Consider the following 55,885-nt stretch of genomic DNA (forward strand, 5'->3'; position numbering starts at 1 on the left):
CCCCGTTCACCAGCGGGACGACCGCCCCGGCCGACGACTTCTCGGTGACCACCACCCCGGCCGCCGCCACCGTCACCGCCGGCGGATCCACCTCCGCCACGGTGAAGACCGCGGTCACCGCCGGCACGGCACAGACGGTGAACCTCACGGTCAGCGGGCTGCCCGCGGGCGTCACCGCCACGCTCAGCCCCGCGTCGGTGACGGCCGGGGGCTCCTCGACCCTCACCCTGAACACGACGGCGGCCACGGTCTCCGGCACCTACCAGATCGTGGTCAACGGAGCGAGCGCCTCGGCCGGGCACGCGGCGGTCCTCTCCCTGACCGTCACCGGCGGTGCCACCCAGTGCACGGCGGCCCCGTGGGTCTCCTCCAGCGTGTACACCGGCGGCCAGCAGGTCTCGCACAAGGGCCACACCTGGAAGGCCAAGTGGTGGACCACCGGCGAGGAGCCCGGCACCACGGGCGAGTGGGGCGTGTGGCAGGACCTCGGCGCCTGCTGAGCCCACCCGCCGACAGGACCGGGGCCCGCCGAATCCGGCGGGCCCCGGTCCTGTTCTTCGGGTCACGACACATTCGGGTCACTGCACAAAGGGCCGACACGGCCGCCCCCGCCACAGCCCGTTGCCCCGGTCACGGGTGTTCGGCGCCGCCTGCCTGCGCTTCATGAGGGGCGTCGGCAGGCGGGTTCCCCGCCCGCAGTTCCCGCCGCAGAGCGCGCAGCGCGGTACGTTCCTCCGCGCGACGCCGCAGCCAAGCACGCCGTCGCTTGCGCGTGATGACGAGGAGCAGGCCCAGGGCAAGGAGGCCGCCGGCGATGAGGGCGGCGATGAGCCAGGGGAAGTAGGCCAGCCGGACCGTGTTGCTGTCCACGGTCTTCGCCGCGCCGCCGGGAACCGTGGCGGTCACCGAGGCGGTGACCGCGCGGCGGCCGAGAGCGGGGAGGTCGGCCAGGCGGCCGGTGAGGGTGGCGCTGCCGCCGGGGATCACGTAGATCCCCGTGGGGGTGAGCGGGACGGTACGCGCGGAGCCGCCGCCGGTGACGTTCAGCGTTCCGGCGAAGGTGTAGAGGACGTTGCCCGTGTTGCGTACGGTCACGGTGAACTCCTCGCCGCCGCCCGAAGGCCGGTGCTCCAGTTCCGTGAGGGAGACCTGGAGGTCGGCGGTGCCGGGGACGGTGAGTTCGACGAGCCGGGCGATACGGGTCTCCGTGTTCACCCTGCCGCTGACCGCGGGGGTGCGCAGCGCGGTGACCAGGCTGCCGAGATAGCTGCCCGGCGGGGTGCCGTCGGGGACCGCGAGGGAGAAGCGGATTGTGGCGCTGCTCTTCGGTCGCACGGTGACGGTGGCGTCGGAGCCCAGCTTCAGCCAGGCCCCGACCCCGCGCATCCTCTGGCCTTCCTGTGCGGGCGCCAGACCACCGCCGGCCGCGTTGGTGACGTCGGCGCCGTAGACGTGGAAGGTCCGGGCCTCGTCGCTCTCGTTGTAGACGACCGCGGAATCCTCGATCCGGGCGCCTGCCTTCAGCGCGTACCCGAAGTGCCCGCCGGTCAGCGTCGTCAGACCGTAGAGCCCGGCCTGCACGCCGAACGGCGCGCCCGCAGCGGATTCCGGGGGAGTGGGCGAGGGTACGGGGGCCGGCGCTGCCTGCGCGCCCGGCGCCAGAGCGAGCACGAGGCCCGTGAGGAGGAGGCTCCACAGGGCGGGGAACCGTGCCCGGTGGGTGGCGGTGGCGCCGCCCCGGGCGCGCAGACAGCCGTTCACGGGATCAGCCGGTGATCGTGTACTGGAGGGTGCCGCTGTACGAGCCGGGGACGGTCTCCGTGGGGATGTTCCACTGCGCCGTCGACCCGTCGTGGGTGAAGGCACCGCGGGTGCCGCCGTCGCCGGTCGCCATCGTCACGGCCGGGGAGAGGCTGCTGCCCGGTCGCGGGTCGGCGCCTTCGGGGAAGTGGCCGCCCGGGCCGGGCTTGGCCATGCCCGTCCACTGGCCGCCGGTCCCGTTGAGGTGTCCGCCGATCGTGATCCTCAGATTGTTCCACCCGATGGTGTCCGTGCCGCTGACCAGGTCGGTGGTGGCAACGGTCACCGACCAGGGGGCGGTGGTGGGGAGGGTGTCGGTGTACGTGAACGTGCCGAGTCCGGCCGGGGCGCTGACGGTGCCGGACGTCAGCGTGCCGAAGTTGACGGCCGGCAGGTTCACCTCCATCGACAGGACACCGGGCGCCTTGGCGATCTGCATCGACATCGACTGGGCCGTGCGGTTCGGCTTCGAGGTGTTCAGCAGCACCTGCGCCGCGACGCCCGCGGCAGTGGAGGCGGCCGCCAAGTCGGGCCGACCGTCGGCGTTCAGGTCTCCGACAGCGTACGAGCCGGTCCCGCCGTTCTTCGTGTCGTACAGCGGGCCGGCGTTGCGGAAGGTGCCGGTGCCGTCGCCGAGGAGGACGGTGGGCCGGTTGTCGGGGCCGTTGTTGGTGACCAGGTCCGGCTTGCCGTCCGTGTTGACGTCGGTGACGGCCACGCCCTCGAGAGCGCTGCCGCCGACCGGGTAGGTGACCGGGGCGCCGAAGGCTCCGGCGCCGTCGCCGAGGAAGACGGTGATCGTCCGGTCGGTGTGCGCGACGGCCACGTCCGGCTTGCCGTCGCCGCTCACGTCGCCGAGGGCGATGGCTCGGCCGAGGAAGACGCCGTCGGCGAAGCGGGTGGCCGGGCCGAGACGGCCCTTGCCGTCACCGAGGAGGACGGAGATGTCGGACGTACCCGTGTTCACGGTGACCACGTCGGGCTTGCCGTCGCCGTTCACATCCCCGGTCTCCAAGCCGGAAGGGCGCAGCTGCGCGGCGGAGTGGCTGCTGGGCCGGCCGCCACCGACGTAGTAGTTGCTCGCGGTGCCCAGCGCGCCGGTGCCGTCGTTGGTCCACACCGAGACGTTGTCGCCGTTGGTGTTGGAGGTCAGCACGTCGGGCTTGGCGTCACCGTTCATGTCGGCGACCGTGATGTCCACGGGGAACATGGCGTTCGTCGACGGGTTGACCAGCGTCGGCGCGGAGTAGGAGGTGGCCGGGGCGAAACCGCCCTTGCCGTCGCCGAGCAGCTCGACGATGCTGCCCATGCTTTCCACGCCGTGCTGCGTGGGCTGCTTGGTCAGGGCCGCGGCGACGACCGCGTCCAGTCGGCCGTCACCGTTGAGGTCCGCGAGGGCGACCGCCGTCGGGTAGGTGCCGGTGTCGAGCCCGAAGGAGACACCGGGGCCGAAGCCGCCCTTGCCGTCGCCGAGCGCGGCCACCAGGGTGTTCGATCCCCGGACCGGGGTGACGAGGTCGGCCTTGCCGTCGCCGTTCAGGTCGCCCAGCGCCGGGGCGGTGCCCTTCCCGGAGCCCGCGGGCAGCGGGACGGCGGTCGCCCCGCCGAAGGAGACGCTGGGATCCGGTGCGGCCTGGGCGGCCGGTGCCAGACACAGCCCGGCTACGAGCGCGGCCGCGGAGCCGAGCACGAGCCCGGCTCTGCGTGGTGTGGAAGTCTTCAACGTACCTGCCCCTTGACGATGTTGAGGCACGCCGACGGGAGGAATCGACCTGCGATGGTGTGATGGGAGGGTTGAATGCAGTCAACACCGCAGCGTCGGGAAAGATCAGTGGATGTCCCACCAGTTCCGGGGACCGCTCCACGGGCGTGACCTGGTGATTCCTACGATCGGCCGGCCTGCTGTGGACGGGGACACCCACCCCGGGGCAGCCGCCTCGTCAAGTAGCCGGTGAGAAGCACGACTTCGGCCAACGGAAAGGACTGCGCTCGGCAGCGGAGGCCGGCCGAGGCGTTCACTGGCCGGGGTCTGCCTGGCCGCCAGGCGGTCGAGATGGGTCTGGGCGAGTTTCACGAGCGCGGGCCCGTGTTCGTAGCCGAGCGGGGCCAGTTCCGGGGGCCGGACGTAGCCGTCCGGCATCCGTGCGTACGTCTGGTCCATGAGCTGCCGGTAGGCGTCGGCGAGCAGGCCGGGCCAGGCTCCGGTCAGGGGCGGGCGCATGCGGGACTCGGCGGCGAGTGCCGCGTAATGGGCCACGGCCTCCTCGGCGGCTTCGGCGGCTGCTCCGGGTCGACACGGTCCAGGAGCGCGCCGGACCACGCCCCGGCACCCCGCGCCCACGACCACTACGTCGACGTCCGCCACAGAGTTCCGCCTGCTTCTTCCCGTCACGCTCAGGGTGCCGGTTCGACCTCGGAAGGGCGCCAGGTCTTGTCGAAGAAGGGCTGTTCGGGGCTGTAGAGGCGGAGGATCGCGAACCAGCCCTTGCCGGGGACGGTCTGGATCCAGTTGCTGGTCGGGACTCCGTCGGGTTGCTGCGGTGCGAGGTGGAGGGTGGTGGTGCCGTCCGCTGCCGCGGTGGCCGCCGGGCCGGGGAAGTTCTGGCTTCCGGCCCAGGGGTACCGCTGGGGGGTCTGCAGCATGGAGCGGGTCTGGTTGTCGTAGAGCGTGACGGACCAGAAGCGCGCCGCGGGGATTCCGGGAGGCAGGTGGATGGTGTAGGCGCGGGAGCCGTCGACCGGCCGGCCGGTGGAGTCGGCGGCGGCCATGAGGTACTGGGAGCCGATGCCGGTCAGGCGCATGCACATGGCCGGGGTGACGCCGGTGGCGATGTAGAAGAACGCGGTGCGCGAGTTCAGCGCGCGCCCGGATGCCGGCGGATGGGGGCGCAAGCCGTCGGCGGTGATCTCCGGGGGCGGGGACGTCCAGTCGTATCCGCCGACGAACAGCGGGTTGTACCAGGCGGAGCCGTCGTCGTAGTAGGCGAAGTGCTCCTGGTCACGGGCGTGTAGTCCGAGTGTGCGGGCGGTGGCGTTGCCCAGCGAGACCGCTTCCTCCAGGAGCGCGCGCATGCGCGTGTCCGGCGCGAACGTGGCTCCCTTGGCGATGCCGATCGCGCGGAACGCGCCGCCGGCCTCCAGGTCGGGGGCGTCGGCGGGCTCTTCCTGGACGAGGGTGTCGAGGAGCTCGTAGAAGGAGAAGTCGTTCGGCGGGAGTGTGTTCATGGCCAGCCCGGTGCCCTCGACGAAGACCGGCGGATCAGGCGTGGTGACCGGGGCCAGGGGCGCTCTGCCCTGGAGGAACGCGCCGATGCTGCTGCCGAAGCCGCCGGGCTCGTAGGGGTGGATGCGCAGGGTCTCCTTGATCCGGGCGACGGTCGGGGCCGGATCGTCGTTCTCCAGGAACGCGCGGCCGAGCAGGCAAGCGCGCAGTGTGGAGCAGCGGGCGACGAAGGCGCCGCCTTCGGGCACCGGACCGTCGTAGCCCGGGGGCAGCAGGACGTAGGTGCCGCCCAGGCCGCGGTCGGGGCCGGGCAGGCCGAAGTCGGTCACCCACCGGAACCACATGTCGTCGATCGTGCCGAGACATCCGGGTGGCACCTGCACGGCCAGCGGTCCGTCGCTCAGGTCGAGGAAGCTGAGGAAGTAGACGGTGTCGGCGTTGCCGGTCAGGAACAGCGAGCGGCTGTCCATCAGTTCGGAGAACAGCAGCACCGTGTTGTCCGCCACGCCGGCGTCGAGGAACCCCTGCCGGATCGCCCGTACCGACACCCCTGGCAGCCCGGTGAGGTAGGCGTCCACGCCGCGCGTCAGGTCCAAGTGGTCGTAGAGCTTGGCGCTGGTGTCGGTGTCGGGGATCCCGTCGGTGAACCGCAGCGGGCCGATCCTGGTCTCGACCAGGTCCGGCGTCGATACGGACGAAGGGGTTGCGGCGAGATCGGTCATGGTTCTCATGCTGCGGGCCGGTCCCGGTCTTCGCATCCGGTCGCCGGGCGCAGGACCGTACCCCCTATGAGCCTTCGGCTTCGATCTCCGCCTCGGCGACGGCGATGGCGACGCCGAGGGCAGCGGCTATGTTGCCGGCCGCCGTCATGACGCGTGCCGTGCCCACGATCGGGGCGATGGCGACCAGGACGTCCTGGAGCCGTTCGGCGGTCAGGTCCGCCTGCATGGCCGGTTCGATGTGGGCGGCGTAGGAGATGGGCGGTGCGTCGGAGGCGGCGAGCGCGGCGATGCGGGTGAGGATGAGCATGTCCGCGGGCAGCCCGCACCGTTCGACCGAGTCGACGGTCATGGCGGCGAGGGTGTCCAGGACGGGGGTTTCGGATGCTGTGGCCATGGCGATGTGCCTTTCCGGTGTCGCGGGCGGCCGACGCGGGACGGGGACGGACCGCAACCGGGCCGCACATGCCGAGCGCCGTACCTCTCCACCGTAGGAGCCCTCCGCTCGAACCGCGCTGCGAGCCGGCCGGAGCCCTCCACCCGATCGGCAGCGGCACGGGCGGCCGCGCTACCGCTCGTCGAGGTGCCCGGCGGCCGCTGCCTTGCCGTCCCGCCCGAGGACGGCGGTACGGACGAGGGCTCCGCGTCGTTCATCGTGCTCCTACGGGCGGTCGCTTCGAGACTGCTACGAACCTCCACTGACACGGAAGGTGACGGCCATGGCGCGCCGGGTTGCTCTGACGGGGCTGTCGGATCCTCCCTTGGGCTCAGGAAAGCCGCGGCCCGGCGCCGTTCAGTACCGCAATGCGTTGCGGACCTCGGCGGGCTTCGCGTCATGGTTGGTGACGTTCACCGGGACCTCCGCCGGACCGTCGGAGGCGGTCGCGACACTGCCGAGGGCGACGTCTGCCGTGGCGTTCAGTCCGCCCTTCACCTTCGCCAGAGCGGCATCTGCCGCTGCCTCTGCCGAAGCGACTGCGGACGCGCGTTCGGACACCCCCCGACTTCACTGCGGAGGCAGCCGAGGAGGCGGCGGGGCTGGAGGGCTCGTCCGACGAGCAACCGGCCAGTGCGGTCAGGCCGAGCGTGATGGTGACCGAAGCGGCGGAGCTTCGGCTGAGATGGCGTTTCATAGCTTTCTCCCGGCTTAACGCCAATCTCCGTCCAGCGTCGAATGCGCCGAAATGCCCCGCCAGCTGTGGACGGCGCCCGGGTGATGCCGACGGGGGTTCTGTCATCGAGCATGTGGGGCCGGCCCGCAACTGGCCCGGATCTCGCTCCGCCCGGGCGAAGGCTCCAGCGTGCGGAACCATGATCGCCATATACTTCCGTGGCTCGCCGGCTTCCGGGTTGTCGATCCGCAGAGGCGTACGGGGGCGTGATGGAGCTGCGGGACATCGAGATCTTCCTGGTCCTGGCCGAGGAGTTGCACTTCGGCCGGAGCGCCGAGCGGCTTCTGGTCTCCCAGGCGCGGGTCAGCAAGGCCATCAGAAATCAGGAACGGCGCATCGGCGCGGCACCGTTCGAGCGCACCAGCCGCACCAGCCGCACCGTGCGCTTCCCGCCTACCCGACCCTGATCCGGGGCGAGTTCGACCCGGAGACCTGGGCTGCCGACCCGAACCGGCGGGCCGACCTGTTCGACGCCCACGACACGACACCCGCCAAGGACACCGTCGCGGGCTCGCCCGCGTCCGCCGGCGTGGTGGAGGGCATCGCCCGGGTCGTCGCGACCGTGGAGGAGGGCGAGGTCATCCTGCCGGGCGAGATCCTGGTGACCACCGTGACGAACATCCCTGCCGAACCTCAGCGTACGAACGGATGAGCTGACCGGTGCCCAAGCACGAGCAGGCCATGCGCCGCCATTTCCACCAGGCCGCGGCACGGCGCGGATTCTCGGTCGCCCCGGCACAGGAGGCCGCCGTCGAGCGGTTGGCCCGGCTGGCGGCCGAACTCGCCCGGCCGGCTTGGACGTTCCCCAGGCCTGCCCGCGACCTGTACGTCTGGGGCCCGGTGGGCCGGGGGAAGAGCTGGCTGGTGGACACCTTCTACGAGGGGCTGCCCGCCGGGCGCAAACGCCGCCTGCACTTCCACGACTTCTTTCGGCGGCTGCACGACGGAGTGAGCAGGCCGGGTACCCGCCACGACGGGCAGAGCGCTGTCGACAGCGCTCTCGACGAGCTGATCGGGGACAGCCGGGTTCTGGTCTTCGACGAGTTCCACGCACACGACGCGGGCGACGCGATGCTGATCGCACGCCTCTTCCGGACACTGCTGGACCGCCGGATCACCCTGGTCACGACCTCCAACTACCCGCCCGCCGGGCTGATGCCGGACCCGCTCTACCACCACCTGTTCGAGCCCACCATCAAGCTCATAGAGGAGCGGATGGACGTCCTGGACGTCACCGGTCCGGTGGACTTCCGCCGGCTTGAGCCGCCTTGGTCGGAGGCCGGCGGCCGCCGGTTCGCGACGGGCCTGTGCCTGCCCCCGGGGGATACCGCTCTGGAGGCGCTGGGCCTCACCGTCCCGGCGCCCGCGGAGTCCACCACCGTCCGGACCCACCTGCGGATGCTGCCGGCCCGCGCGGCGCGCGGTGATCTCGTGTGGCTCGGCTTCGACGCGCTGTGCGAGACCGCGACCGCGGTGCCCGACTACCTGGCCCTCGCCGAAAGGTTCACCACCCTGGTCCTGGACGGCGTACCCCCGCTGGCCGAGGCCTCCGCGGACCGACGGCAGCGGTTCGCGAACCTCGTGGACGTCGCCTGCGACCGGGACGTCAGGCTGGTCCTCATCGGCTGCGACCCGCTGACCTCCCTCCCCGTCGACCAGCCCCTGACACGCGACCTGGACCGCACGGCGAGCAGACTCGCGATGCTCCGGCGCACGAACTGAGCGGGCCGCCGGAAGCCCGCCGTTCATCGGTCCGAAGGCTGAGCTCTGGCATGAGCAGGGTGGGGACTGGAAACGGAGCATCGGTCAGCACGCTGGTCCCCGACCCCACTCAGTAGCCGTTGCCGCTCTTGGAGCTGGCCGACGGTGAAGCCGACGCAGAGGCCGCGCTGGTGACCGCGTCACCGCTGGGGCTGACCACGTACCACGAATTGCCGAAGGCGTTGACGCCCTGACCGTTGGTTTCTCCGGGCTTTGTGTCCTCGACGAAGTAGTACAACGGGTGGCCGTTGACGGTCACCTGGGTCGAGTTGTCCGAGCGGGCGGTCGTTGCCACCAAGGACGCGGACACACCACTGCTGTGGGGTGTCCCCTTCGTGATCTGCGGCGGCCAAGCCTGCGCACAGGAGCCGTCGCAGGTCGAGGTCGTCCCGGTGTCGGCCTTGAACAGATACAAGGTCCTGCCGGAGCCGTCGACCAGGATCTGTCCCAGCGGCGAACTCGCCGTCTTCACCGTGGCGGCGCTGCCGGTCGATGCGGAGGCGCTACCGCTGGCAGCGGGGGAGCCGGCGGTGGTCGTCGGGGCGCCGGCGCTTGGAGTCGGGGTCGAGGAAGTCGTGGTACTGGAACTGCTGCATCCGGAGACACAGGCCGCAACGGCGGCCATACCAACAGCAAGGGCGATGACACGATTCATGACAGACCTCTTGGCCCCGGGGGGATGCGGTGGCACGGCTCGCCGACGGCGAGTCTCCGAAGCACGTTACGTACCGATGCCCGCCCCGCTCCCCCAGGCGATCCGCCCCGCGGGGACCTTCACTCGTGCGGGTGATCGTCTGTGCGCGGGGTGGCCGCCCTGAGCATGCGAACTCGGCTCGGGCGGATCTCGCCCTCGGCCTGGATGCTTGTGTGACGGTCAGGTGAGGTGGTTGACCAGGGCGGTGAATGCCGTGGGAGCGCGGGTGGCCAGCGGGACGATCCGCGGGGCCAGCAAGGGGCTGGCGCGGATCCGGAGCAGCGTCTCGGTGAGCAGGCGGTGGCGCCGGGTGGTGCGTCGCCATGCCTGCTCGTACTCCTGCGGTCGGTCGGCGCGTACACAGCGCACCAGGTGTGCGGCGCCGGCGAGTGCGAGGGAGAGGCCCTCGCCGGTGAGTGCGTCGATGTAGCCGGCGGCGTCACCGACGAGCAGGACCCGCCCGGCCACTCTGGCCCGGACCCGTCGGCGCATCGGTCCGGCACCGCGGACGGAGGAGGCGGCCCGAGGGGGAAGGCGGCGGAGGAGCGCGGGGAATGCGGTCAACAGTGCGTCGAACGGCATTCGCTCGCCGGTCAGGACAGCCACGCCGATCAAGTCCGGGCCCAGCGGGGTGACGTATGCCTCGCCGAGCGCGGACCAGTGCACCTCGACGCAGTCCGTCCAGGGTGCCACCGCGAAGTGCTGCCGCAGCCCGTGCCGGGGCGCTCGCGGGTCGGGGAGTTCGAGGCTCAGCTGCCGCCTGATGGGGGAGTGCAGGCCGTCCGCGGCGGCGAGGTACCGGGCGGTGAGGCCGGCAGCAGTGACGCTTCGGGCGTCCTGTCGGACGGTGCCGACCTTCAGCGACAGGACCGGGATTCCGAGTTCCGCCGCTCGCCGGGAGAGCGCCGCGTGCAGATCGGTCCGCCGCACGCCCAGGCCCGTACCGTGCCGGAACCGCCCCTCGGCGAGCCGGTGGCCGTCCAGATAGCGGATGCCGTGCAGCGGTTGCCCAGCCGCAGTGACGCCCAGCTCGGCCAGGGCGCGGACGCCCCCGGGCATCAGGCCCTCGCCGCACGCCTTGTCGATCGGAGTCGGTCGCGGTTCGACGATCACCACCTCAAGTCCGGCCGTGGCGGCGTGGATCGCGGTGGCGAGACCGGCGGGTCCGCCGCCGGCGATCAGCAGGTCGATCACGCCGGCACCGGGGAGCAGCGGGTCAGGGCGGTGTTCTCGCAGCGCAGTCGGGTGGCGAGAAGCGGCAGGTTGAGCAGGGTGAAGGCGGTCGCGGTGAGCCAGGCGCTGTGGACGAGGGGCAGGGCGACCCCTTCGGCGACGACGGCGAGGTAGTTGGGATGGCTGAGCAGCCGGTAGGGCCCCGAGGTGACCAGCGGCAGGCCGGGCACCACGATGACTCGGGTGTTCCAGCGTGGCCCCAGTGTGCCGATGCACCACCAGCGCAGGGCCTGGGCGCCAAGTGCCAGGGCGAGCATGGGCCAGCCGAGGGCGGGCAGGAACGGGCGGTGGGCGAGGTGGACCTCGGCCAGGCAACCGACCAGCAGGCCGGTGTGGAGCAGGACCATCACGGGGTAGTGGCCGCGGCCGTACTCGACGCCGCCTCGCGCCCGGCTCCAGGTGGCGTTGCGTCGCGCGACGACGAGTTCGGCGAGGCGTTCGGCGGCGACCAGGAGGATCAGCAGGGTGTAGGGGAGCATGCGGGCCTACCAGCGCAGCAGGACGAGTTCGGAGCAGAAGCCGGGCCCCATGGCGAGGAGCAGGCCAGGGCTGCCGTGCGCCGGCGGGCGCTGGGCGACGGTGTCGCGCAGGATGTGCAGCACGGAGGCCGAGGAGAGGTTGCCGACCTCGGCCAGCGAACGTCGGGTCAGCTCGAGTGCGGCGTCGTGCAGCCCGAGTGTCTCGTGCAGGGCGTCCAGGACCTTGGGCCCGCCCGGATGGGCGACCCAGCCGGTGATGTCCGGCGGCTTCAGGTCGTGCTCGGCGAGGAAGGACCGGACGTCTTCGCCGACGTGCAGGTGGACCAGTTCGGGCAGTTCGGCGCCGAGCACGATTTTGAAGCCGGTGTCGCCGATGTCCCAGCCCAGCGCGCGTTCGGTGCCTGGGTACAGCCGGCTGCGGGTGGCCAGCACCTGCGGGCCCGCGTACTCCTGGTGGCGTGGGTGCTCCCGGCCGACGGCCACCAGCGCTGCGGCGCCGTCCCCGAAGAGCGCACCGGCCACCATGTTCCGCACGGAGGTGTCGGTGCGTTGCAGGGTGAGCGAGCAGAGCTCGACCGAGAGCAGGACCGCGACCTGCTCGGGATGACCCTGAAGGTAGTCGTGCAGCCTGGCCAGGCCGGCGGCACCTGCGACACAGCCGAGACCGAAGATCGGTACGCGCTTCACGTCCGGCCGCAGGCCCACGCGCCCGGCCAGCCGGGCCTCCAACGAGGGCGCGGCGATGCCCGTCACGGAGGTGGAGATCACCAGGTCGACGTCCTGGGCCGCCAGCCCGGCCGCCGCCAGGGCGCCGGTCAGTGCCTGCTCGGCGAGCCGCAGCCCGGCTTCGATGAACAGGTCGTTGGCCTGCCCGAAACTGCTCAGCTCCCGGTAGCGCTCCAGCGGCAGGACCAAGTGACGGGTGCCGACCGTGGAGGTGGTGTGCAGCCGCTCCAGGACACCACGCTCCGTGTCCTGCGGCAGGCACATCGCCGCCAGGGCTTCTGTGATCTCGCCCTGTTCGTACCGGTGCGACGGGAGCACCCCGTGGACAGCCGCGATTCTGGTCATCGGGCCAGAATAGGTTCGACCTGACTATTCATTACAAAATGTCCGGGATTCGGCGGTTTGCTCGATCTAGCATGAGGACGTGTACACCGCCAGAGGCCAGCAGGTGCGCGAAGCCGCAGACGTAGCGTCGCCTCTCGGCCCGGGCGGGCAGGTCCGGGGGCTGCTGGCCGCCTCCCACGCTGCCCCGTCGATCGCCGTCACCGTCGTGATCACCGCACTGGCCGCCGCCTCGGGGCGGAGCGTGGCGGGAAGCGCACTGGTGGCCTCGGCGGTGCTCACCGGGCAGCTGTCGGTGGGCTGGTGCAACGACCGCGTCGATCTGCGCCGGGACCTCGCCACCGGCCGGAGCGACAAGCCGCTGGTGACCGGTGCGGCGCACCCGCGGACCGTGGCCGTCGCCGCCGGGTGCGCACTCGCGCTGTGCGTCCCGCTGTCGCTGGCGAACGGCCTGGCAGCCGGTACGGCCCACCTGGTCGGGATCGCCGCGGCCTGGTCGTACAACCTGGGCATCAAGCGCACGGTGCTCTCCTGGCTGCCCTACGCCGTGGCCTTCGGGCTGCTTCCCGCCTTCGTCACCCTCGCACCGCCCGGCCACTCCTGGCCCGCGGGATGGGCAGTGGCGGCCGGCGCACTCCTCGGTATGGGCGCCCACCTCACCAACGTCCTGCCTGACATCGACGGGGATCTGCGGACAGGCGTTCGCGGCCTGCCCCAGCGCCTCGGGCCGCTACGCGCGAGGTTCCTGTCCGCCGGCCTGCTGCTCGCCGGGGCGGTCGTTCTCATCCTGGGACCGAGCGAGCGGATTGGCACCGTTGGCTGGGTCTCCCTCGCCGTCACCGGCGCGCTGGCGCTCGCCGTCGCGTTGCCGACCGGCTCCGATCCGCAAAGCCGGCTGCCCTTCCTGGCCACCCTCGCCCTGGCTACCCTCGACGTCGCCCTGCTCCTGCTGCGCGGCGCCGCCCTCACCTGACAAGGTGCGCACGGGGCGGTCCCGTGACCGATCAGGCCCGGGTTGGCGTACGGACTTTTCTCCCCAGCTGCGTACGGACCGACGTCCCCAGCTCCGACACTGACGGAGGAAGCCGGTCCCTCCCCGCGGCAGGGGGAGGGACCGGCTTCCGCGATCCGCGGGAGACGGCGCTAGGAACGGTCGAGCGCTCGGGCGAGGAAGCGCCGCGTGGCCTGCTCCCGCGGAGCGGTGAGCACCTGCTCCGCGGTGCCCTGTTCCACGATCACGCCGCCCTCCAGGAAGCAGACCCGGTCCGCGACCCGCCGGGCGAAGTCCATCTCGTGGGTGGCCATCAGGATGGTCAGGCCGCGCTGCTTCAGGTCGGCGACGACGTCCAGGACCTCGCCGACCAGTTCGGGATCGAGGGCCGAGGTGATCTCGTCGAAGAGCAGCAGCTCCGGCTCGGTGGCCAGGGCGCGGGCGATCGCCGCCCGCTGCTGCTGTCCGCCGGAGAGCCGGTCGGGGTGTTCGTTCGCCTTGTCCGCGAGCCCGAGGCGGTCGAGCAGCTCGCGGGCCGAGGCCTCGGCCCTCTTGCGCGGGACGCCGTGGACCTGGCGGGGCGCGAGCGTGATGTTGTCCAGCACGCTCAGATGCGGGAAGAGGTTGTACGCCTGGAAGACGATGCCGATCCGACGGCGGGCGATGTCGGGGTCGAGACGGGGATCGGTCAGCTCGGTCTCGCTCAGGTGGACGGTCCCGTCGTCGACGACCTCCAACAGGTCCACGCAACGCAGCAGGGTCGACTTGCCCGAACCCGAGCCGCCGATCAGACAGACGACCTGGTGCTCGGCGACGTCCAGGTCGATGGAGCGCAGCACCAGCCGCTCCCCGTACTGCTTGCGGAGGCCGCGGATGCGCAGCAGCGACTCGCTCATCGGACCGCCCCCGCCCAGGTGCGCTGGGCGGCCCGCCGCTGGAGCCGGTCGGCGAAGCGGGTCAGCGGGATGGTCACCGCGATGAACAAGAGGGCCGCTCCCAGATACGGGGTGTAATTGAAGTCGTAGTCCGCCTTGATCTGCGCGGCCCGCAGCGCCTCGAGCGGACCGAGGACGGCGACCAGTGCCGTGTCCTTCTGCAGGGCGATGAAGTCGTTGAGCAGGGGCGGCAGCACGTTGCGCACGGCCTGGGGCAGGACGACGTGCCGCACGGTCTGCCGCTCGTTGAGGCCCAGGGCCCGGGCGGCGTTCCGTTGGGCCGGGTGGACCGAGTTCAGTCCCGCCCGGAACACCTCGGCGACGTACGCGGTGTAGGAGAGGGTGAGGGCGATCACGCCGAGGAGCCAGGGCTCGGAGGGGGTGCCCTGCAGTTGCAGCGCCGGCAGTCCGAAGCCGACGAGGAAGACCAGCAGCAGGGTCGGTACGCCGCGGAAGACGTCCACGTAGACCGTGGCGGCGAGCCGCAGCGGCTGGAGACCCGGTGCGCGGGTCACCCGCACCAGGGCGATCAGCAGGCCCAGGACGAGGATCAGCACCTCGGCGACGAGGAACATCTGGATGTTGAGCCAGAAGCCCCGGAGGAGGTCGGGGAAGGCGGAGCGGAATTCGGCGCCGTCGAAGAACAGACTGTCGACGCGCTCCCAGCCCGGTGAGGCCACCGCGGCCGCGCCTACCGCCACCAGGCCGAGCAGGGTGCAGAGGGTGGAGACCCAGGTGTGGCGGCGCTTGCGGGAGCGGCGGTACCGCTGCCGCTCCTGTTCGTGGTCGCTGGGCCGGTAGTCGGTGTCGGGCGTGCCCGGAGAGGTGGCCGACCGGTCCGGTACGGCCGTCTTGCTGATGTCCACAGCCGGCCCGTTATCGCTTCAGCTCGGGGACGTTCGCCGAGGCGGAAAGCCACTGCGTGGTGAGCCTGGCGAGCGTGCCGTCGGCCTTGAGCTCGTCGAGGGCCTGGTTGACGCAGGAGGTGTACCCGCTGTTCTTCGGCAGCAGCAGACCGAACTTCTCGGGGGTGCCGCCCGCGTAGCCGAACTGGCCGACGATCTCGCCGTTGTCCAGCTCCGCCCCGGCCAGGTAGAAGACGGTGGGCAGGTCGGTGACGATCGCGTCGATCTGACCGTTCCGCAGCGCGGTGACCTCGTCCTTGGTGGTGCTGAAGACGCTCGGCTGCTTCGACGGCTTGATCTGGTCGAGCACGGCCTGGTAGCTGGTCGTCGCGACCTGCACGCCGATCCTGGCGTCCTTGAAGGCGCTCAGGGACGTGGCCTTCGTGAACGCGGATCCGTCGAGCGCCAGGATGGCCTGATTGGCCGTGTAGTAACTGGTGGAGAAATCGACGGCTTTCGCGCGCTGCGGCGTGATGGAGATCTGGTTGATGTCGAAGTCGAAAGCCTTGGGGCCGGGGGCGTACGAATGGGCGAAAGGCTCGACGACCCATTTCACCTGGTCGCGTTCGAAGCCCAGCTTTTCGGCCACCGCATAGGTCACGGCGCTTTCGAAGCCCTTTCCGTTCGACGGGGTGTTGCTGTCGAACCACGGTTCATAGGCCGGGGAGTCGGTCGCGACGGTGAGCCGGCCGCGCTTGTGGAGGCTCGGACTGTCGGTCGTGCACCGGGCGGCGTCCTTGGCGCCTGCCGCTTCGGGGGTGTTCTGCGGCTGCGGCGCGCAGCCGGCCGCCGCCAGCGCGACGAGGGCGGCGGCGGAGGCCGCCAGGGATATGCGGGTACGGGACATCAGAGGTCCTTCGAGAGAAGTCCGGGAAAGGTACGGGTAAGAGGGCCGGTGCTGTGCGTTCAGCGACACAGATCGGCCGCACAGCGCACGTTGTCCACGTGGCGGCGGCGTACCAGCAGGAGAGTTCCGGACATGCTTTTCAGCATTCCGGCTCACGGAGACCGGCGTCAATCGGGAAGACCGTTGCCGGGGTAACGCGTTGATAACATGTCAGCTGGTGAGATGGAATACCCGGTCGCCTTGACGCAGTCCGAATGTCTCCGCCGCGGAACCGCCGCGGACCACCAGTTCGGCGAATCCGACCCCGGAACTCCCGACGGTGATTCCGGGCTCGCCGAGCGGGACGTCGGGGAGTCGGTCGTAACAGCGCACCCGGATGTCGCGGCCGTCGAGCCGGTTGCGCACGAGAAGGCTGTCGGCGGTGTCGTAGCCGGGCAGTTCGGCGGCCGGGCGGTCCAGCTTGCAGTTGCCGAAGTTGTCGACGACGGCGATCCGCACGTCGTCGGCGACGGACGGGCGCACCGCTGTCGGCTGCGCGGGAACGGGGTGGCCGTCCACCAGCCAGCGGGCCAGCAGGGGCGCGTACCAGAGGCTCCGGAACTGGGTTCGTACCATCTCCTCGATCTCGGCCGGCGTCAGCTCGGCCCAGTCGTCGGCGGCGGCTTCCAGCACCTCGCGGACATCGGTGACCTGGACCTCCGTCAGACCCAGGTAGGTCGCCAGTGGGGCGAGAACCCGCTGGTTCAGCGTGCTGACGACCAGGTGGTTCCCGTGGCGGAAGGAGCAGAAGGGCACGCCGTTGGGCCAGTGCCCGTCCCTCGGTGCGATGTTGACGAGGACCACGACGGGTCGGCTCGGGCCGCCGATCAGGTCCGTGGAGCGGAGCAGGTCGAGCAGGGTGAGGGCGGCGGCGCCCTCCGGGTCCGGTCCGCCGAGCGGCAGAACGGTCGGCGTGGAGCCGAACAGGGTGGCGATCCGGGTGGACTGGCGGGCGAGCGCATTGGGGTCGGCGCAGTCGGTGAGGGAGACGACCGGGGGAATCGGCATGGCGAGACTTCGCCCTTCTGTCGAGGGAGGACACGGGGTGGGTGGGGTTCGAGGTGCAGGGGCCGACAGGCTCGGTGGCGGGCCGGGACAACAAAAAACGGACCCTCCGTTTCCGGAGGGTCCGTCGCGTCCTGCGCGCACACGGCTTCGCTAGCGAAGCGCCTCCGGGGGCGGGGGCATCATTCGCATCATGGCGAGGGTGGCGGTGTGCTGCATGAGGTGCACGCTAGCACCAGGTGGAGTCGTCTCAGACGCCATTCCACATAGTGGACATACGCTTCCGGTCGCTCGCTTGGTGGGGCGGGCCGCTCAGCGCTTCTGCGAGCCGTGACCCGCGAGCGCGTCCTCCGAGGCCACCCGGTAGCGCCGCTCGTACCCGCCGAGCTGCCGGATGGTCCCCCTGATCAACGGCGCCGACCGCACGCCCCGATGGTTCATCGTGCGTGCGGCCGGTCGGAAGGCTTCTCACAAGGTCATGGTGCCGAGCTCGCGGGCGACGGCGACGAACGACCGGACCATCGGGTCGTCGTTGTCCGAGAGCCAGACCAGGCCCCAGCGCAGCATCGGGGCGTCGTGGAGGTGCAGGTACGTGATGTCGGGGCGGAGGTGGAAGCGGGCGACCTGGGCGGCCAGGCTGTGGATGGCGTCGCCCGAGGAGATGACCGTGTACAGATCATCCAGATCCCTGGCGCCGAAGTCCCCCCGTTCGATCGTCCGGCCGCTGGGCGTGTAGAAGGGCATGAAGGCGTCCTCCCAGTAGTCGGGCTGCAGCGAGTCCCCGCCGAGCACGACGTGGTCGGCGAACACCTCCATGGACGCCGACGGCCGGTCCGCCAGTCGGTGGTCGGACGCCATCGCCACGACGCGGGGCTCTTCGAACAGCACGGGGCCCACGGTGAGATCCGGCTCCTCGACGGGGAGCCAGGCGAGCAGCAGGTCCGCCTCGCCCCTGCGCAGCGGCCCGAACGGATCGACGAAGCCGTTGTAGCGGAGCCGCACCCCGCACGTCGGGTTCCGGGAGCGGAAGGCGTCCCAGAAGGGCCGCAGTTCGTACGCGTTGGAGACCAACAGGTTGATCCGCAGGACGTCCGTCTTGCCCTGGGCGGTGAGGCGCGCCCGGTCCACGCTCGCCTTGAGGCCCTGGTAGACCGGGAGCAGGTCGTCGCGCAGCTGCTGACCGACCGGTGTGAGCTGGACCTGGCGGCTGGTCCGCTCGAAGAGTTGGGCCCCGATCGACCGTTCCTGCTTTTTGATCGCCTGACTGATCCGCGCCGCCGAGACGTGCAGCCGCTCGGCGGTCCTGCCGAAGTGCAGCTCCTCCGACAATGCCAAGAAGATCTCGATGTCACGCAGCTCCACGCGCCCCCACGCCCCCGCTTGTTCATTAACCCCAGGCTTAACCGACGTTGCATGATCGACGGTTGATGATCAACTTGTCCACACGTGATGCTCAGTGCATGAACGTTGTCAGTACCAAGGTGTCGTTGACCGTGGAGGACGTGAGCGCTTCCTGCCGGTTCTTCACCACCCATCTGGGCTTTCGTGAAGTCGAGTCGGCGGAGGGGTACGTCTGCCTCCGCCGGGACGACACCTCCGCCGAGATCGCCCTCACCGAGCGCGACCCCGAGCTGCCGCCGCAGGCCTGGCGGGGCCAGGGGCTGGCCGACCTGGCCGTGATCCTGACCGTCACGGATGTCGCGGCTGAGTACGAACGGTTACGGAGCGAAGGGGCCGTCGTCTGCGGCGGGATCCGCCAAGAGCCCTGGGGTGAGCGGTTGTTCCGGCTCACCGATCCCAATGGCGTCGTGGTCCAGCTCACCGAATGGGTGCCGCCGGCCGGCGCCCCCGAACACCGTTGAGTCGAAGGGTTTGGACTGGTGATGCCGCCCGCGGCTGCCAGGGCCCTGACGGGAGCAGCCGCGGGCGGATGAAGCCGCTCGGGCGTTCACCGTCAATCCATTGCAACGACCTGATGACCGTCATTGCGTTAACCTCTAAGATCATCGCAACGATCTTACGGTTCCTGCCTGCAATGATAGTGATTTCAGGCAGTGGACTGGTTGATGAAGTCGTGAATGCAACGTAGCTTTTCCTGTATCAGAAACAACGAGCTCAAGGAGAGCGCCATGCAGAAGTTCGACACCCCCGGCACGATCGCCGCCGTCCTGGACATCCCCGCGGGACGCATCCGGTTCATCGCCGCCGACCGGGCCGATGCCGTGGTCGAGGTCCTGCCCGCGGATGCCTCGAAGGGCCGCGACGTACAGGCGGCGGAGCAGACCAAGGTCGAATACGGCGACGGCGTCCTGCGGATCGTGGCCCCGGCAGCGAAGAACCAGATCCTTGGCGACTCCGGATCCGTCGAGGTGACCGTCCAGCTGCCCGCCGGCTCCCGCATCGAGGCGAAGACGGCCAGCGCCGAGTTCCAGGGAGTCGGACGGCTCGGCGACGTCGGCTTCGAGGGCGCGCAGGGCACGGTCAAGCTCGACGAAACCGCGAGCGCCCACCTCGCCCTTCTCGCCGGCGACATCTCGGTCGGCCGCCTGGGCGGCCCCGCCCAGATCAGCACGCAGAAGGGCGACATCCACATCGCCGAGGCCGTGACCGGCACAGTCACCCTGAGCACCGAGCACGGCGCGATCTCCGTCGGCGCTGCCCGCGGGGTCTCCGCCTCCCTGGACGCCCGCACCTCGTACGGCCGGATCCACAACTCGCTCCACAACACCGAAGGCGACGGCGCGGGCCTGAACATCCACGCGACCACCTCCTACGGCGACATCACCGCCCGCAGCCTCTGATCCGCGTAGCCCCGAAGGGGCCCTTGTAGTCAGCGGCCCTTGTCGGTGCCCCGCCGAATGCCGACGCCGTGCTCGTAAAGCTGCGGGACGAATCCGTGGCTCCGCCTCGCAGGACCGCACTCGGGAAGCCGACTCCAGACGCCGACGCGGCACTCACTGCGCTCACCTTCCCTCAGCCTGGCTCGCGAGACGGCCAGTGCCCTCGCACCAGCCCTCCCAGGCCACATCACCCCTGCCGTGATGACGCCACCGTGGCATCACCGTGCCCAGAACCGACACCGAAGAAGGACAGAGAGAATGAGCACCACTCAGCACTACCAGGCCGCCGAGCAGCTCCTCGGCCGGCCCGCCCGCCCTGGCGAGTTCGTCGTCGGTGACAAGGTCAGGCCGCAGTGGATCGACGGAGGCGCCCGGTTCTGGTACGCGGTGAGCAACGGCGCCGGCAAGCGGTTCGTGCTGGTCGACCCGACGGCCGGCACCCGCGAACCGGCCTTCGACCATGCCCGGCTCGCCGCCGCCCTTGCCGCCGCCTCCGGGCAACCGGTCGACCCCGAATTCTTGCCGACCACGGCGATAGAACTGGCCGGGAACACCGTCGAGTTCGACGCGTTCGGCGAGTACTGGCGCTGCCACCTGGACGACTACACCTGCGAGCGCGCCGAGTTCACGCCGCCGGGCAACCCCCTCGAAGTGCCGTCGCCCGACAAGAAGACCGCGGTGTCCCGGCGGGGCCACGACCTGTGGGCGCGCTCGCTGTCCGACGGCCGCGAGTGGGCGCTGACCACCGGTGGTGCGCCCGGCCATCAGTACGGCACGGGCCCGGACTGCACGGCGAACGGCACACTGCTGCGCAAGATCGGCCTGCCGTACCTGCCGCCCGCCGTGGCCTGGTCGCCCGACTCGACGAAGGTACTGGCACACCGCACCGACGAGCGAGATGTCCGGCAGACCCACCTGGTGGAGGCCAGGCCTGCCGACGGCGGGGCCCCGGTGCTGCACACCCAGCGGTACGCCCATCCCGGCGACGAGCATCTCCCTCTCGCCGAGCTGGTCGTTCTTGACGTGCAGTCAGGCACGGTGGTCCGCGCGCAGGCCGAGCCGCTGCTCATGCCTCAGCTGTCGCCGATCACGACCAAGTGGGCCTGGTGGGCGGAGGACGGCTCGGCGGTGTACTACCTCGGCCGGCCCCGCGACCTGCGCACGCTGACCTTGTACCGGCTGGACCCGGCCACGGGCGAGGTCACCCCGGTGCTGAGCGAGACCGGACCCACCCGCGTGGAGCCCAACCAGTTCGGGTACGAGCCGCCGATCGTGCGGGTGCTCGCCGACGAGGTCCTCTGGTACTCCCAGCGGGACGGCTGGGGCCACCTGTACCGGTACGACCTGCGTACCGGCGCGCTGCTCGGACAGGTCACTTCCGGGCAGTGGGCGGTGCGGCAGATCCTGCGCGTCGACGAGGCGGAGCGCGTGGTGTACTTCACCGCCTCCGGGCTGGTCGACGAGGACCCGTACCGACGCACGGTCTGCCGCGTCGCCCTGGACGGCTCCGGCTTCGCCAGGCTCACGGACGACGACCTGGACCACACCGTCACCCTCCCCGACCACCAGCAGTACTTCATCGACTCCGCGTCCACCGTCGACACCCCGCCGGTGACGACGGTCCGCGACTGGACCGGCCGGGTGCTGGTGGAACTGGAGCGCGCCGACATCGGCAAGCTCACCGCCACCGGCTGGACGGCGCCGGAACGGTTCCGCGTCAAGGCGGCCGACGGGGTGACGGACATCTACGGCGTGCTGTACCACCCGCACGGGTTCGACCCCGCCCACCAATACCCGGTGGTGGACAACGTCTACCCCGGCCCGCAGGTCGACCGGGTCGCTCCCTGCTTCGACCCCGGCGGGATGGGCCTCGACGCCGAACCCCTGGCGGCGCTGGGCTTCGTGGTGGTGGCACTGGACGGTCGCGGCACCCCGGGTCGGGACAAGGCCTTCCACGACGCCTCGTACGGGCGGATGGCCGACGCGGGCGGCCTGGACGACCACGTCGCGGCGCTGCGGCAGTTGGCCGAGACCCGGCCGTGGATGGACCTGGACCGCGTGGGCGTGTTCGGCCACTCCGGCGGCGGCTTCGCCGCGGCCCGCGCGATGCTCGACTTCCCCGAGACGTACAAGGCCGGAGCCGCACTCGCCGGCTCGCACGAGGCCCGGCACTTCAACGCCGGCTTCATCGAGACCTACGACGGCGCGGACAACCCCGAGGCCTGGGCCCGTACCTCCAACGTGGACCTCGCCGACCGCCTTGCGGGCAAACTGCTCCTGATCCACGGCGAGATGGACGACCAGGTCCACCCGGACCACACCCTGCGCCTGGCCGACCGCCTGATCGCCGCGGGCAAGGACTTCGAACTGCTCATCGTCCCCGGCGCCGAGCACACGTTCATCGACCACCTCGCCTACGTCCGCACACGCTGCTGGGACTTCCTGGTGCGCGAGCTGATGGGCACGCAGCCGCCCGCCCACCGCCCCGCCCCGATCGCCATCAGCCCCGAGATGCTTGCCGAACTGTTCGCCTGAGCCCGGCACGCGGACGCGGACGAGGACGAGGACGAGGACACGGACGAGGAACCAGCATCGTCATGTGATCTGGAATCGCTTCGGCTAGGCCGATGAGTCAGGTCAGCCCTCACGGTCATACAGGCAACGAGGTTCCAGTGCCGCGATCCCGGCCCCGAGGTGGGCGCGGCAAGTGAGGAAGGTACGCCATGACCCAGACGATCAGCACCTCCGCCGTCCCCAACGCGGCCGCATCCGCGGCCGTCATCCGGCCGGCGGGGCGGGTTCTGCTGGCCTGCGCGTCCGTATCAGGCCCGCTGTTCCTGGGCGTGGGGCTCATCCAGGGCCTCACTCGTGAGGGATTCGACTTCACTCGCAACGCCATCAGCCAGCTCAGCCTCGGCGACTTGGGCTGGATCCAGATGACCAGCTTCTTCGTCGCCGGCGCCCTCATGATCGCCGGCGCGGTCGGGCTGCGGCGCACGCTGGTCGACGGTCCCGGCCATCGCGCGGCGCCCTGGCTGGTCGGTGTGTTCGGCGCTTCGTTCCTGGTCAACGGGGTGTTCGCCGCCGATCCGGGGGCCGGCTTCCCCGCCGGCACCCCGGATGCCGCGACCCCCACGCTGAGCGTTCACGGCGCGGTCCACATGTTCGCCGGCATGGCCGGCTACCTCGCCCTGTGTGCCGGGTTCCTCGTGCTGGCCCGTCACTTCGCCGACCGGCGGCAGCGTGGCTGGGCGATCGCCTGCCGCATCGTCCCCGTGGGCGTCCTCGCCGGATTCGCCGGGTCCGCGGCCTCCGTCCTGTCCTTCACCGCGGGTGCGGCGCTCGGCCTCGCCGCACTCACCGCGGTGACCGTCCGGCTGGCCCGTCGCTAGCCGGAGGCTAAGCAGTCCACACCGGCCACCACTGAGCGTTCATGCTCAGGTCATTGCAATGAATCGACGGCGTCCCTTGCGTTTAGCGACAGATCCATTGCAATGATGTCTCTCAACTGACCTGCATAGATGCGGGGACTGGGTCTTCAATCGGTTGCTGGACAGCTGAACGCAACATAGCTTTTCTTTTGTCGCGAACGACCGGGATTCCAGCGGCAGGAGCCCGACATGAGCCTCCAGGCCGTCGACACCGCCGCTACCCATCCCATCTGAACTCAACAGATCAGGAAGAGAGAGATCCGCATGCGCATTGCAATTGGTGAATTCATCAGCTTGGACGGCGTAGTTCAGGCCCCCGGGCACCCGGACGAGGACACCGACGGCGGTTTCGCCCAGGGCGGCTGGACCCACCCGTTCTTCGACCCGGAGGTGATGGGCGGCGCCCTGTCTGAATGGCAGGCCACCACCGACGCCCTGCTGTTCGGCCGCCGCACCTGGCAGACCATGGCCGCGGCGTGGCCCGGCCGGGCCGGCGACCCGTTCGCCGACCACATGAACAGCGTCACCAAGTACGTCGTGTCCAGCACCCTCGGCGAGGACGAGCTGACGTGGAACAACACCACGCGCATCCCCGGCGACCAGGCACTGGACCAGATCAAGAAGCTGCGTGAGTCCGAAGGCCGCGACCTGGTGGTCATGGGGAGCGCGTCCCTCACCCGAACCCTGCTGGCCGAGGGACTGGTCGACGAGCTCCGGCTCATGATCATGCCGGTGCTTCTCGGCGGCGGTAAGACGATCTACCCGGCCGACGGTCACCTCCGCACGTTCGAACTGGTCTCCACGGTCGTCAGCGGCACCGGAGTGCACGTGTGTACCTACCGGCCGAAGGCGGGGGCGTAGTCGGCAGGCGTACGAGCCGATGCCGACGGGTCAGCCGACGCACGGGGCGGTGACACTGCCGTTGAGGGTGAAGCGGTAGGCGCAACGCGTACTCGGTCTTGGGGTTGTCGCTACAGCGGTCCCGGATCCCGAGGCCATCGGGATCCGGGACCCTCTCGATCACCCGGCAGAACGCGTCGGACACTGTGCAGGGGATCCGCCGCCGCACCGTCGACGCGCGGGGGTCGTCGAGTCCGGTAACTCCCCGTTGAGGCAGGTGCCCTTGTCGAAGGGCTGGGTTGCCTCGTTGGACGGGAGGGCGGAGGCCGTGGGCTCGGGTCGGCCGTGTCGGTGGGGGCGGAGGGGGAGGAGAGGCGTGCCAGAGGCCTTGCTGCCCCCGCGTCCCCATCGACGCTGCCAGGGTGCCGCCCATGGGGCGCTGGGCCCTCGGCGTCAGAGATGTGTCAGGCGCACACGGACTCTATGGCCTGCCTCTGCCCTCGGGCGTATGCAGGGAGCACAGAGTCCGCATGTGTGTACGCCGAGGGGTGATGGAGCGATGAGCGGCATGGTCTGCGGCGGCTGATGTTCCCGTCGGTCGTCCGGTACTGCGTCGCCCATGCCGCCTGCCCGGTCCTCGCCGTACCGCCCTCGCCCCTGCTGGGCGACCTCGTCTCCGCGCACCGCCGGCTCAGCCGGTGGCTGCGGTTCGACGCCCGTCAGCTGGCGGAGGGCACGCCCTGACCGAGCCCCACCGGTCCTTCCACCCGCTGTCCGTGAGGAGTGCGTTACGGGTCCGGGGAGCCCGCGCGACACCGACGGCAGAGCTTCCACATCGAGGACCGGGCGGACATCGAGACGGCCGTCTTGCTCCTGGTCGTCGGCCTGATCGTCTCCCAACTTGCCGCGCGCGCCCGGACGATGAAGCGGGTCGCGGTCACGGACGCCACGCATCTGGAGCGGCTGCACGGCACGACCCGCCTGGCCCGTTCCGGCACGTCCTCCTCCGACGACGTCGTCCAACGAGTGCGGCACGAACTCATCGACGTGCTGGAGCTGAGGGCGTGCCGTTTCGAGTACGGCACGCTCATCGGGCGTCCGCCGCGGCTCGACCCGGACGGGACGGTGAAGGTGGACTGCTGGATCTGGGACTTGGAGCGGCAGGGCTGGCCGGAGGGCTAGACCGAACTGCGCGCCATCGTCCACGGGCGGTACCAGGGCCGCTTCCTTCTGACTCCCGAACCCGGCTCCGTACCGCCGCCGCTCTGGACGACGACAGGGTCAGTGCAGGCCCGAGATCGTGAAGACCGAGTGGGTCGTGTCCCTGTCGACACGGCGGGCGAGCCGGTCGAGGTCCCGGACGCCTTCCCGGAAGGTGCCGTTCTCGTAGGAGGTCCGTGCGTCTGCCTCCAGCAGGAGCCAGAGGGCTGGGTTGGCGAGGAGGACGCGCAGTTCGATCTGGGCCCGGCCGCCGTCGGCGTCGGTGAGCACGAGACGCTGTTCGATTCCGTCCGGCCAGCGGACGGCCGCGAGCCGGTCGGTGCACGTGGTCCTCCGGCTCCACAGGCTCTGAACGGTCAGCCGGCCCGGTGACGCGACGACCCTGGCGGGCAGCAGGATCACGAACAGCACGACGGCCAGGGCGATCCACATCAGGGCGCTCGACAGAGTCAGTCCGTCGTCCCCGGCGTCCACGCTCAGCGACAGGGTCAGCAGGAGGCCCGCGCAGCCGACGGCGGCCCGGGCCTCGCCGGCCCACTCGCTGTCGTGGACGGTGCGGTCACCGGGCTGCTCTGGCTGCGGGACGAATCTTGGCTCCATGGAACGGACGCTAGAACCCGGACCGGCCCGTGCCGGTCCGTCTTGACGGGGTACCTATGCCGCCTCGGTCAACTTTGACGCGGGGCTGACGGGTCCGGCGACGTGGTGGACGTATTCGTGGGTCAGGCGGAAGCCGGCGGTCCAGGCGAGGAGTCGGCTCGGGCGGTTGTCGCGGGAGCAGCACCAGCTTGCGCGGTGGCCGCGTGCCGCGATGTCGCCGGTCAGTCCGGCGACGCAGGCCAGGGCGAGGTGCTGACGGCGTTCGTCGGGCGCGGTGGCGCAGGCGACGTCTTCGTAGCGGCTGCCGAGGAAGCGCGTGCAGGCGATGGCGATCACGCGGCCCCGGCGGAAGGCGGCCCAGGCGACGCCGGACCCGGCCAGGGCGGCGGGGCTGTCCCAGGTGCCGTGGATCCAGGCCATGGAGGGGTCGAGCGCCGAGAGCGCCGGGGCGTCCCCGGAGGTGAGGCGGCGCACGGTCACGCCACGGGGCACGCGGGGTGCGACGGGCTCGGCCCGGTGGACGTAGAGCATCCGCTCCCACGGAACGAGCTGCTCGAAGGCGGCGCCGAGGGCGGGCAGGAAGCGGTCGGCCGTCTCGATGTAGTGCCCGGAGAGCGGGGCCAGCTCCGCCGGGGTGACAGCGGTGGGGTCGCCGGCCAGAAGCACGTGATCGCCGCACGAGACCGCCACCACACGCGGACGGTCGGCCCGGTCGGTCCACCACTGTCCATGGCCGGTGGCGAGGACGTGCTCGGCGAGAGCCGCGGTGCCCGGAGCACCGGACGGGAACGCGCGGGCGGAGGCGGGTGGTTGGTGGGACGGGTGCGGGATCACGGAACCTCCGGGTACGGAAAGGGGAACGGGGGCGGCCCGCACGCGGGCCGCCCCCGTGGGTCAGCGCTGTCCGGCCTTGCGGCCGTGGTTCGCCTTCTTCTTGCGGCGGTCCCGCCGCTTCCTCGCGCGCTTCGACATGAGGAGCTGTCCTTTCAGATCGGTCAGGCCGGTCGGGCCGGTCAGGCGTTCTGGCCGACGAGGAGGTCGGCGAGCTTGGTGAGGCGCTTGACGGTGCGTTCCTCGGAGGCGGCGGGTGCGGGGGCGACGCGGTGGTCGCGGTCGTAGTAGGCGCCGTTGACGATCTCGACGGCCGGGTCGCAGAGCCGTACGACGTGGGCGGCGCCCTCGGCCGGCGCGACGCCCTCGTGGGCGTACAGGGGGAGGAGGCTGGTGGTGCAGATGCCGGGGTGGACGGAGACCGCGGTGACCCGTGGGTCGGCCGCGAAGACCGTCAAAGCGAGCTGCGACTGGGCGTAGGCGGCGAGGCGGGAGTAGCGGCGGACTCGGTTGGGGTCGTTCCACTGGATGGAGCCGGTGCGGTGCAGGGAGGACGAGACGTTGACGACCCGGCCACCGGGGTCGCTGGTGAGTGCCGGCTCCAGGAGGTGCGTGAGCAGGTAGTGAGCGAGGAAGTTGACCTGGAACGCGATCTCGTTGCCGTCGGCCGTGACGGTGTGCCGCTCCGGCGCCGCCATGCCCGCGTTGTTGACGAGGACGTCGAGGCGCGGGTGCTCGGCGAGGACCCGGGCCGCGAGGTGCTCGACCTCCTCCAGGTGCGTGAAGTCGGCTCCGAACGCACACAGTCGGTTCGCGTCGACCCCGGACAGAGTGACGAGCCGGTCGGTGGCGGCGAGCGCCTCCTCGGCCGTGCGGCCGTGGACGAGCACCGTGGCTCGGCGCTCGGCGAGGAGCCGCGCGGTCTGGTGGCCGATGCCGGAGGTGGCACCGGTCACCAGGACAGTGCGGGAGGAAAGGTCGGATACGGACATGACTGGTCAGTCCCTCAGGGATGAAAGGTGTGTACGGGTACGAGGAAGGGGCGCCGGACAAGGGATGTCACGACGCCCCCGGTGATGCGGAGGTACGTCAGCGGCGGTCGGACGTCTCCGGGCAGCGGGGCTCGCGACGGGGCGCCCGATGGGGCGGCCGGTCGGTCAGGAGCCACGCGCTGTTCATGCTTCCCATCGAACCCGCACCGGACGCCTCGGACAAGGTGGACGACGGTTCCCTGACGCCCTCCTGATGAGGATTCACCCGAGGCCGGGGACGGTGGAGACGAGGAGGTCGATGACCTTGATGCCGAGGAAGGGCAGCACGAGTCCACCGAGGCCGTACACCAGGAGATTACGGCGCAGCAGGTCGTGCGCCGAGGCGGGCCGGTAGCGGACGCCGCGCAGCGCGAGGGGGATCAGGGCCACGATGATCAGGGCGTTGAAGATGATGGCCGAGGTGATCGCCGAGGTCGGGCTGTGCAGGCCCATGATGTTCAGCGCTTCGAGTCCCGGGTACGCCCCCGTGAACATGGCCGGGATGATCGCGAAGTACTTCGCGACGTCGTTGGTGATCGAGAAGGTCGTCAAGGCACCTCGGGTGATGAGGAGTTGCTTGCCGATCTCGACGATCTCGATGAGCTTGGTCGGGTTGGAGTCGAGGTCGACCATGTTGCCGGCCTCCTTCGCGGCCGACGTACCCGTGTTCATGGCCACGCCGACGTCCGCCTGGGCCAGTGCTGGCGCGTCGTTCGTCCCGTCGCCGGTCATCGCGACGAGCTTGCCGCCCTCCTGCTCCTTCTTGATGAGGGCGAGCTTGTCCTCGGGGGTGGCCTCGGCGAGGAAGTCGTCGACGCCGGCCTCGTGGGCGATGGCGCGCGCGGTGAGCGGGTTGTCGCCGGTGATCATCACCGTACGGATGCCCATCCGGCGCAGTTCGGCGAACCGTTCCTTGATGCCGTCCTTCACCACGTCCTTGAGGTGGACGATCCCGAGGACCCGTGGGCCGTCCCAGTCGTTGACGGCCACCAGGAGCGGGGTGCCGCCGGCGCCCGAGATGTGGTCGCTCCAGGCGCGTGCCTCGCCCGGCACCTTCCCGCCGTACATCTCGACCCAGGCGATGACCTGCGCCGTCGCGCCCTTGCGGATGTGGCAGGCGGCGCCGTTGTCCCAGCGCAGGTCGATGCCGCTCATCCGCGTCTGTGCGCTGAACTCCACGAACCGGGCGTTCGCCAACTCGCCCTCGGCCGGGGCCCGCAGCCCGTACCGCACCTTCGCGAGGACCACCACGGACCGGCCCTCGGGTGTCTCGTCGGCGAGCGAGGCGAGCTGGGCGGCGTTGGCGAGCTGCGCCTCGTCGATCCCTGGCAAGGGGACGAAGTCGGCGGCCTCCCGGTTGCCGAGGGTGATGGTGCCGGTCTTGTCGAGGAGGAGGGTGTTGATGTCGCCCGCGGCCTCGACCGCGCGGCCGGACATGGCGAGGACGTTGCGCTGCACGAGCCGGTCCATGCCCGCGATGCCGATCGCCGAGAGCAGCGCGCCGATGGTCGTCGGGATCAGGGTCACGAGCAGGGCGACGAGCACGGTGGTGGAGGGGACGGCGCCGGCGTACGAGGCCATGGGCTGGATCGCGACGACCACCAGGACGAAGACGACGGTGAGGGCGGCGAGGAGGATGTTGAGCGCGATCTCGTTGGGCGTCTTCTGCCGGGAGGCGCCCTCGACCAGGGCGATCATCCGGTCCATGAAGGAGTGGCCGGGGCGGGAGGTGACGCGTACGACGATCCGGTCCGACAGGACCGTCGTACCGCCCGTCACTCCCGTCCGGTCGCCGCCGGACTCACGGATGACGGGGGCGGACTCGCCGGTGACGGCGGACTCGTCGACCGCCGCGACGCCGTCGACGACGTCGCCGTCGGCCGGGATCAGCTCGCCCGCCTCGACGAGCACGAAGTCGAAGAGCCGCAGGTCGGTGGCGGCGACGGCCTCGGTCTCGGCCCGGTCGAGGTCAGTGCCGTACCGCCAGTGCTTCAGCCGCAGCGCCACCGTGTCCGTGCGCGCCTTGCGCAGCGACTCGGCCTGCGCTTTGCCGCGGCCCTCCGCCACGGCCTCGGCGAGGTTGGCGAAGATCACCGTCAGCCACAGCCAGACGCTGATCACCCAGGTGAACACGGACGGGTCGAAGAGCGCCGACAGCGTCGTGAGGACGGAACCGACGCCGACGACGAAGAGCACGGGATTGCGCACCAGGGCCCGCGGATGCAGCTTGCGTACGGCCTCCGGGAAGCACTTCACCAGCTGTACGGGATCGAGCAGGCCACTGCTCTGTGCGGAGCGCCGCCGCTTCGGCCCGGGGTTCGGGTTGCGGGGTGGAGCAGACGGCGGAGGCGACATGGGCGGAGCGGAGGGCGCCTGCTGGGGCGCGCGGGAATGCATCGCGGAAGACCTTCTGATGAAGCCCGGCCCGCCCGATCGGCGCCGGCCGGGGAGAGCACGGCAGGGCCGCCCTCGTCCGCGCCCCGTGGATGCGCGGAGGTGTTTCCCGGCACCCACAGGACGGCTGCGGACGGACAGCGACGCTCGGGGAGCGGAGGCGCGGCAGCCGGATGGGTGTGTGCTGCCGCGCCCCCGCGGTCCGGGACGATCAGGCCACTGACGTCCGCGGCCGGTGAGCGACCGAGAAGAAAGCTAGGCCCACCAGGAGGCGGAAGCCGCATCGGAACGCCCGAATTGACAGCTCCCTGACGGCTGTTGGCCGTACTCGTCAAGGCCGCGTCAAATCGGACCGAAGGAGCATCAGGGCCACGTCAACGCCGTCCGCCGGTGGTCCGTCCCGGTCCGCGGCAACGAGGGGGTCGCGGACCGGACGGCCCGTCCGTCGGCCCTGCCGGCGACGCCCCCGGACGTGCGAGGAGTCGCCTTCGCGCGCTGCGGCGCCGCCGGTGGGTCACGTTGCCCGCCCGGCTGCGTCTGCTTCGTACGGCGATCCTGCTGACCACGGCTGCCTGCGCCGGGTCGATGATCACGGCCGGACTCGCCGCCTCCGACACCTGGGACGCCGTCACCGGCCATCACACCCCGCGCACCGTGAGCGCCGCCGGCCTCGACCTCGCCCTCAACGACATGGACGCCCACGACGCGCCTCGCCGAGTTCCGCTGAACGGGCGGCTCCGCGCAAGGGACGCGCCAAGACGGCGTCAGCATGGGGCGGCACCCCGCCAGAGACCCGTCAAGGTGCTCGTACGGACGCCGCGCAGCGGGTTTCCTCCCCACAGGGACAACCCGCCGACAGGGAGTGGTGAGCACATGAGTGTGGAGAAGATCGTCGGACTGATCGTCGCCGTCTGCATCGTCGGCTACCTGGTGGCCGCACTGATCCGCCCGGAGAAGTTCTGAACCTTCCTGCACCGTCGGAGCCCACTGCCCCTGATACCCGTCCGGGGCGGCTCAAGGTCTTCGTCGGTGCCGCCACCGGTGTCGGGAAGACCTACCGCATGCTGGACGAGGGCAGACGTAGAGCCACGCGCGGCGCCGACGTCGTCGTCGGCATCGCCGACTGCCACCGTCGCCCCCACACCGAGGCCATGCTCGCCGGCCTGGGGACCTTGGTGCCGTCCCGCGCCGTCCTTGACGGCCGTGTCCACCCCGAACTCGACCTCGACCTCGACCGGGCTCTGCGACGCAGACCTGCCCTGCTCCTCGTCGACGACCTCGCCCGGGCCAACCCGCCGGGCCACCGCAACGCCCACCGCTGGCAGGACGTCGAGGACCTGCTCGCCGCCGGCATCGACGTCGTCACCACGGTCAACGTCCAGCACCTGGAGTCGCTCAGCGACGTCGTCGAGAAGATCACCGGGGTGCCGCAGGACGAGACCGTGCCCGACGCGGTCGTCCGCCGTGCCGACCAGATCGAGCTCGTGGACATGGACCCGCAGGAGCTGCGGCGCCGGATGGCCCACGGCAACATCCACCCGCCCGAAGACGTCGATGCGGCCCTCGCCAGCTACTTCCGTACGGGCAACCTCATCGCGCTGCGGGAACTGGCCCTCCTGTGGGTGGCCGACCGCGTCGACGAGGCCCTGCGGAAGTACCGCTCCGAGCGCGGCATCGGCGGGGTGTGGGACATACGCGAGCGGATCGTCGTCGCTCTCACCGGCGGACCCGAGGGCGACACGCTGATCCGACGCGCGAGCCGCATCGCCGCCCGGACGGCACAGGGCCGGCTGCTAGCCGTCCACGTCGTCCGCAGCGACGGCCTCGCGGCGGGCACCTCGTCCGCGGCCCTCGCCCGCCAGCGGCAGCTCGCCGAGAGCCTCGGCGGCACCTTCCACACCGTCGTCGGGGACGACATCCCCACGGCCTTGGTCGAGTTCGCCCGGGCCGAGAACGCCACGCAGCTGGTCCTGGGCACCAGCCGACGCGGCCGCCTCGAACGCTTCCTGACCGGCCGGGGGATCGGCGAGACCACCGTCGCACTCTCCGGCGACATCGACGTCCACACGGTCACCCACGAACGGGCGGGGCACGGCCGGCTGCTGCCCTCCCGCCGTCGCACCCTGCCGGTCTCGCGCCGTATCGCAGGGCCGCTCGCCGGGCTCGTCCTGCCGGCCCTGCTCACCCTGCTCCTGGACCACACGCGGGGCGTGTTCAACCTGACCAGCGAGGCGCTCCTGTTCCTCGCCACCGTGGTCGGCGTGGCCTGCCTCGGCGGGGTCGTCTCGGCGCTTGTCGCGGCCGTCACCGCGTCACTGCTGCTCAACTACTGGTTCATCCCACCCGTGGGCGCCTTCACCTTCGCCGACGCGGACAACATGCTCGCCCTCGCGGTGTTCGTCCTCGTCGCCGCCCTCATGGCCGGTGCCGTCGACCGCTCCCTCCGCCTGTCCCGACGCGCGGCCCGGGCCACCGCCGAGGCAGAGACCCTCTCCTCGCTCGCCGGGTCGGTGGTCCGCGGTGACCACACGGTGGCCGCTCTGCTCGCCCGTACCCGGGAGATCTTCGGCGCGGAGTCCGTCGAACTCGTGCCGGCCGCGCAGCTCCCCGCAGCCCATGAGGGCGAAGCCGCCGTCAGCCAGGTCGCCGTCGGTGACGGCCACTTCCTCGTCCTGCGCGGCCGGACCCTGCCGTCATCGGACCGCCGCGTCCTCGCCGCCTTCGCCGCCCACGTCACCGCGGCCGCCGAACACGCCCGGCTCGCCGAGGCCGCCGCCGAGGTGGAGCCCGTCCGGGCCGCCGACCGGATGCGCACGGCCCTTCTCGCGGCCGTCAGCCACGACCTGCGCACGCCCCTCGCCGCCGGCTGGGCCGCCGTCGCCTCCTTGCGCAGCACCGACGTGGAGTTCACCCCGGACGAGCGTGACGAACTCCTCGCCACCGCCGACGAGTCCATGGCCCGGCTGGCCCGGCTCATCGAGAACCTCCTCGACATGAGCCGCCTCCAGGCAGGTGCCCTGAACCTCTCACTCCGGCCCACGGCTCTGGAAGAAGTCCTGCCCGCCGCTCTCGACACCCTGCCTTCCGGCGCACCGCGACCCGTCCTGCACGGCTTCGAGCAGGCTCCGCCGGTCTTCGCCGATCCACCGCTGCTCGAACGCGTGATCGCCAACCTGGTGGGCAACGCCAGCCGCTACGCACCACCCGCCCACCCCGTCCTCCTCACCGTGAGCTCCCTCGCCGGCCGAGTGGAACTGAGGGTCGTCGACCGCGGCCCCGGACTCCCCCCGAGCGACCGGGAGCGAGTCTTCGAACCCTTCCAGCGTCTGGGCGACACGGACAACACCACGGGCGTCGGCCTCGGCCTGGCCCTCGCCCGCGGCCTCACCGAGGCGATGTCCGGCACGCTGACCCCGGAGGACACCCCGGGCGGCGGCCTGACCATGGTCGTCTCGCTGCCCTGCGCGGTCTGAGACGGCAGACGGTCGGGGAGCGGGTGATCGATACCGGGTCATCCTGGATTGGCTCGGCGCGCAGGGAAACTTGGAGTGGTCGCGTTTCGTCATCGACTCGGTGAGTGTCCGGGCTCTCAAAGGGGGCTGAGATGCTGACCGGACCGGATTCGATCGATCGTGGCAAGGACGGATCGAAGATCCACCTCGTCACCGACCGATCCGGCCTTCCGCGAGCGATGATCGGACTGCGCGCACCGCGAAGGGCGGCAGAAGCGGGTTGCCGGAGGGGGCCATCCAGTCGAATCGACTGCGGACGCTGCGCAGGCGGGCAGCAGCACTTTCGGCCTCGGCGGTGCCCATCCTCGCGCGGTGCTGGAGGGTGCCGTCGACGATGGCACCCAGCGGCGCGTCGGGGAACTTCTGCCAGCGCTTCGGACGCCGGCCGTTCATGCGCTCCTCGACAGCGTCGGCGCGTACTTCGTGGGGTGAGCCCAGGAGTGCCGTCAGCGCGGTCTGTGCGTGACGCCGGTTGGCACTGTTGGGGAACCGCTTGTTTCGACGGATGTTCTTGCGTGAGCTCTTGTCGTTCTCGCCGTAGTTGTTCCGATGATCTCTGACGTAGCTCAGCCGCTTCTTCTCCTGGGGTGTCTTGTGCTTCACAGTCCTGTGTCTCCTCCGGCTCCCAGGAGCGCCAGAGTAGCCATGTGCGGGCGTGTCGGCCACGCCGTTTCTGGGCGCCGGACGGCAGCTGGAAGATGCTCCACGATCGCCCGGGCCCGCGCCGACGACGACTTCGCCGCCACCGTGTCGGCGACCATGCGCGCCTCGTACGATGGCGCGCTCACCCGCAGCCGCAGCGTCTCCGCCCTCGCTGCGCCGGCGTTCGCCGCGGCGATGATGGGCCGCCACGTGCCTGCGGATGGCCGACGGGGCCCCGCCGTCCGTTCCGGACCTGGCGGCCGGCGCGACCACCTGATGCCGCTGGACCGCCGGGGGGACGAGGACGCGGACGGGGCGGCGTACGCCGACGTGGTGTCGGGGGTACGCCGCCCTCGGGTGGGACGCGTTGCGGGTGATGGCCCGCGTGTTCACGGCTCCTACTCGGGGTCGCGGTTGAACACCGCCTTGGACCAGAAGTAGCCGAGGGTGGCGAGGCCGAGGCACCAGGCCACGGCGAGCCAGCCGTTGTAGCCGATCTCGGTGCCCAGGAGCAGGCCGCGGAGGGTTTCGATGGCCGGGGTGAAGGGCTGGTACTGGGCGATGGGCTGGAACCAGCCGGGCATCTGGTCGACGGGGACGAACGTGCTGGAGATCAGCGGGAGGAAGATCAGCGGCATCGCGTTGTTGCTGGCCGCCTCTGCGTTCGGGCTGATCAGGCCCATGCCGACGGCGATCCAGGTGAGGGCGGTGGCGAAGAGGACGAGGAGTCCGAAGGCGGCCAGCCACTCCAGGACGGTGGCGTCGGTGGAGCGGAATCCGATCGCGACGCCGACCGCGCCGACGAGGACGACGCTGACGACGGATTGGATCACGCTGCCGATGACGTGGCCGGTGATGACGGAGCCGCGGTGGATCGCCATGGTGCGGAAGCGGGCGATGATGCCCTCGGACATGTCGGTGGAGACGGAGACCGCCGTGCCGATCGTGGTCGAGCCGATCGTCATCAGCAGCAGGCCGGGGACCAGGTAGGCGATGTAGTCGGAGCGGTCGCCGCCGCCGATGCCCGCGCTCATCGTGTCGCCGAAGATGTAGACGAACAGGAGCAGCAGCATGATCGGCGTGAGCAGGAGGTTCAGGGTGAGGGAGGGATAGCGCCGGGCGTGGAGGAGGTTGCGGCGCAGCATCGTGGACGTGTCGCGGGCGGCGAGGGACAGGGCGCTCATCGGACGGACTCCTCGGACTGCGTGGGGACGGTGGCGGTGGCGGTGAGGGCGAAGAAGACGTCGTCGAGGTCGGGGGTGTGGACGGTGAGTTCGTCGGCCTCGATGCCGGCCGTGTCCAACCGGTCGAGGATGGTGCGCAGTTCGCGCTGGCTGCCGTCGCTGGCGATCTGCAGCGACAGGGCTTCGTCGTCCCGCCCGGCGTCGTGGAGCGTGGTGGCGGCGCTGCGGTAGGCGTCGGGGTCCGTGAAGCGGAGTCGTACGTGTCCGCCGGGGATGAGGCGCTTGAGTTCGTCGACGGTGCCTTCGGCGGCGATCTTGCCGTTGTTCAGTACCGCGATGCGGTCGGCGAGCTGGTCGGCCTCCTCCAGGTACTGGGTGGTGAGGAAGATCGTGACCCCGCCGGTGACGAGTTCGCGGATGATCTGCCACATGTTGTGGCGGGAGCGCGGGTCGAGACCGGTGGTCGGCTCGTCGAGGAAGATGATCCGGGGGCTGCCGACCAGGGTCATGGCAATGTCCAGGCGGCGCTTCATGCCGCCGGAGTACGTGGACGCCGGCTTCGCCGCGGCCTCTGTCAGATCGAATCGCTCCAGGAGTTCGGCCGTGACCCGCCGCCCCTCCTGCTTGGACAGGTGGTTCAGGTCCGCCATGAGGAGCATGTTCTCCTCGCCCGTGATCAGGCCGTCGACGGCGGAGAACTGACCCGTCACACCGATCCCGGCGCGGACCGCCTGCGGGCTGGTGTCGAGGTCGTGGCCGGCCACTCGGGCCTGCCCGCCGTCGGCGGTGATGAGCGTGGACAGGATCTTCACGGCGGTCGTCTTGCCGGCGCCGTTCGGGCCGAGCAGGGCGAAGATCGTGCCTTCGGGGACGGTCAGGTCGATGCCGTCGAGGACGGTCTTGTCGCCGTAGGACTTGCGCAGCCCGTTCGCTGCGATGGCCTGGGTGGTCATGTGAGGTGCTCCTTCAGGGGCTGCGCGTCGGGCGGGGTGGGTTACAGGCTGCGAGCGGTGATGTCGCCGTACGCGGCGGTGGCCTGGATGCTCAGGCCGGGAGTGCCGTCGTTCGTCAGGGCGTTGTTGATGCGGCCGTATGCGGTGCCTGCATCCAGGGAGGCGGAGACGCCGGCGGCGGCGCCGACCGAGATGTCGCCCTTCTGGGTGCTCAGGGTGACCGTGCCGCTCACCGCTTCGGCGATGCGGACGTCGCCCCGCGCGGTGCTGATCTCCGCGGAGCCGCCCAGGCGGCCGACCTCGACGTCGCCGTCGGTCGCGGTGAGGCGGAGGCTCGCGGCCTCGTCGATCTTGATCTGGCGGTACGCGCCCTCGAAGGTCACGTCGCCGAGCCGTCCGACGGCGCGGAGTTCGGCGGCGGCGGCCTCGGCCTCGACGCGGGAGCCGGCGGGCAGCTGGACCGTCACCTCGATGGATCCGGTGTTGCCGAGGATCCCGTTCCTCGTCTTCGGGACCTCGATCCGCAGGACACCGTCGGTGTAGGTGACTTCGGTCTGCTCGGCCGTCTTCACGTCGCGGCTCTTGGAGGGGTCGGCGGGCAGGATCTCGACGGTGGTGTCGGCGCGGTCGGAGGCGATGAACTGGATGCGTCCGGCGGGGACGGAGAGGAGGGTGACGATCGCGGCGGCGGTGTCGAACTTCTGCATGGTGCTTCTCCTTCGTCTGTAGCGGGCGCTTCTTCGCCTCGCTGTTTCCGATGAAGGAAAAGCTACGTTGCGTTCGATGATCCAGCAAGGTCTTGGTTGCGAGAAATTGCCATCCTTGCAGGTCAGTTGCGAGATTTCATTGCAACGGTTCTGAATCTAACGCAACGCCCTCCCCGTGTTGCGTTGCAATGGAATGAAGGCGAACGCTATGACGGCGCCACGGAGGGCGAAGAAGACCGCGATGCCGAGAGGCGGACTCACCCAGCCCGAACGTCAGCAGATCGCATGGGGGTTGGCCGACGGCCTCGCGTACGCGGAGATCGCCAGGCGGTCCTCGCTGATGAGGATGGCCGACGGCTCCCCGCCGTACTTCCCGTGCCTGGCGACCGCCTGGCACCGGTGCACCGAGGTCAGTCCCGGTGCTCGTCGGCCGAATCCTTCAGCAGCCGCTCCAGCTCGCTCCCGGCCTCGTCGTACCCGGCATCGGAGATCCGCTGCAGCTCCCGCAGATCCCGGGCGGCTACCGCCCGTCGGGTGAGCAGGAACCCCGCGTGCATGGCCCCCTCGTCCAGCAGTTCGCTCAGCTCCTCAAGATCGCCGGCCTTGTCGGCCAGGTCGGCCAGCCGATCCAGGGCGGTCTCGTTGCCCTCGTCGGCCAGCTCGCGCAGGGTCTCGCGATCGATGTTCGTGTTCTCCATGACGCCATGGTGCGACCTTGCCCCTGGGGAAAGGTCAAGTGGGACGATGGCCGGGTGATCACCATCGGGCAGCTGGCCGGCTACGTCGGAGTGTCGATCAAGACCATCCGCGTCTACCACGACAAGGGACTGCTTCCCGAGCCCGACCGTGACGCGTCCGGCTACCGGCGATACGGCGCGAGTGACGTCATCGACCTCATCAAGATCCGGACGCTCGCCGAGGCGGGGGTCCCCTTGACCCGCATCCGAGACCTGAGGTCAGCGACGGAGGAAGAGCTCCAACAGGCACTGAGGGAGATCGACGACGAACTCACTGCTCGCATCCGGGGCCTGCGTGTGACCCAGGGGCGCCTGCGCAGGCTCTCCGCCGGCCGGCTGGCACCGGTGCCGGCCGAGGTCGCCGCTCACCTGGAGCACCTGGCCGACTGGGGATTCACCCCGCGCTGGGTGGAACTGCAGCGTGACCTGTGGATCCTCGTCTTCGCCACGTACCCGGACCACGCGATCACCCTGTTCCACGACCAGGCCGCGTCCCTGGCCGATCCGGCGCTGCGGCAGCTCTTCCTCGACTACGACCACGCGCACGATCTGGACCCCGGCGATCCCCGCATCGACGACCTCGCCCGACGCATCGTCGAAGCGACCCGGAAGCGCTACGGCTCCGAGGAACCGCCCCACCTGGACGAGGACTCCGACATCCCCGCCCTCGTCCAGCGCACGATCAACGCATCGTCCCCGGCGTGGCGGCGACTCGACGCACTGATCCGCGGACTGTGACGAACGACAGCTCCAGGTGGGCGCTCGGGCTCTGGTTGTCCCCACGCAGACATCGATCCAGCGATCGTCTTCCCCCGGGAGCTCGGCATTCTGATGACCGGCTACGTTGAGGACCGGATCCTGGACGGCCCCATCACCCTCGATTCCTGAGATCGCTGCCGGTTCTGCCGTTCCGTGGCGGAAGTCTGGTTCGAGGTGGCGATCTCGTAGCGCACCAGATCGGCGGTCGCGTCGATCTGGACGAAGCCGGCCTTCGCGAGCACGCGGCCCGAGGCAGGGTTGCCGACGCGGTGTTCGGCGGTGACCAACGGGACCGTGGTGCCGCCCAGCAGGAGCCGTACTGCAGCGGTGGCATAGCCGTAGCCCCAGGTGTTCTCGCGCAGGATGTAGGCGAGGTGGCCGATGCTGCCGGTGGTGCGGAGTCGGACCACACCGATCAGGTCGCCGTCCAGATCGATGCCGAGCACGTGCAGGGTGCGCGGGCTTGCGTAGTTGCTGGCCATGGATTCGCACACGTAGTCGTGGGCCTGGGCGCTGGTCATCTGGCCGAACCACATGTCGGCGACCGCGCGGCCGGTGTAGATGCGACGGACGGCGTGGGCGTCCTGTTCTGTCAGGTCGCGCAGTTCCAGCATGCTGGTCCCTCGCTGTGCGGCGGCCGTCCCACGCGGCGCGGAGAGCGGAACTGGGTGCCCGCTGCTCGCCGCGCGGGACGGCCGGGGCCGGTGCTACCCGAGGATGAGACGGAAGATGTCGTTGTAGACGAAGAAGCCGCCAGGCTGGCCGGGGATCGGCGCCAGGGTGAACGTCCGGGTGAAGTTCATCGGCTTGTCGAACTGGTTGTCGATGACGAGGGTGCCGGTGACGAGGACCGCGACGCCGTTGTTCAACCCGGGCTGCGCGTCGATCGAGGTGATCTGGGTCTTGACGACCTTTAGCTCGGGCTTCTTGAGCTGCTGGACAATGCTCTCCGCCCCCTGGATCTGGAAGCCCTCCCAGCTGAGCATCGACTCCGGCCGGTAGAGACTCGCGAGGCTGTCCCGCGCGTCGTAGTTGTCGAAGGTCCGGAAGTAGTGGCCCACGAAGGCTTGGGCGATTGCATTGAAGTCTGCCATGGTCGGAACGTAGCAGTCTGGCTACTCTCTGTTTTCGTGGGTGGAGTGAATCCGGCCAAACTCGCGCAAGTGTCCGTTCGGAGGCCCTTCCTTCTGGCCTGCGCGTCTTCCGCTGTCTCAGGTCGATGGCACGTGGTCGAGTCTCACGGGTGCGGCATTTCCGCACGGCCGGCGAGCAGGGGCCATGGGTGCTGGCGCCGCGGCGCTCACGTCTCGCCAGTGCCGCTCACTCTCCGCGCGAACCGACTCGCCTGCCCGAGTTCGGTGGCTTCCCGGTGGGAAGTGACGAGCGGTCAATGATTCAGCATGTCGTGGATTCACGATTGGATGTACTGTCCTCCTGTGCTGACTGTTGCCTCCGACATCGACGTGCTGGCCCGCTTCGGCCGAGCGCTTGCCGACCCGATCCGCTGCCGCATCCTGCTCGCCCTGCGCCAGGCGCCGGCCTACCCCTCCGACCTCGCCGACACCCTCGACATCTCCCGGACCCGGCTGTCCAACCATCTGGCCTGCCTGCGTGACTGCGGCCTCGTGGTCACCGTGCCCGACGGCCGCCGCACGCGCTACGAGCTCGCCGACGAACGCCTCGGCCACGCCCTTGACCACCTGCTCGCCGCCGTGGTCGCGGTCGAGACCGACAAGACCTGCCCGGACGCCGCCACGAAGGACTGCTGCTGATGTCCGCGATATCCCTCGGGCCGTCCCCGGCCCGACGCGACGCGCTCGCCCGCCGCATACGGCTCCTGGTCGCCGCGACCATCACCTACAACGCCATCGAGGCGATCGTCGCGATCACCGCGGGCACGATCGCCTCCTCGACGGCACTGATGGGGTTCGGGCTGGACTCCGTGATCGAGGTGTCCTCCGCCGCCGCAGTCGCCTGGCAGTTCTCCGCCCGCGACCACGCCGTGCGTGACGCCCGGGAGAAGACCACCCTGCGGATCATCGCCGTGTCCTTCTTCGCCCTCGCCGCCTACGTCACCTTCGACGCCGTCCGAGCCTTGGTCGACACCGGCGAGGCCGACCGCTCGATCCCTGGCATCGTCATCGCCGCCCTGTCCCTGGCGATCATGCCGTTCCTCTCCGCCGCACAGCGCCGCGCCGGCCGCGAACTCGGCTCCGCCTCCGCCGTCGCCGACTCCAAGCAGACCCTGTTGTGCACGTACCTCTCCGCCGTCCTCCTGGTGGGCCTGGTCCTCAACGCCACCCTCGGCTGGTCCTGGGCCGACCCGATCGCCGCCCTGGTCATTGCCGCCATCGCGGTCAAGGAAGGCCGCGACGCCTGGCAGGGCAAAGGCTGCTGCGCACCGACGGCCCACGCGCCGGCCACTGCCGGAGCCGCCGCGGCCGAGTCGGACGCGTGCGACTGTGAGCCGGGCTGCACCTGCTGCTCGTGAACCTGAGCCCGCTACGGCGGGTTCAGTGGCTGCGGGGTGCGTACATGATCACGGCCATGCCGGCGAGGCAGATCAGGGCGCCGATGACGTCGTAGCGGTCGGGGCGGTAGCCGTCGGCGACCACGCCCCAGCGATCGACCCGGCGACGAAGATCCTGCCGTACGCGGCGAGGCCGGCCGAGGGCGATGGAGCGCGCGACGAGCGCGGCAGGAACTCTCCGGAGCAGGGAAGGGGGAAGAGGGGGCGGTCAGGCGGCGGAGGCGAACAGGCCGGCGAGCAGAGCGGCGCCGTCGGCCGGCGCGCGGACTTCCAGGTACAGGTGGGGGCCGTTGAGATGGAGCCGGAAGTCGAAGAAGGGGCAGCACCGCTGCTCGGCCGCCGCCAGTTCCGCCACCCGCGCCGTCCGGTCGACGGGCAGGGTCAGCCGCAGGCCGTCGGGCACCGCGTCCAGGTGCTCCAGGGCCGTGCGCAGGGAGGGGGCGAACGCGGCCAGCTCGGCGGCCCGGGACTCGGCCTTGGCCAGACGGGCGGCGATCCGCGGCCGCAGGTCCGCCTTCACGTCCCGGCAAGCACCGGCCTCCCACACTCCGAGCAGCTCACCGATCTCCTCCAACGGCAGCCCGAGGTGCTTGGCCGCGCCGATGAACGCCAGCCGCTCGACCACGTCCTCGCCGTACACCCGGGAGCCGTCCGGGGTCCGGCCCGCCGGCAGCGGTCCCGTGCCCTCGTAAAAACGCAGGGTGGTCGCCGGCACGCCAGAGCGCTCGGCGAGCTGGGAAATCCGCATCGTGCTCACACCGCCGACGGTAGACCTTCGACCCAGGTCGAAGGTCAAGCACCGATCGGCCCCGCCGAACAGGGACGGCACGCGCGACCTGTGATTCTCCCCGCCAGATCCACGTTGTCCGGACGTGTACCCGGCGGGCGTCGGCCATCCGCTGCGGTTGCTCGGAGACGGCCTGGAAGTCGGGGATGTCGCGGTCGCCGATGCGGGCCGCGTGGGTGCGGGTGAACTGGCGGGCCGGGGTGGGGAAGAGCCCCAGCTGCCCGGGAGCTCGGGTTCGGCTCGGGAATGACGTTCTGGCGCCGCCTGGCTGAGTGGACCCGCGGGCCGACGTCTGGCCCCGGCTCCACGAGGCGCGCCACTGATCACCGACGCCACCGGCATCCCGCTACTCGAAGCCATTCTGCCCGTGCGCGACTGGGTACCAGGCGGTGGGTTGTCGAGTGTGCGTTGGCCCAACTGCACTGGTTCCGCAGCCTTCGGATCCGCTGGGAAATACGTGACGACATCCATAAAGCCTCTCTCACCCTTGGATGCGCCCTCATCTGCTGGCGACGCCTGAAGTCATCGGATGAGGTGTTCGAGCCGCCGAGCTTGTCCAGGACGGCCCGAGCGCGCGATCTTCGTAGCGGGACAAACGGGCCTGAGGCGCAAAATGAATCTCAGGGAAGTCCGGGGCCGGCGGGCGTTCGACGCCCGGACGGCCACCCTGGTGAACCAACCGGCGCGTGGAGCAGGCGCGTTGGGTCCGTGTGCGGGATGCAGGACGGCGCTGCCGTGTTTTCGACGGCGGCAGGAGTCATTACGCCACAGCAGTGATTCATCCTGTATGCGGCGTTTAGGTGTTTATGGAGTCCGTGAACGCGCGGTCCTGTACCGCGATTCCTGTCTGCGACGCGATTAGGCGGAACCCGCGGGCCCGGGTCAGCATGAAGACCCCCCCCGCACCCCAGGCGGCCCCCGACCGGGCCGCAGCAGGCGTGACCTGTGTCTGCCCCGGAAGGACTCCGATGCGCGTACCCGCCCCCCGCGACCTGCCCGCCCTGCCCTACGCACATCGCCTCGAACCGTTCACCGGGGACCTGGAGCGGGAGGAGGTCTACGAGTGGCACCACATCGACGACCGCGCCTTCGACGACGTCGACGGCGGCATGACCCGCTTCAGCGAGTCGGCCCTGTCCTCGGTGACCTTCACGGGCGGCCGGTTCCGGCGCGCACGCTTCGACACCGTATGGATGCACAACATCCGCACCGTGGGCAGCGACCTCGCGGAGACCACCTGGCTGGACACCGAATGCCTCGCCAGCCTCCTGGCCGGCACCCAGCTCCACGGGACCCAGATGCGCCGCGCCGTCTTCCACCAATGCAAGTTCGACTCGGTCAACCTGCGCGCGGCTCAGCTGGCGAACGTCACCTTCGTCGACTGCCTGCTGCGTGACGTCGACTTCGCAGGCGCGACCCTGACCGGCGTCTCCTTCCCAGGAACGACGCTCGACGGAGTCGACCTCACCAAAGCCACCCTCACCCGAGTCGACCTGAGCGAAGCGACCGCACTGGGCATCACGTCCGGCGTGGCAGCCCTCAAGGGCGCCACCATCAGCGCTCCCCAGCTGCTCGACCTCGCCCCCGCCCTGGCCCAGCACATCGGCCTCACCGTCAAGGACGCCTGACCACACGGCCTCATGCCCCCGAGCTCGTGGTGCCGCTCATTCCGATAGCCGTTCCTAGCCTTGCCGTTCGCTACCCCCCAGCTCGCGCGCAAAACCTGCACGTCCCACAACGGCATCCCCGCCTCATAGTTGTGGGTCGCGCCGGCGTGCCGCAGGAGATGTGGAAAGAGCTCGCTAACCGGGCCCCGAAGATACTCGTGCGAGGCCTTCTTCAACGCGCGCCGGAACGTGCCGGGCACCATCGGCGGGGCGAGCAGTCCGTCCATGCCTGCCAGCGATTTCGCCAGCCGCTCGGAGGTCCTCGTCGCAGTAAGGCGTCCGCTGTGTCACCTGCCATACTGCGCTGCCGTGTCAAGTCCGTTACGCCTTACCGCTGTTCACGGCTGGCACTTGGTGAATCGCGGATTCCCATCCGCCACGGAGGAGCCTACGAGGAACTGACGGCGGAGGAGGGCCATGACAAGTGGGATAGGACCGGAGCCATGTCGTGCACCTGCGCACCCATGACCCCCAGCGTCAGCGTGCCGGCCGAGCTGTGGGCGATGGTGGTCACCCGCTGCGATGGCATCCTGGATGCCCTCGTATGTCGGCTTCAGCCGCTGGAGCAGCACCACTCCGGTAGGGGTGATCCGCACGTGGCGGCTCGTTCGCTCGAAGAGTTGGGCGCCGATGACGCGTTCCTGCTTCTTGATCGCCTGGCTGACGACGGCCGGGGAGACCTGTAGGCGTTCGGCGCTGCGGCCGAAGTGGAGCTCCGCCGCGAGCGTCAGGAAGAGCTCTATGTCCCGCAGTTCCATCCTGCCCCCGGTTCCACACGGGTCCCCCGGATTCGTCAGCCTCTGGGTTAACGACCATATTAAGATCGGCCGTTGTTCCCGGGCTGCCCGGTATGCATGCTGGTACCGGGCCGGGGAGGCCGCCTCCCGCAGGTGGCATGAGGCTGCAGGACCGGCCCGCTCCATTCGGCCGACGACCCGAAAGGCGTGGACCGCGCGCGGAGGCGCGTACCTCATCGGTCACAGCCTCGCCGCCCGGGCTTCGCCCGCCGAGCACGAACACCCAGGGAGAGATTGCCGCGTGACATCTGACCCCAGCGCTGCCCAGGCACCTGACCCGGCCACGATCCATCCACTGCCCGCCCACGAGCGGGTCGTCTTTCTCAAGCCACTGGTTGCCGGGACGAACGTCGTGGTGGGTGACTTCACCTACTTCGACGACCCCGACGGGGCGACGGACTTCGTGCAGCGCAATGTGCTGTACGCCTACGGTCCGGAACGGCTGATCATCGGCAAGTACTGCGCGATCGCCACGGGCACCCGGTTCCTGATGGCGGGCGCTGCCCATCCGTCGATGGGGGTGTCGACCTTCCCCTTCACCATGTTCGGCGGGGAGTGGACCGACCGGACCCTCGACCTCGTCACCGGCATGCCCAGCCGCGGGGACACGGTGGTCGGCAACGACGTGTGGTTCGGATACGGAGCCACCGTGATGCCGGGAGTTCGGATCGGCGACGGTGCGGTGATCGCGGCCGGAGCGGTGGTCACCGCCGACGTGCCTCCGTACACCGTCGTGGGCGGGAACCCGGCCCGGAGGATCAGACAGCGCTTTGACGACGACGACATCGAACGGCTCACACGGGCTGCCTGGTGGGACTGGCCCGTCGAGCTCGTGACCACGCACGTCCGGACCATCATGGCCGGATCCCCGAAGGACATCGAGCGCATCGCCGCCGCCGAAGGTCTGGAGCAGTTGTGACGTCCCCGGCCATCGAGGAGTACACGGTGTCCGGTCGTGACAGCGGACCGTACGCGATCGCCGTCGGCTCGGACGGCGCCCTGTGGTTCACCATGGTGCACAGCGGCAGGATCGGCCGGCTGGTCCCTGGGCAGGAGCCGACCAGCCGTGCACTCTCCCCGGACAGCGGCCCGACGGTCATCTGCAACGGGCCGGACGGCGCCCTGTGGTTCACCGAGTACCGGGCGCACCGGATCGGGCGGATCACGACGGCCGGCCAGGTGACCGAGTTCACGCTGCCGACCGCGGAGTGCGGGCCTTTCGGCATCGCCGCGGGGCCGGACGGCGCCCTGTGGTTCACCGAGACCGCCGCCGACCGCATCGGCCGTCTCGCCATCGACGGAACGGCCACGGAGTACCCGCTGCCACGCGCCGGGATGTTCCCCTCCGCCATCGCCGCGGCCGGGGACGCGATGTGGTTCACGATGAACCAGGCCAACGCCATCGGCCGTATCGACATGAACGGCCGCATCACGGTGCACGAGCTGCCCACCGACGCCGCCGCACCGGTGGGTATCGCCGTGGGCCCGGACGGAAGCGTCTGGTTCACCGAGATCGCGGCCGGTCAGATCGGCCGGATGGCACCCGACGGCCGGATCACCGAGTACCCGCTGCCCGACCGTTCCGCCCGGCCGCACGCCGTCACCACCGACGCCGACGGCACGGCGTGGTTCACCGAGTGGGGCGGCAACCGCGTCGGCTCGGTCACCCCTGACGGCACGGTCACCGTCCACGACCTGCCCACCCCGGCCTCCGAGCCGCACGGGATCACGGTGGGCCCGGACGGTGCCCTGTGGACGGCCCTGGAGACGGGCGCACTGGCCCGCATCAAACCGACCACCACCAGAACCTCGATCACCAGCAAGCACACCGAACAGAGGAACGCCTCATGAAATTCGCCCTCGTGAGCCCGATCCTCGAATCGGCCTGAGCCGCATGTGGCCCGCGAAGCCCTCCGCTCGGACACTCGGCGTGCCTGGCCGGCACGACATCCCAGGTCCTGAGCGTCACGCCCCCGCACAGGAGTTGACTTGACACTGACATCGGTGAGCTAGCGACCTCTGACGGGCCCGAGGAGATAGACCTCTTCTGCCGCTCTCCTACGTCCTCGACCACGAACTGACCGACGCCTTCGCCGGCGGCTGTCGCCACCCCGAGTGGTCATGGGTGGCCCTGGACGGCGACCGTCTCCTCGCCCGGCTCGTCTGGTGGACGACCCCGGGCGGTGACGTACTGCTGCAGTTCGACTTCTTCGACGTCGACGACACGCTGCCCCGAGCCGACCGTGACGAGATCGGCCTGCGGCTGTTCAGGACGGCGACGGCAACCGTCTTCCCGGCGGGCGCGAAGCTGCCGGAGTTCGGCCGCTTCGTGCCGCCCGACTGGCACGAGGACCCCGCGGCCCGCGAGGTGTCGGCCAGGGAGAGTGCTTCTTACCGTGCAGCCAACAGGACCCCATACGAGTCCCATCGTCGCAGTTCAGAAGCACTCTCCGGTCATTTGATCAGGACGTGGAGTGTCAGGCTGGGTGGCTGAGGACGGTCAGCCGGCGCTGCCGATCAGCTTCCAGGGCTCGTGGTCGGCGTCGGGCCCGGTGCCCGGAGCACTGCCCTTCGTCTCCCACTTGGCCTTCCAGACCTTGCCGTTGTACTTGACCGTGGTCTGCTCGATCGGCTGGCCGGCCGGAGAGTAGACCTTGGTCGCGTCCCAGTTCCCGGCACTACAACCACCAGCCGGCGGGGTCGCCGTACCGAGTCCCTTGAGGTTGTCGTTCACCGGCGCGTACGCCGTACCGCCGATGGACAGACTCGTGTTCACCGGACCGGTGATCGGGAGGAAGTAGATGATCGGCACGTCGAGCGACTTCCCGGCCGGGATGATCTGGCAGTAGTCCAGCGTCGTGCTGACCCGGTGGAACGTCGTGCCGGGCACCAGCTTCCACTGGCCACCTTGGGCATCGGTCTGCCAGTTGGCGTCCTTGACCAGTGGTGACGTCGAGGCCGGAATGTCGAATGACAGCTTCGTGTCCTTGCCACCGCCGAGCGTGCGCCCGGTGTTGTTGGTGATCCGGACGGTCGGCTGCAACGGCCACAGGTTCGCCGTGGCGGTCGGATAGTTGACCATCTCGACGCTCAGGTCGGCGGTCACCGTCGGTGCGACGCCACCGCTGCCGGTGCGCAGACTGTTGTCATAGGCGCCGATGTTGCCCAGCTTCTCGTTCAGCCGGGTGGTCAGCGTGTACCCCATCCCGCACGGGGTGTCCGGCTGGACGTCCGCGGGGCAGGAGTAGTCGCCGCCCAGCTCCCACATCATCACGCCGCCCGCACCGGTCGACTTGACCAGATCGGTGACCGCGTCGATGCCCTGCTCGTCCTCGGTCGACAGGAACACCTTCTTCTCGGCGTTCCACAGCCACGACGTCTTCGTCGCGTCGTCCCAGTACCGGGTGTACTGGCCCGTGCGCCGGTCGGTGATGTCGGTCTCCGGCTTCAGCCCGACGCTGCCCGCGTAGACCGGCGTGATGTTCTTCTCCAGGTTCTTGGTGTGCCACAGCGGGTTCGTCCCGGAGCCGAGCTCGCTGCCGTTGTTGGTCTCGTCGTGCCAGATGTTGTCGATGCCGAAGGCACCGTCACCGCACGGCCGCTTGACGCCCGTACCCGGCTCGCACCCACTCGGCTTCTGCGACGTACCCCACAGACCGTTCGTACCGCCGGTGACGTTCTGCCAGCCGCGCGTGTAGTAGGGCACACCGATGTTGACGCGCCCGGCCTGCATCGCGCCACGCATGTACTTCATCGCCCAAGCGGTGTTGAAGTACCCGATCTTCCCGTACTCCGGAGTGGCGTACTGGTCGGCCAGTTCCGGGTCCTTGCCGTCGTCGAACAGCGCCGCGTTCGGACCCACGACGTCGTTCCAGGTGCCGTGGTAGTCGTAGGCCATCAGGTTGGTGAAGTCCTGGTGGTCCAGCGCGGTCTGGTTCGCCATCCCGCGGGCCAGGTAGCCGGAGGCCGACGACGCCGAGGTGAGCAGGTAGTACTTGTCGTCCGCGACCGAAGCCCGGTTCAGCGAGTCCCGCAGCGTCTTCATCAACGCGGCGTACGCCGTGGGCAGGCCCTTGCGACGCGGGTTCGACACCGCCCAGTCGGTCGGATTGCCGGTGTCCTCGAGGACCGTGGGGTACTCGAAGTCGATGTCGGCACCGTCGAACCCGTAGGTCCGCAGGAAGTCCACGACCGAGCGCGAGAACGTGTCGATCCCGCCCTGGTTGACCGAGCCGTCGGCGTTGGTGGTCATCGCGTAGAAGCCACCGGAACCGGCCCAGCCACCGACCGAGATCAGCGTCTTCACCCGCGGGTGCAGGCGTTTGTACTTCGTCAGCAGGTTGAAGTGCCCCTTGTAGGGCAGCGAGGGATCCATCTCGGCGCCGACCTCGCCGGGCCACTCCTTCTGGGTGGCGTTCGAGTCGACCTTGATCTCGTTGTTCTCCACCGACGCGAACGCGTAGTTGAGGTGGGTCACCTTCGACCACGGGATGTTCTTCACCAGGTAGTGCGGCGTGCCGTCGGCGCCCGTGCGGCCACCGTTGAAGTAGCCCACGACCCGGCGGTCCCGGCCCTGACCGAGCCACTCCCGGCCGTCACCCTGATAGACCTTGCAGTACGGCGTCGCCACGCCCGGCGTGGCCGCCAGACCGTCCGGCCGGCAGTCGCCGGACGCACCCGGCCTCGAACCGCCGTCGTCGCCACCGGGGTGCGACTCCATCGGATCACCGGCACCACCGTTGACACCGAGATCACCGGCACCGCCGTCGCTGCGGCTGCCATCGCCGTAGCTCGGCACCAGCCAGCCCTCGATGTCACCGGCACCACTCGCCGCGGCCGCCCTGACGGCGGTCTTCGCCGTCGTACCGGAGCGGATCATGGCGAAGTCCTCGATCCCGTCGCCGTCCAGGTCGGCGAAGGTGCCGATGGTGCCCTGGAACGGATCGTCGGAGCGGATCACGCCCAGCGACTTCCAGCCCTTGGTGACGCTCCACGGAGCGCCGGTGTTCTGCCAGGCCCGCACCTCACCGGTGGTGAACTCGACCCGGACCGTGTCGGCCTTGCCGTCACCGGTGATGTCGGCGAAGGCTACCTGCGCGCCGCGGGCCTGCCCCGGGGTGGCGAAACCCTCGACCTTCTCCCAGCCGCCCGGAGTCGGCATTCCCTTGCCCTTGTTCTGCCAGGCGGTCGGGAAGCTCATCCGGTCCAGCGTGATCAGGTCGTCGCGGCCGTCACCGTCGATGTCGGTGAAGTACAGATCCGGCTCGTAGATGAGGTTGTTCGCGACGATCGTCGGGCTGTCCCAACTGATGTTGCCGCCACTGCTGGTGTTCCGTGACATCCGCATCGCGGGGATGCCGGTGGGCGAGTCCGGCGGCATCAGGATCCGGATGTAGTCGTCCTTGCCGTCAGCGTCCAGGTCGGCGAAGTAGACCCGGTCCGGGTCGTTCCCGCGGTCGGCCGGGCTGATGTCGCCCAGCGAGACCCCGGCCTTGCGCGGGTCGTCGTTGCGCCAGCCGGTGACCTTGCCGTCCGTACCGACCACCGCGTAGTCGGCCTTGCCATCGCCGTTCAGGTCGGGGAACGCGATCTTCGAACCGGCCGGGGCGGCGTCCCGGATCTTGCCGATCGGCTCCCAGCCGTACGAGCGGCCGCTGATCATGCGCTGCAGGACCGCGATCCGAGCGCCTTCGGCGAAGGCGTCCGCGATCTTCTGGTGGCCGGCGTCGGTCGGGTAGATCTCGTTGGTGATGTCCTGCGGGGTGACCGAGCCCAGGTCGACCAGCACCAGCCGTGCGCCGTCCTTGATCTTGGCGTAGGCGATCGTGCGGAGCTCGCTGTTGTAGGCGTCGATCCGGGCCTGGTAGGTCGGGTTCGTCGACGGCGGCAGGGTCCCGAGCAGGACCGTGGTGGTCGGCGAGGCCCGGTAGATCTCGTCCAGGAAGGTCCGCATCTTCCCGGCCGTCGCCGTACCGTCGGCACCGCCGGCCAGGTCGGCCGTGCCCGCGACCAGGGTCATCATGTTCGGCCGCAGTGTCTGCAGCGCGGGGATCGACTCGGCCTGGATGGCGTCGATGCCCTTGCCGTCGAACCCCATGTGGTCGGGGTCGCCCCGCTTGCCGTTCTTCAGGTCACCGATGAAATCCGTGCGCTTGAAGACGAGACTGGCCACCGTGCCACCGACCACCGCGATGGTGGTCAGGCCCTTCAGGATGGTCTTCAGGTAGTCCCGGAAGCCACCGTCATCGGTGCTGTACACACCGGCCGTGATCCCGTCACCGGTCGGCATCAACCGGAGCTCTTCGATCGCCGGGCTGGGCCCGGGCGACGGGCTGGGCCCGGGCGCCGGGGTGGTGCCGGCCGCGTTGAACTGGCCGGACTGGGTCGGCCGGTGGTCGGAGTCGCCCTCGGGCCGGACCGTGACCGTCAGCGCGTGGTCGAAGTGGGTGGTGACGAAGTAGTCCAGCTCACCACTGCCCTGGTGGGTCGCCTGCCCCGAGCCGTGGATCCGCATGGTCGGCGGGAAGCTCGTCCGCTCGGCGAGGACCCTCGGGTCGACATTGAAGTCGCCACCGACCGTGGCGTTGTAGGTGACGCCACGTTGGTTCCCGAGGCCCTCGATCCGGTCGTCGATGGCGTCCAGCATCGCCCCGGAGTCACCGCCACCGCCGGACAGGCCGTGCATGGTGAAGTACCACTCGTTGCCGAAGCGCGCACCGAGCGCGTTCCGGCCGGCGTCGACCGGGTTGCCGACGACGATCATCTCGTCGGGCGCCTCGGTCAGGACGAGCGCCGTGTTGACCCGGCCGCCGATCCGCCGCGGGTTGGTCGCGTCGTCGTCGGTCTGGAGGAAGTAGACCTCACGGGTCGGGATGGTGTTGCGGATACCGCTGCCGACGACCCAGGTCTGGTGCAGCACGGTGTGCTGATGCGTGACGTTCTGGCTGTCGGTCGTGGTGAAGGTCTGGCTGGGCTGTGGGGCACTGTTGTCAGGCGGGTGCGGGCCGACCTCCTGAAGCATCAGGATCGGCACCTGCAGTGCCAGCCGCTGAACGGTGTTGGTCCACTTGCTGCCGTTCTGTGCCTTGTTGTTGGCCCCTTGCATGTTCCAGGTGACCAGGGGCGTGGTGGCCGCAGGGAATTCGGTGGCGGAGGCCGGAACGACAAGTGTCGCTGTCAGCCCGGCCATCACCACCACTGCGGCGATTAATCGGCGGAACAAGAGATTCCTCCTTGCTCACGTCCAACAGATCGGGAACAACCGAATCGTTGGAAGCTACATGGTTTCTCAACTGTAGGCCTCGATCGCTCATGAGGTCCCGTCAGCTTGCCGACGGCCCTTGTGGCGCGTGTGGGTGGTGATTTCGGAGTCAGGGCAGGTTGAGCGCCCGGCTGTCGCGTCGGGTGGACGCCGGGGTTCCACGGCTCCGGAGGGCTCGCCGCACGCCAGGGAATGCCCGGCGCACGCCGGCAGATGCCCTGGTCACCATCACGCCGGCCCTCGTGACGCTCGGGGCAACTCGCCGGCCGCCGCGCGTGCTGCGGCAGGCGCTCTACTCGTGGGCGCGGTTCCGGACGATCTCGGCCTGGTGGTCCTGCACCCAGCGCACGACGTGTGTGATGGCGTCGCTCAGTGACCGGCCCAAGGGCGTGAGCTCGTACTCGACCCGAGGCGGTACTTCGGCGTAGGCCGTCCGCAGCACCAGGCCGTCACGGGTCAGCAGTCGCAGCGTCTGGCTCAGCATGCGCTGGGACACCCCGGCGATCCGACCGTGGAGCGTCGTGAAGCGCAGCGGCCCGTCGGCGAGGTTGGTGATGACCAGGACGGTCCACTTGTCCCCGACACGGGCAAGCACGTCACGTACGAGCTCGATGGTCGACACGCACTCGGGGCTCAGGCCCGCGGCCTCCGCTTGCGCACCCGGCGTGGATCCCATGGGTCTGTTCCCTTCGAGTGCGTAGCTGACTTCGAAGTGCGTGAGGGCGAGGTCTTGATCGCAGTGTCCGCGCCCCCGTTACATACGGATGGTAACCAAGGAAGATCCCCTGTTCCGCCTCCATGTCTGTGAGGGAAACATGCCTCTTGAACCCGTTGCACCGGCTTCGACCGTTGACGGGACCGTCGATGGCGCCGTGCCGAAGGTACGGCACGACACCTTCACCGTGGAGCGGCACCTGGCCGCAGCCCCCGGTACGGTTTTCGGGGCCTTCGCCGACACTCCGGCGCGGCACCGATGGTTCGCGTTGCCAGGCCGCCGGGTTTCCTACGACCACGACTTCACAGTGAACGGCGGTGAGACCGCGTCGAGTGTCTTCACGATCGCGGGCTCTGAGCCGGAACGACTCGCATACGCTTCCCGGTACCTCGACATCGTGCCGGCCTCGAGAATCGTCTACACGTACACGTCCCGCGTGGACGACATCGTGCGGTGGGCCTCGCTGGTGACTGTCGAACTGCAACCGGTGGACGGCGGCACCCACCTTTGTTGGACCGAGCAAGCGGCCTTTCTGACCCCGTCCGCACGGCCGGAGCACGACCTCCCCCACCTGCGCGGCGCCACCCGCCTGCGGTTGAACGGTCTGCCGGCAGCGTTGCAGCCGACGTGACACCGAGCGCTTCGGGAGCCCTGGCGCCCGCACTGCGGGCGCCAGTCACTCGTCGTCGTCGTCCTCCTCGTCCTCGTCGTACCAGCCTTCGATCACGCCGACGAGCCGTTCGTCGATCGGGTTGTCGAACTCGTCTTCGGTGGCGAGGAGTCGGCGCAGCGTGTTCAGGGGGTACCAGTGTTCGCCGGGCTTGGCGTCGGGTGCGCCGACGCAGGGGGTGTCCAGGTACGCGGGGTCCGGGACCGCCGGATAGAACGCCGGGAGCAGACCGAAGGTAACGTCCGGTTCGAACTTCCATACCCAGCCCTCGCGCCGTCGGCGCAGGGTCTCGCCGATGTACCACACGGCACCCTGGACGAAGGGGGAGCGGCGCTGTGCGGTGATCTCCTCCGACTCGGCGAATGTCTCCTCGACCAGGTCTTCCAAGGCGTCGAGGGAGGCGTCGGAGAAGTCGAACCTGTCGACGCCGCCGGCTTCCCGAGCCCAGCTCTCGAAGGCGGCCTGGCGTTCGGTGAGCCAGACCAGGAGGTCGGGGTGGCGGGTGGAGTCGTAGGCGGAGTGGGGTGTGGTCATGGCCAGAACCTACCGAACCGCGCTGTCACCCGCGCAGGATCTTCGCGGAGTCATCACACGGCGCGTCAACAACACCTTGTACGTGAGGTGTTGACGGCCTCTAGTGTGGTGGGGCGGCAGGAGCGGGCACGATACGGGGGCCCCTTGTCCGGCCTGCCCTCGCAGTCTTGAGTCCCGTGGCCCCCACGACCAGGGACACTACGTGAGCACACCTATACGACAGCGTCTGAAGAGGCGCTTATCTGCCGCTCTGGCGGTCGTTTCCTCGGCGGCGGTGCTGCTGGTCGGCCTGCCGTCCGTGGCGTCGGCCGCGCCCGGAGACTACGCGAAGATCACCGGCGGCAAGCGGTGCGATCAGATGCACCTGAAGAAGACCATCCCGCGTACGCCGAACAACTCGGGTGCGCCGACGGGTCAGCACCACTGGACGAAGTCCGGGCCGGACGAGGAGTACTACTACAACAACGCGTTCAAGGGTTTCGAGAACGTTCCCGCGCCCACTGCGGCCGAGCTGGGGCAGGTCACCGGCAGCCGCGCGGACATCGACAAGTGGGACAAGGCGTATGCGGCCTCCAAGGACCCGGAGGACATGCGCAAGGCGATCTACTCCCGCTACCAGCGGCATCGGAACGAGTCGAGCAACCCCAAGCCGTTCGGCAGCTGGAAGGTCAACCTGATCAGCGCGCAGGTCAGCAAGCAGAAGGGGGGCGTGTTCGAGGTCAAGGCGGTTCAGGACTTCAACATGGTCGGCCCTGACTGGCTGTGCGAGGTCACGATCGAGATCTTCGACAAGGACGGCAAGAAGATCGCCTCCCGGCGGTACGACTCCTACAATCAGCGCACCGGTGACCTGGGGGAGTTCAAGTCCGACGGGAAGCGCAAGCCGGCCCAGCTCCGGGCCGACAAGATCATCCTGCGGCACAAGGACGCGAAGTACGACTTCACCCGGCACCGCCTGACGATGTTCACGTCGGAGAAGCCGAACGGGGCCACCCTCCGCGACTACAAGGCCGAGAACGACAAGCTGCGGGCGGAGCGGGGGACGGGGAACAATCCGATCCGGATCGCGGAGCGCCGGGCGACCGCGAAGGGCGTGTGGCCGGAGACGAAGTACACGAAGACGTACAACGTGTTCAACCCGCAGCCTAACCGCGGCACCCAGGGCCCGGGCGCCTCGATGGCCTACGGGTCGGGACAGAACCAGGCCCAGGCCCGGCAGTTGCAGAACCAGTACCTGGCGGACAACGCCCGGTCCGCGCTCGGCCGGGGCCCGGGAGGGGTGGACTTCTCCACTCTGGAGCTCCAGTACGTCGGCAACCCGGTCAAGGGCAAGGCTCTGGACTACTCCATGAAGGCCGACCTCATGCCCGATGAGGACGACAACCCGGGCTGGGGCGGACAGGCGAAGCTCGAACTGGCATCCGATGCCCTGTTCACGTGGCTGGCGCTCACCCCGGACCGGCAGTGGGTGAACCTCAACCCCGACCAGCCCGAGACCATCATGGACAAGGCGTTCGGTGAAACCGACGCCGGCCGTGTCCTCCTCGTGGCCGACATGGAGATGAAGCGGGACTTCTCCCGTGCCATGGACCCCAAGAAGTCCCCGGGCAAGGAGTTCATGGACGCCGCACCCAAGGTCGACGGGGTGCCGTGCTGGGGATCGGGACGCAACTGGATCGTTCCCGGCCGGGCGAAGGTCCGCGAGCAGGACGGCGGGATCTACATCCTCGACGCCCCGCTGGAGGTCAACCACGCGGCGATGGACTTCGACACCCCCGTACAGGGAGAGGACTGCTCGAAGAAGCTCAGCAAGGAGGAGAAGGAGCGCAGCCACCGGCTGATCACCCAGTATCTCGTCCCGCACGTCGAGAAGCAGATCGACACCGACCCCAAGTACGCTGACCTGCGCCGCGTCTACAAGTCCCGCGTCGCGGCCGAGTGGATCCGCCAGCAGGACGCGAAGAAGGCCACCGACTTCCGTCCCATCATCAACAGCAACAACCTCAAGCGGTGGCCGCTGCGCGGTGAGAACGCCCACTGGGACAAGCGGACCGTGTGGAAGGAGATGGTGAAGTCCTTCACCAAGGGCGACTTCACCTACGAATGGCCCCTCGGCGACGGCCGGATCTACACGTTCTTCGTCGGCGGCATCGACTTCGCAAAGGCGCCCAAGCGGAACGTCACCGGCGTCGAGTTCACCGCCCAGCACCGTGAACTGCCCCGCGCGACGAAGGACTCCGTGCGTACCGAGACCTCCGCCCGCGACAGCGACACCGCGTTCCTGGGTGGCAACGGCGCCGGCCTGACGGATGACGGGAAGCCCGACCCGACGCCTACGCCGACCCCGACCCCGACCCCGACTCCGACCCCG

General features: G+C 69.9%; 53 protein-coding genes and 3 pseudogenes (2 of these 56 cut by a window edge). 24 read left to right on the forward strand and 32 right to left on the reverse strand.

The window, feature by feature from the left end; translation table 11 throughout:
* Nucleotides 1-500, forward strand: the end of a protein-coding gene (locus ACFC0G_RS30490) for a glycosyl hydrolase family 18 protein (RefSeq protein ID WP_376409233.1). 1,018 nt of this gene lie to the left of the window's left edge; only the last 500 of its 1,518 coding nucleotides appear in the window; its start codon lies beyond the left edge, outside the window; the stop codon is at nt 498-500.
* Between the two features lie 130 nt (nt 501-630).
* Here ACFC0G_RS30490 and ACFC0G_RS30495 read toward each other — a convergent pair whose 3' ends face one another.
* The 5 genes from ACFC0G_RS30495 to ACFC0G_RS30515 all read right to left on the reverse strand — a co-directional run bounded on the left by ACFC0G_RS30495 (nt 631) and on the right by ACFC0G_RS30515 (nt 6,676).
* Nucleotides 631-1,761, reverse strand: coding sequence for a hypothetical protein (locus tag ACFC0G_RS30495; protein ID WP_376409236.1), 1,131 nt, complete (start codon nt 1,759-1,761; stop codon nt 631-633).
* 4 nt (nt 1,762-1,765) lie between these two features.
* Nucleotides 1,766-3,523 (reverse strand): FG-GAP repeat domain-containing protein, encoded by a 1,758-nt coding sequence (locus tag ACFC0G_RS30500; protein ID WP_376409239.1) that lies wholly within the window; start codon nt 3,521-3,523, stop codon nt 1,766-1,768.
* Between the two features lie 671 nt (nt 3,524-4,194).
* Nucleotides 4,195-5,745, reverse strand: coding sequence for a DUF1254 domain-containing protein (locus ACFC0G_RS30505; protein ID WP_376409241.1), 1,551 nt, complete (start codon nt 5,743-5,745; stop codon nt 4,195-4,197).
* A gap of 64 nt (nt 5,746-5,809) precedes the next feature.
* On the reverse strand, nt 5,810-6,139 hold the full coding sequence (locus tag ACFC0G_RS30510; protein ID WP_376409243.1) for a carboxymuconolactone decarboxylase family protein: 330 nt from the start codon (nt 6,137-6,139) through the stop codon (nt 5,810-5,812).
* A gap of 396 nt (nt 6,140-6,535) precedes the next feature.
* Nucleotides 6,536-6,676, reverse strand: coding sequence for a hypothetical protein (locus tag ACFC0G_RS30515; protein WP_376409246.1), 141 nt, complete (start codon nt 6,674-6,676; stop codon nt 6,536-6,538).
* A 447-nt stretch (nt 6,677-7,123) separates the two neighbouring features.
* On the opposite strand from ACFC0G_RS30515, the pseudogene ACFC0G_RS30520 reads away from it, so the two are divergent.
* The 3 genes and pseudogenes from ACFC0G_RS30520 to zapE form a co-directional block, all read left to right on the forward strand.
* A pseudogene (locus tag ACFC0G_RS30520) lies at nt 7,124-7,282 on the forward strand (LysR family transcriptional regulator); the annotation flags it as partial.
* 161 nt (nt 7,283-7,443) lie between these two features.
* Nucleotides 7,444-7,566, forward strand: a complete 123-nt coding sequence (locus ACFC0G_RS30525) for a hypothetical protein (protein ID WP_376409249.1) — start codon at nt 7,444-7,446, stop codon at nt 7,564-7,566.
* Nucleotides 7,567-7,574: 8 nt separating this feature from the next.
* Complete coding sequence (zapE, locus tag ACFC0G_RS30530) at nt 7,575-8,636, forward strand: cell division protein ZapE (RefSeq protein WP_376409252.1); 1,062 nt, start codon at nt 7,575-7,577, stop codon at nt 8,634-8,636.
* A 109-nt stretch (nt 8,637-8,745) separates the two neighbouring features.
* Here zapE and ACFC0G_RS30535 read toward each other — a convergent pair whose 3' ends face one another.
* The 4 genes from ACFC0G_RS30535 to ACFC0G_RS30550 all read right to left on the reverse strand — a co-directional run bounded on the left by ACFC0G_RS30535 (nt 8,746) and on the right by ACFC0G_RS30550 (nt 12,152).
* Nucleotides 8,746-9,147, reverse strand: a complete 402-nt coding sequence (locus ACFC0G_RS30535; protein ID WP_376409255.1) for a hypothetical protein — start codon at nt 9,145-9,147, stop codon at nt 8,746-8,748.
* A gap of 402 nt (nt 9,148-9,549) precedes the next feature.
* A complete protein-coding gene (locus ACFC0G_RS30540; protein ID WP_376409258.1) occupies nt 9,550-10,563 on the reverse strand; it encodes an NAD(P)/FAD-dependent oxidoreductase in 1,014 nt (337 codons plus the stop codon).
* The gene (locus ACFC0G_RS30545) at nt 10,560-11,081 is read right to left on the reverse strand and encodes an isoprenylcysteine carboxyl methyltransferase family protein (RefSeq protein WP_376409261.1); all 522 of its coding nucleotides are present in this window, start codon (nt 11,079-11,081) and stop codon (nt 10,560-10,562) included. The genes ACFC0G_RS30540 and ACFC0G_RS30545 overlap by 4 nt, the downstream gene beginning before the upstream one ends.
* A 6-nt stretch (nt 11,082-11,087) precedes the next feature.
* Nucleotides 11,088-12,152, reverse strand: coding sequence for a type III polyketide synthase (locus ACFC0G_RS30550; RefSeq protein WP_376409264.1), 1,065 nt, complete (start codon nt 12,150-12,152; stop codon nt 11,088-11,090).
* A 79-nt stretch (nt 12,153-12,231) separates the two neighbouring features.
* Here ACFC0G_RS30550 and ACFC0G_RS30555 point away from each other — a divergent pair, with 79 nt between their 5' ends.
* The gene (locus tag ACFC0G_RS30555) at nt 12,232-13,122 is read left to right on the forward strand and encodes a UbiA family prenyltransferase (protein ID WP_376409267.1); all 891 of its coding nucleotides are present in this window, start codon (nt 12,232-12,234) and stop codon (nt 13,120-13,122) included.
* A gap of 170 nt (nt 13,123-13,292) precedes the next feature.
* On the opposite strand, the gene ACFC0G_RS30560 is transcribed toward ACFC0G_RS30555, so the two are convergent.
* The 5 genes from ACFC0G_RS30560 to ACFC0G_RS30580 form a co-directional block, all read right to left on the reverse strand.
* Nucleotides 13,293-14,036, reverse strand: a complete 744-nt coding sequence (locus ACFC0G_RS30560) for an amino acid ABC transporter ATP-binding protein (protein WP_376409270.1) — start codon at nt 14,034-14,036, stop codon at nt 13,293-13,295.
* Nucleotides 14,033-14,941, reverse strand: coding sequence for an amino acid ABC transporter permease (locus tag ACFC0G_RS30565; RefSeq protein WP_376409273.1), 909 nt, complete (start codon nt 14,939-14,941; stop codon nt 14,033-14,035). Before ACFC0G_RS30565 ends, ACFC0G_RS30560 begins: the two co-directional genes overlap by 4 nt.
* A gap of 10 nt (nt 14,942-14,951) precedes the next feature.
* On the reverse strand, nt 14,952-15,827 hold the full coding sequence (locus ACFC0G_RS30570) for an ABC transporter substrate-binding protein (RefSeq protein WP_376409276.1): 876 nt from the start codon (nt 15,825-15,827) through the stop codon (nt 14,952-14,954).
* A 210-nt stretch (nt 15,828-16,037) separates the two neighbouring features.
* Nucleotides 16,038-16,874, reverse strand: coding sequence for an SAM hydroxide adenosyltransferase (locus ACFC0G_RS30575; RefSeq protein WP_376409279.1), 837 nt, complete (start codon nt 16,872-16,874; stop codon nt 16,038-16,040).
* Nucleotides 16,875-17,339: 465 nt separating this feature from the next.
* Nucleotides 17,340-18,233, reverse strand: a complete 894-nt coding sequence (locus ACFC0G_RS30580) for a LysR family transcriptional regulator (protein ID WP_376409282.1) — start codon at nt 18,231-18,233, stop codon at nt 17,340-17,342.
* 98 nt (nt 18,234-18,331) lie between these two features.
* Between ACFC0G_RS30580 and ACFC0G_RS30585 the strand changes: the two genes are divergently transcribed.
* The 7 genes from ACFC0G_RS30585 (at nt 18,332) to ACFC0G_RS30615 (ending at nt 25,164) form a co-directional block, all read left to right on the forward strand.
* Entirely contained in the window at nt 18,332-18,733 is a 402-nt protein-coding gene (locus tag ACFC0G_RS30585) for a VOC family protein (protein ID WP_376409285.1), read from the forward strand.
* A gap of 267 nt (nt 18,734-19,000) precedes the next feature.
* On the forward strand, nt 19,001-19,672 hold the full coding sequence (locus ACFC0G_RS30590; protein WP_376409288.1) for a DUF4097 family beta strand repeat-containing protein: 672 nt from the start codon (nt 19,001-19,003) through the stop codon (nt 19,670-19,672).
* 297 nt (nt 19,673-19,969) lie between these two features.
* Nucleotides 19,970-22,246 (forward strand): DPP IV N-terminal domain-containing protein, encoded by a 2,277-nt coding sequence (locus tag ACFC0G_RS30595; protein ID WP_376409291.1) that lies wholly within the window; start codon nt 19,970-19,972, stop codon nt 22,244-22,246.
* Between the two features lie 188 nt (nt 22,247-22,434).
* Nucleotides 22,435-23,103 (forward strand): DUF998 domain-containing protein, encoded by a 669-nt coding sequence (locus tag ACFC0G_RS30600; RefSeq protein WP_376409294.1) that lies wholly within the window; start codon nt 22,435-22,437, stop codon nt 23,101-23,103.
* 303 nt (nt 23,104-23,406) lie between these two features.
* Complete coding sequence (locus ACFC0G_RS30605) at nt 23,407-24,003, forward strand: dihydrofolate reductase family protein (RefSeq protein WP_376409297.1); 597 nt, start codon at nt 23,407-23,409, stop codon at nt 24,001-24,003.
* A gap of 552 nt (nt 24,004-24,555) precedes the next feature.
* Nucleotides 24,556-24,726 carry a hypothetical protein gene (locus tag ACFC0G_RS30610; protein WP_376409416.1) on the forward strand — a complete coding sequence of 57 codons (171 nt, stop codon included), beginning with the start codon at nt 24,556-24,558 and terminating at the stop codon, nt 24,724-24,726.
* A gap of 39 nt (nt 24,727-24,765) precedes the next feature.
* Nucleotides 24,766-25,164 carry a hypothetical protein gene (locus tag ACFC0G_RS30615; RefSeq protein WP_376409300.1) on the forward strand — a complete coding sequence of 133 codons (399 nt, stop codon included), beginning with the start codon at nt 24,766-24,768 and terminating at the stop codon, nt 25,162-25,164.
* Between the two features lie 99 nt (nt 25,165-25,263).
* Here ACFC0G_RS30615 and ACFC0G_RS30620 read toward each other — a convergent pair whose 3' ends face one another.
* The 5 genes from ACFC0G_RS30620 to kdpB all read right to left on the reverse strand — a co-directional run bounded on the left by ACFC0G_RS30620 (nt 25,264) and on the right by kdpB (nt 30,062).
* Nucleotides 25,264-25,803: a hypothetical protein gene (locus tag ACFC0G_RS30620; RefSeq protein ID WP_376409303.1), complete on the reverse strand. Its 540-nt coding sequence runs from the start codon at nt 25,801-25,803 to the stop codon at nt 25,264-25,266.
* A 54-nt stretch (nt 25,804-25,857) separates the two neighbouring features.
* The gene (locus ACFC0G_RS30625; RefSeq protein ID WP_376409306.1) at nt 25,858-26,637 is read right to left on the reverse strand and encodes a GNAT family N-acetyltransferase; all 780 of its coding nucleotides are present in this window, start codon (nt 26,635-26,637) and stop codon (nt 25,858-25,860) included.
* Nucleotides 26,638-26,697: 60 nt separating this feature from the next.
* Nucleotides 26,698-26,775, reverse strand: a complete 78-nt coding sequence (locus ACFC0G_RS30630; protein ID WP_374119830.1) for a 50S ribosomal protein bL37 — start codon at nt 26,773-26,775, stop codon at nt 26,698-26,700.
* Between the two features lie 41 nt (nt 26,776-26,816).
* Complete coding sequence (locus tag ACFC0G_RS30635) at nt 26,817-27,626, reverse strand: SDR family NAD(P)-dependent oxidoreductase (protein WP_376409309.1); 810 nt, start codon at nt 27,624-27,626, stop codon at nt 26,817-26,819.
* A gap of 261 nt (nt 27,627-27,887) precedes the next feature.
* A complete protein-coding gene (gene kdpB, locus ACFC0G_RS30640) occupies nt 27,888-30,062 on the reverse strand; it encodes a potassium-transporting ATPase subunit KdpB (protein ID WP_376409312.1) in 2,175 nt (724 codons plus the stop codon).
* Between the two features lie 516 nt (nt 30,063-30,578).
* Between kdpB and kdpF the strand changes: the two genes are divergently transcribed.
* The 3 genes and pseudogenes from kdpF to ACFC0G_RS30655 form a co-directional block, all read left to right on the forward strand.
* On the forward strand, nt 30,579-31,022 hold the full coding sequence (gene kdpF, locus ACFC0G_RS30645; RefSeq protein ID WP_376409315.1) for a K(+)-transporting ATPase subunit F: 444 nt from the start codon (nt 30,579-30,581) through the stop codon (nt 31,020-31,022).
* A gap of 98 nt (nt 31,023-31,120) precedes the next feature.
* Nucleotides 31,121-33,532, forward strand: coding sequence for an ATP-binding protein (locus ACFC0G_RS30650; RefSeq protein ID WP_376409317.1), 2,412 nt, complete (start codon nt 31,121-31,123; stop codon nt 33,530-33,532).
* A 43-nt stretch (nt 33,533-33,575) separates the two neighbouring features.
* Nucleotides 33,576-33,744 (forward strand): annotated as a pseudogene (locus ACFC0G_RS30655) (IS5/IS1182 family transposase); the annotation flags it as partial.
* Here the strand turns inward: ACFC0G_RS30655 and ACFC0G_RS30660 are convergent.
* From ACFC0G_RS30660 to ACFC0G_RS30680, 5 genes are all read right to left on the reverse strand, one after another.
* Nucleotides 33,722-34,174, reverse strand: a complete 453-nt coding sequence (locus ACFC0G_RS30660) for a hypothetical protein (RefSeq protein WP_376409320.1) — start codon at nt 34,172-34,174, stop codon at nt 33,722-33,724. The pseudogene ACFC0G_RS30655 and the gene ACFC0G_RS30660 overlap by 23 nt on opposite strands.
* 437 nt (nt 34,175-34,611) lie before the next feature.
* Nucleotides 34,612-35,397, reverse strand: a complete 786-nt coding sequence (locus ACFC0G_RS30665) for an ABC transporter permease (protein WP_376409323.1) — start codon at nt 35,395-35,397, stop codon at nt 34,612-34,614.
* A complete protein-coding gene (locus ACFC0G_RS30670; RefSeq protein ID WP_376409326.1) occupies nt 35,394-36,350 on the reverse strand; it encodes an ATP-binding cassette domain-containing protein in 957 nt (318 codons plus the stop codon). The genes ACFC0G_RS30665 and ACFC0G_RS30670 overlap by 4 nt, the downstream gene beginning before the upstream one ends.
* Before the next feature lie 41 nt (nt 36,351-36,391).
* Complete coding sequence (locus ACFC0G_RS30675; protein WP_376409329.1) at nt 36,392-37,057, reverse strand: DUF4097 family beta strand repeat-containing protein; 666 nt, start codon at nt 37,055-37,057, stop codon at nt 36,392-36,394.
* A 410-nt stretch (nt 37,058-37,467) separates the two neighbouring features.
* Nucleotides 37,468-37,755 (reverse strand): hypothetical protein, encoded by a 288-nt coding sequence (locus ACFC0G_RS30680; RefSeq protein ID WP_376409332.1) that lies wholly within the window; start codon nt 37,753-37,755, stop codon nt 37,468-37,470.
* Nucleotides 37,756-37,809: 54 nt separating this feature from the next.
* On the opposite strand from ACFC0G_RS30680, the gene ACFC0G_RS30685 reads away from it, so the two are divergent.
* Nucleotides 37,810-38,532 (forward strand): MerR family transcriptional regulator, encoded by a 723-nt coding sequence (locus ACFC0G_RS30685; protein ID WP_376409335.1) that lies wholly within the window; start codon nt 37,810-37,812, stop codon nt 38,530-38,532.
* 101 nt (nt 38,533-38,633) lie between these two features.
* Here ACFC0G_RS30685 and ACFC0G_RS30690 read toward each other — a convergent pair whose 3' ends face one another.
* Nucleotides 38,634-39,167 (reverse strand): GNAT family N-acetyltransferase, encoded by a 534-nt coding sequence (locus tag ACFC0G_RS30690; protein WP_376409338.1) that lies wholly within the window; start codon nt 39,165-39,167, stop codon nt 38,634-38,636.
* 93 nt (nt 39,168-39,260) lie between these two features.
* Complete coding sequence (locus tag ACFC0G_RS30695; RefSeq protein WP_376409341.1) at nt 39,261-39,647, reverse strand: nuclear transport factor 2 family protein; 387 nt, start codon at nt 39,645-39,647, stop codon at nt 39,261-39,263.
* A 342-nt stretch (nt 39,648-39,989) separates the two neighbouring features.
* Between ACFC0G_RS30695 and ACFC0G_RS30700 the strand changes: the two genes are divergently transcribed.
* Nucleotides 39,990-40,325 (forward strand): ArsR/SmtB family transcription factor, encoded by a 336-nt coding sequence (locus ACFC0G_RS30700; protein ID WP_376409344.1) that lies wholly within the window; start codon nt 39,990-39,992, stop codon nt 40,323-40,325.
* Entirely contained in the window at nt 40,325-41,044 is a 720-nt protein-coding gene (locus ACFC0G_RS30705; protein ID WP_376409347.1) for a cation transporter, read from the forward strand. The genes ACFC0G_RS30700 and ACFC0G_RS30705 overlap by 1 nt, the downstream gene beginning before the upstream one ends.
* Before the next feature lie 22 nt (nt 41,045-41,066).
* Here ACFC0G_RS30705 and ACFC0G_RS30710 read toward each other — a convergent pair.
* Both ACFC0G_RS30710 and ACFC0G_RS30715 read right to left on the reverse strand, forming a co-directional pair.
* Nucleotides 41,067-41,215, reverse strand: a pseudogene (locus tag ACFC0G_RS30710) (YnfA family protein); the annotation flags it as partial.
* Nucleotides 41,216-41,291: 76 nt separating this feature from the next.
* Nucleotides 41,292-41,831, reverse strand: coding sequence for a MerR family transcriptional regulator (locus ACFC0G_RS30715; protein WP_376409419.1), 540 nt, complete (start codon nt 41,829-41,831; stop codon nt 41,292-41,294).
* A 1,007-nt stretch (nt 41,832-42,838) separates the two neighbouring features.
* Here ACFC0G_RS30715 and ACFC0G_RS30720 point away from each other — a divergent pair.
* A complete protein-coding gene (locus tag ACFC0G_RS30720) occupies nt 42,839-43,498 on the forward strand; it encodes a pentapeptide repeat-containing protein (RefSeq protein WP_376409350.1) in 660 nt (219 codons plus the stop codon).
* Nucleotides 43,499-43,875: 377 nt separating this feature from the next.
* On the opposite strand, the gene ACFC0G_RS30725 is transcribed toward ACFC0G_RS30720, so the two are convergent.
* The gene (locus ACFC0G_RS30725; RefSeq protein ID WP_376409353.1) at nt 43,876-44,511 is read right to left on the reverse strand and encodes a LysR family transcriptional regulator; all 636 of its coding nucleotides are present in this window, start codon (nt 44,509-44,511) and stop codon (nt 43,876-43,878) included.
* A 64-nt stretch (nt 44,512-44,575) separates the two neighbouring features.
* Between ACFC0G_RS30725 and ACFC0G_RS30730 the strand changes: the two genes are divergently transcribed.
* The 3 genes from ACFC0G_RS30730 to ACFC0G_RS30740 all read left to right on the forward strand — a co-directional run bounded on the left by ACFC0G_RS30730 (nt 44,576) and on the right by ACFC0G_RS30740 (nt 46,828).
* Nucleotides 44,576-45,253, forward strand: coding sequence for a CatB-related O-acetyltransferase (locus ACFC0G_RS30730; protein ID WP_376409355.1), 678 nt, complete (start codon nt 44,576-44,578; stop codon nt 45,251-45,253).
* Complete coding sequence (locus ACFC0G_RS30735; RefSeq protein WP_376409358.1) at nt 45,250-46,185, forward strand: virginiamycin B lyase; 936 nt, start codon at nt 45,250-45,252, stop codon at nt 46,183-46,185. Before ACFC0G_RS30730 ends, ACFC0G_RS30735 begins: the two co-directional genes overlap by 4 nt.
* Before the next feature lie 274 nt (nt 46,186-46,459).
* On the forward strand, nt 46,460-46,828 hold the full coding sequence (locus tag ACFC0G_RS30740) for a hypothetical protein (protein ID WP_376409361.1): 369 nt from the start codon (nt 46,460-46,462) through the stop codon (nt 46,826-46,828).
* Nucleotides 46,829-46,834: 6 nt separating this feature from the next.
* Here ACFC0G_RS30740 and ACFC0G_RS30745 read toward each other — a convergent pair whose 3' ends face one another.
* The gene (locus ACFC0G_RS30745) at nt 46,835-51,556 is read right to left on the reverse strand and encodes a glycosyl hydrolase family 18 protein (RefSeq protein ID WP_376409364.1); all 4,722 of its coding nucleotides are present in this window, start codon (nt 51,554-51,556) and stop codon (nt 46,835-46,837) included.
* A 331-nt stretch (nt 51,557-51,887) separates the two neighbouring features.
* On the reverse strand, nt 51,888-52,271 hold the full coding sequence (locus ACFC0G_RS30750; protein WP_376409367.1) for a winged helix-turn-helix transcriptional regulator: 384 nt from the start codon (nt 52,269-52,271) through the stop codon (nt 51,888-51,890).
* A 139-nt stretch (nt 52,272-52,410) separates the two neighbouring features.
* Between ACFC0G_RS30750 and ACFC0G_RS30755 the strand changes: the two genes are divergently transcribed.
* Nucleotides 52,411-52,941: an SRPBCC domain-containing protein gene (locus ACFC0G_RS30755; protein ID WP_376409369.1), complete on the forward strand. Its 531-nt coding sequence runs from the start codon at nt 52,411-52,413 to the stop codon at nt 52,939-52,941.
* A gap of 45 nt (nt 52,942-52,986) precedes the next feature.
* On the opposite strand, the gene ACFC0G_RS30760 is transcribed toward ACFC0G_RS30755, so the two are convergent.
* Nucleotides 52,987-53,514 (reverse strand): hypothetical protein, encoded by a 528-nt coding sequence (locus ACFC0G_RS30760; protein WP_376409372.1) that lies wholly within the window; start codon nt 53,512-53,514, stop codon nt 52,987-52,989.
* A 274-nt stretch (nt 53,515-53,788) separates the two neighbouring features.
* On the opposite strand from ACFC0G_RS30760, the gene ACFC0G_RS30765 reads away from it, so the two are divergent.
* Nucleotides 53,789-55,885: the 5' portion of a hypothetical protein gene (locus tag ACFC0G_RS30765; protein WP_376409375.1), read on the forward strand. The gene runs 246 nt beyond the window's last position; the window shows 2,097 of its 2,343 coding nt (coding positions 1-2,097); the start codon lies at nt 53,789-53,791; its stop codon lies beyond the right edge, outside the window.

Origin of the sequence: Streptomyces sp. NPDC056169 (assembly GCF_042268445.1) — a bacterium.
In the GTDB taxonomy this organism is placed as follows: Bacteria; Actinomycetota; Actinomycetes; order Streptomycetales; family Streptomycetaceae; genus Streptomyces.

Excerpts from the sequence above, each read along its gene's own strand:
- ACFC0G_RS30600 (WP_376409294.1), top strand. The coding sequence starts at position 22,435 with ATGACCCAGACGATCAGCACCTCCGCCGTCCCCAACGCGGCCGCATCC.
- ACFC0G_RS30620 (WP_376409303.1), bottom strand. The coding sequence starts at position 25,803 with ATGGAGCCAAGATTCGTCCCGCAGCCAGAGCAGCCCGGTGACCGCACC.
- ACFC0G_RS30680 (WP_376409332.1), bottom strand. The coding sequence starts at position 37,755 with ATGGAGAACACGAACATCGATCGCGAGACCCTGCGCGAGCTGGCCGAC.
- ACFC0G_RS30550 (WP_376409264.1), bottom strand. The coding sequence starts at position 12,152 with ATGACCAGAATCGCGGCTGTCCACGGGGTGCTCCCGTCGCACCGGTAC.
- ACFC0G_RS30505 (WP_376409241.1), bottom strand. The coding sequence starts at position 5,745 with ATGACCGATCTCGCCGCAACCCCTTCGTCCGTATCGACGCCGGACCTG.
- ACFC0G_RS30665 (WP_376409323.1), bottom strand. The coding sequence starts at position 35,397 with ATGAGCGCCCTGTCCCTCGCCGCCCGCGACACGTCCACGATGCTGCGC.
- ACFC0G_RS30605 (WP_376409297.1), top strand. The coding sequence starts at position 23,407 with ATGCGCATTGCAATTGGTGAATTCATCAGCTTGGACGGCGTAGTTCAG.
- ACFC0G_RS30595 (WP_376409291.1), top strand. The coding sequence starts at position 19,970 with ATGAGCACCACTCAGCACTACCAGGCCGCCGAGCAGCTCCTCGGCCGG.
- ACFC0G_RS30675 (WP_376409329.1), bottom strand. The coding sequence starts at position 37,057 with ATGCAGAAGTTCGACACCGCCGCCGCGATCGTCACCCTCCTCTCCGTC.
- kdpB (WP_376409312.1), bottom strand. The coding sequence starts at position 30,062 with ATGCATTCCCGCGCGCCCCAGCAGGCGCCCTCCGCTCCGCCCATGTCG.
- ACFC0G_RS30630 (WP_374119830.1), bottom strand. The coding sequence starts at position 26,775 with ATGTCGAAGCGCGCGAGGAAGCGGCGGGACCGCCGCAAGAAGAAGGCG.
- ACFC0G_RS30560 (WP_376409270.1), bottom strand. The coding sequence starts at position 14,036 with ATGAGCGAGTCGCTGCTGCGCATCCGCGGCCTCCGCAAGCAGTACGGG.
- ACFC0G_RS30760 (WP_376409372.1), bottom strand. The coding sequence starts at position 53,514 with ATGACCACACCCCACTCCGCCTACGACTCCACCCGCCACCCCGACCTC.
- ACFC0G_RS30545 (WP_376409261.1), bottom strand. The coding sequence starts at position 11,081 with ATGCTCCCCTACACCCTGCTGATCCTCCTGGTCGCCGCCGAACGCCTC.
- ACFC0G_RS30695 (WP_376409341.1), bottom strand. The coding sequence starts at position 39,647 with ATGGCAGACTTCAATGCAATCGCCCAAGCCTTCGTGGGCCACTACTTC.
- ACFC0G_RS30725 (WP_376409353.1), bottom strand. The coding sequence starts at position 44,511 with ATGAGGTACGCGCCTCCGCGCGCGGTCCACGCCTTTCGGGTCGTCGGC.
- ACFC0G_RS30715 (WP_376409419.1), bottom strand. The coding sequence starts at position 41,831 with ATGCGGATTTCCCAGCTCGCCGAGCGCTCTGGCGTGCCGGCGACCACC.
- ACFC0G_RS30570 (WP_376409276.1), bottom strand. The coding sequence starts at position 15,827 with ATGTCCCGTACCCGCATATCCCTGGCGGCCTCCGCCGCCGCCCTCGTC.
- ACFC0G_RS30755 (WP_376409369.1), top strand. The coding sequence starts at position 52,411 with ATGCCTCTTGAACCCGTTGCACCGGCTTCGACCGTTGACGGGACCGTC.
- ACFC0G_RS30510 (WP_376409243.1), bottom strand. The coding sequence starts at position 6,139 with ATGGCCACAGCATCCGAAACCCCCGTCCTGGACACCCTCGCCGCCATG.
- ACFC0G_RS30720 (WP_376409350.1), top strand. The coding sequence starts at position 42,839 with ATGCGCGTACCCGCCCCCCGCGACCTGCCCGCCCTGCCCTACGCACAT.
- ACFC0G_RS30670 (WP_376409326.1), bottom strand. The coding sequence starts at position 36,350 with ATGACCACCCAGGCCATCGCAGCGAACGGGCTGCGCAAGTCCTACGGC.
- ACFC0G_RS30590 (WP_376409288.1), top strand. The coding sequence starts at position 19,001 with ATGCAGAAGTTCGACACCCCCGGCACGATCGCCGCCGTCCTGGACATC.
- ACFC0G_RS30650 (WP_376409317.1), top strand. The coding sequence starts at position 31,121 with ATGCTGGACGAGGGCAGACGTAGAGCCACGCGCGGCGCCGACGTCGTC.
- ACFC0G_RS30635 (WP_376409309.1), bottom strand. The coding sequence starts at position 27,626 with ATGTCCGTATCCGACCTTTCCTCCCGCACTGTCCTGGTGACCGGTGCC.
- ACFC0G_RS30705 (WP_376409347.1), top strand. The coding sequence starts at position 40,325 with ATGTCCGCGATATCCCTCGGGCCGTCCCCGGCCCGACGCGACGCGCTC.
- ACFC0G_RS30690 (WP_376409338.1), bottom strand. The coding sequence starts at position 39,167 with ATGCTGGAACTGCGCGACCTGACAGAACAGGACGCCCACGCCGTCCGT.
- ACFC0G_RS30750 (WP_376409367.1), bottom strand. The coding sequence starts at position 52,271 with ATGGGATCCACGCCGGGTGCGCAAGCGGAGGCCGCGGGCCTGAGCCCC.
- ACFC0G_RS30575 (WP_376409279.1), bottom strand. The coding sequence starts at position 16,874 with ATGCCGATTCCCCCGGTCGTCTCCCTCACCGACTGCGCCGACCCCAAT.
- ACFC0G_RS30585 (WP_376409285.1), top strand. The coding sequence starts at position 18,332 with ATGAACGTTGTCAGTACCAAGGTGTCGTTGACCGTGGAGGACGTGAGC.